The sequence below is a fragment of the Bacillus timonensis genome (assembly GCF_004799755.1).
Classification (GTDB): domain Bacteria; phylum Bacillota; class Bacilli; order Bacillales; family Bacillaceae_L; genus Ferdinandcohnia; species Ferdinandcohnia timonensis_A.
Genome location: NZ_SLUB01000005.1, coordinates 1 through 57,671, shown reverse-complemented (window position 1 = coordinate 57,671; position 57,671 = coordinate 1). Strand labels below are relative to the sequence as shown.

Genomic DNA, 57,671 nt, shown 5'->3' with positions numbered 1-57,671 from the left:
AAAAAACCACTACCAACTAAAAAAACGACAAGCACCCACGCTTGTCGTTTTCCTGTTTATTAGATTAGCCTCTTAGGTTATAGAAAGATGCTAAGCCGTTGTATTGAGCTGTTTCACCAAGATTGTCTTCAATACGTAGTAATTGGTTATATTTTGCAACACGGTCAGTACGTGATGGAGCACCAGTCTTGATTTGGCCAGCGTTTGTTGCTACAGCGATGTCAGCGATTGTGCTGTCTTCTGTTTCGCCAGAACGGTGAGAGATAACTGCAGTATAGCCAGCGCGTTTTGCCATTTCGATTGCATCAAATGTTTCAGTTAATGTACCGATTTGGTTAACTTTAATAAGGATTGAGTTTCCGATGTTTCTTTCAATACCTTCAGCAAGTTTCTTTGTATTTGTAACGAATAGGTCGTCTCCAACTAGTTGAACTTTTTTACCAAGACGCTCAGTTAGAAGTTTGTGGCCTTCCCAGTCGTTTTCGTCTAAACCATCTTCAATTGAGATGATTGGGTATTTTGATACAAGATCTTCATAGAATGCAACCATTTCTTCAGAAGTAAGAACTTTGCCTTCTCCTTTAAGATGGTATTTACCGTCTTCTTTGTTGTAGAACTCAGAAGATGCAGCATCCATTGCAAGGCGTACTTGCTCACCAGGCTTGTAACCTGCTTTTTCGATTGCTTCTACGATTGTTTGTAGAGCTTCTTCATTTGAACCAAGGTTTGGAGCAAATCCACCTTCGTCACCTACAGCTGTGTTTAGGCCTTTTGCATGTAACACTGCTTTAAGGTTGTGGAAAATTTCAGCACCCATACGAAGTGCTTCTTTGAAGTTTTCTGCTCCAACAGGCATGATCATGAATTCTTGGATGTCCACGTTGTTGTCAGCATGCTCTCCACCGTTGATGATGTTCATCATTGGTACTGGAAGAGTTTTTGAGTTGAATCCACCAAGGTATTGGTATAAAGGAATTTCTAAGAAATCAGCTGCTGCACGAGCTACTGCCATTGAAACACCAAGAATTGCGTTAGCACCTAATTTACCTTTGTTTTCAGTTCCATCAAGCTCGATTAATGCGTGGTCGATTGCAACTTGGTCAGTTACATCGAAACCGATGATTTCTGCTGCAATGATTTCATTTACGTTGTTTACTGCTGTTTGAACACCTTTACCAAGGTAACGGCTCTTGTCGCCATCACGAAGCTCAACGGCTTCGTATTCACCAGTTGAAGCACCACTTGGTACTAAAGCGCGGCCGAATGCACCTGACTCAGTATAAACTTCAACCTCAACTGTAGGATTTCCACGAGAATCTAATACTTCACGAGCGTATACATCTACGATAATTGACATTAAAAATCTCTCCTTTTTCAAATGAGTTTTTATTTTATTAAGCTATTTCCAGTCATTTCTGCTGATTTTTGGATTCCTAGTAGGTCTAGCATAGTTGGCGCTAAATCTCCTAGAATTCCATCTTCGCGTAAGGTTAAACCTTCTTTTGTGACAATGACTGGTACTGGATTTGTTGTGTGAGCAGTCATTGGATTTCCTTCAAGAGTTACAACCTCGTCGGAGTTACCATGGTCAGCAGTGATGATCGCAGCTCCACCTTTTTTAAGGATCGCATCTACGATTTCACCTAAACACTCATCAACTGTTTCAATTGCTTTAATGGTTGGCTCAAGCATTCCTGAGTGACCAACCATATCTGGGTTTGCAAAGTTTAATAAAATCGCATCATGATTATCTTCAGCAATTTCTTTTAAAAGTGCATCTTTCACCTCGTAAGCACTCATTTCAGGCTTAAGGTCATAGGTAGCAACTTTTGGCGAATTGATTAAAATACGAGTTTCACCAGGGAACTCCTGTTCACGTCCACCACTCATAAAGAAGGTAACATGAGGATATTTTTCAGTTTCGGCAATCCGAAGCTGTTTTAATCCGTTTTGTGAAAGAACTTCTCCCAATGTGTTATCTAAGTTTGTTGGTTTGAAAGCCACATATCCATCGACGCTTTCACTGAAGTGTGTTAAGCACACAAAGAATAGATCTTTCGGATGCTTAGGTCCACGGTCAAATGAACGGAAATCGTCATTTGTGAATGTGTTCGAAATTTGGATGGCACGGTCTGGTCTGAAGTTATAAAAAATCACAGCATCATTGTCTTGGATGGTTGCAACAGGTGAACCGTCTTCTTTTACAATGACTGATGGTAATACGAATTCATCGTAAATGCCGTTTGCATAGGAGTCATCAACAAGTTCAAATGCATTTTTATATGTAGGACCTTCTCCGTAAACCATTGAACGATATGAATTTTCAACACGCTCCCAACGCTTGTCACGGTCCATTGAATAATAACGGCCAGACAAGGTTGCAATTTCACCAACACCGTATTCCTTGATTTTTTCATCGAGCTGTTCGAGATAGATTTTCGCGGTTTGAGGACCAACGTCTCTTCCATCTAAAAAGCCGTGGATGTACACTTTTTCAATACCTTCTGATGCTGCTAGCTTTAACAATGCAAAAAGATGATCGATGTGACTGTGTACTCCACCGTCAGATAATAATCCGAATAGGTGTAGAGCTGTACCATTTTCCTTTACATGCTTCATCGCTGCAAGGAAGGTTTCATTTCTTTCAAATTCGTGGTCGCGGATGGCAACATTTACGCGGGTTAAGCTTTGGTAGACGACACGACCTGCGCCGATGTTTAAGTGTCCTACCTCTGAATTCCCCATTTGGCCTTCTGGTAAACCAACAGCCTCACCGCTTGCCTGTAATGTAGCGTGCGGGTATTTGTTCCAATAGCGATCAAAATTTGGTTTGTTTGCTTGGGCTACTGCATTTCCTTTTACTTCATCGCGAAATGCAAATCCATCTAAGATGATTAGTGCAACTGGTGATTTACTCATTGCTACCTGCCTCCAAAAGCTTAACAAAAGAGGAAGCATCGAGACTTGCTCCACCAACTAGAGCACCATCGATATCTGGTTGTGCCATGTATTCCTTAATGTTTTCTGGTTTAACACTACCCCCGTATTGAATGCGAACAGCGTCTGCAACATCTTGTGAGAATTGTTCAGCAACTACTTTACGGATGTGTGCACAAACCTCATTCGCATCTTCAGCAGAAGAAGATTTACCTGTTCCAATCGCCCAGATTGGTTCATAGGCAATGACAACTTCTTTCGCTTGTTCTTCAGTAAGACCTGCTAATCCTTTTTCTATTTGAGTTCCAACAAGGTCGTTTGTTTGACCTGCTTCACGTTGCTCTAATGTCTCACCACAGCATACGATCGGAACTAATCCATGAGCAAATGCTGCAAGGGTTTTTTGATTAACCGTTTCATCTGTTTCTGCGAACATTTCACGACGCTCAGAGTGACCAAGGATTACATAGTCAACACCTAAGTCCTTTAATGCTAAAGGACTGATTTCACCAGTAAATGCTCCACTCTCTTTAAAATGCATGTTTTGAGCACCGATTTTAAGGTCATAGTTTCCTTCCTTTACGTTTGCAACCAGACGCTCTAAAAATAGTGCTGGCGCACAAACGACAGAATCAACCTTTTCTGGTGATGGAATTAGACCATTGATTTCTTCTACAAATTGAACTGCTTCTGAAAGAACCTTATTCATTTTCCAGTTTCCTGCAATGATTGGCTTTCTCATGTTTCACCATCCCTTTCGATGTTGAGCTTTATGGAAAGGTGCTTTGATAACACCCCAATATTATTTATCGTTAAGTAGTTCGACTCCAGGAAGCTCTTTACCTTCCATGAATTCTAATGATGCTCCGCCACCAGTTGAGATGTGGCTCATTTTATCAGCAAGACCGAACTTTTCTGCCGCTGCAGCAGAGTCGCCTCCACCGATAATAGAATACGTATCAGTTGCATCAGCAAGTGCTTGTGCAACAGCTTTTGTACCATTTGCGAATGCATCTAATTCGAATACTCCCATTGGACCATTCCAAATCACAAGCTTAGACTTTTGGATGACATCTTTGTAAATTTCTGCTGTCTTTGGACCGATATCGAGTGCTTCCCAATCGCTTGGAATTTCCGTGATTGGAACAATTTTAATGTTCGCATCATTTGAGAAATCATCTGCAACTCTTACATCAACAGGCATATAGAAGTTTACGCCTTTTTCTTTTGCTTTTTTGATGAACTCGTTAGCAAGATCCATTTTATCTTCTTCTAAAAGAGATTTACCGATTTCATGGCCTTGTGCTTTTACGAATGTATAAGCAAGACCTCCACCAATGATCAAGTTATCTACTTTTTCTAAGAGGTTCTCGATGACACCAATTTTATCCTTAACCTTTGCTCCACCGATAATCGCAGTGAAAGGACGTTCTGGATTTGATAGTGCTTTGCCTAGTACTTCGATTTCTTTTTCCATTAAGAAACCTGCAACGGCTGGAAGGTGTTCGGCAATACCAGCTGTAGAAGCGTGGGCACGGTGTGCAGCTCCGAACGCATCATTAACGTATACATCAGCTAATGCAGCAAATTGTTTTGCAAGTTCCGGATCATTCTTCTCTTCACCAGGATAAAAACGAACGTTTTCTAATAAAAGAACATCGCCTTCGTTCATTTCTGAAATGGCTTGTTCAACCTCTGGACCATATGCCTCATTGGTTTTACGGACCTCGATACCTAAGTGCTCGCCTAATCGTTTCGCAACTGGGTCTAAGCGAAGTTCGTCTACCGCTTTTCCTTTTGGTCGACCAAGGTGACTTGCTAAAATAACCTTGGCTCCTTCTTTACGAAGGTACTCGATTGTTGGTAATGCTGCACGAATACGAGTCTCGTCTGTAACCTGACCATCTTGCATTGGAACGTTAAAATCAACTCGACAGAATACTCGCTTGCCTTTCACATCAATATCTCTTACTGATTTCTTATTCACTGGGAAGGCCTCCGTTCTATGTAATATACAAAACTTGTTCTGTGGCACATTTTTCTAAATGACATTAAAAAGGGAAGGGAACACTCCCTTCCCCACACAAGTTCTATTATAGTTGTTGTTGTTTAGGTTTCCAAGATTAATATGTTTTACTGTTTGATAAATGTGACATACTAATCAAATGGTAAATCAAATGCGCCTTGGCGTATTTGCGCCCGATTTTTTTCGAGCAAGCTCGAAAAGTTTCCTCTGAAAAATCGTGGCATCCGCCGGAGGCTTAATTTTATTCAGTAGGGTTTACTCCCTGCTGAATAAAATTATAGTCCTTTTGATGCAAGGTAATCTACAAGGTCAACTACACGGTGTGAGTAACCAGTTTCGTTATCATACCAAGAGATCACTTTAACCATGTTGCCTTCCATTACCATTGTAGAAAGTGCATCAATAGTTGAAGAATTTGCATTACCGTTATAGTCACCAGATACTAGTGGCTCTTCGCTGTAACCCATAATTCCGTTTAACTCATTTTCAGCAGCTTTGCGAAGTGCTGCGTTCACTTCTTCTACAGTTACTTCTTTATCTAATTCAGCAACTAAGTCAACAAGTGACACGTTTGGAGTTGGAACACGAACAGCTCCACCATTTAATTTACCCTTTAACTCAGGTAATACTAGAGAAACAGCTTTTGCTGCACCAGTAGTTGTTGGAATGATGTTTTCAGCTGCCGCACGAGCACGACGATAATCTTTATGTGGTAAATCAAGAATTTGTTGGTCATTTGTGTATGAGTGAATTGTTGTCATCATACCACGCTTAATTCCAAAGTTTTCATGTAAAACTTTTGCAAATGGTGCTAAGCAGTTTGTTGTACAAGAAGCATTAGAAATAACGTTGTGGTTTGCTGCATCATATTTGTCTTCGTTAACACCCATAACGATTGTGATATCTTCATCAGTTGCAGGAGCAGAAATGATAACTTTCTTTGCACCAGCTTCTAAGTGTTTCGCAGCGTCTGCGCGCTTTGTGAAACGACCAGTTGATTCAACAACAACTTCAACACCTAGGTCGCCCCAAGCAAGTTGAGCTGGGTCGCGCTCAGCCTTAACAAGAATTTCTTTTCCATCTACAACAAGGTTGTTTCCATTAACAGATACTTCTGCATCAAGAACACCATGAACAGAGTCATACTTTAATAGATGAGCTAACATGTTTGCATCTGTTAAATCGTTTACTGCTACTACTTCTACATTAGGATTTTTTAGAGCCGCACGTAATACGTTACGACCAATACGTCCAAAACCATTAATACCAACTTTTACTGCCATTTTGATTTCCTCCTTTTGTATGTGAAACCTAAAGAAATTTTTATATAAGGGTTACCCCTTTATTAACTCTTTTGCAGCACCTTCATCTGTAATTAACAGAGTTCCAGGGGCTTGCTTTAAGTAAGCTTGGATGGCGATTGCCTTCGAAGCTCCACCAGCTACGGCAATCACATCATGGATTGCAGGAAGATCCTTAAGCTGGATTCCAATCGTTTGAACCCGATGTACAACATTCCCATCTTCGTCAAAATAATAGCCAAAGGCCTCTGCGACCGCATGAGATTCAAAGATTTTTTTCATATCCTCTTCATCTGTCTTGCGACGCTTTGCCATTGTAATAGCGTCTCCTATTCCGTGAACAACCATACTTGATGACTTTATCAAGCTCAAGACATCTCGGATCGATGGTTCTGCCACAAAAGAATGGTACGCTTCATTGCTCACAACATCAGGTACATGAAGGAGTCGATAATCACCCGAGGCTTTTTCGGCCATTTTCGCGCAAATTGTATTTGCTTGATTTTCCACTCGTTCTCCTAACCCACCTCTTGCCGGTACAAATAAAATGCTTCGCCCTTTCGAATCTGGGGTCATCATTTCTGCCACCTCAGCAAGTGTTGTACCACCTGTAACTGCGACGATATTTTCTCCAAAAAGCCTTTGTTTTATTCTTGAAACGCAAGCTCTTCCCATTTCTTTTTTCACCCAAGGAGTCGTGTCACTGTCGCCTGGGACGACAATCACTTCTTTTATCTTTAACTTCTCCTTAAGTTTGGATTCTAAAACCCTTAAACCTAAAACTTCCTTCATTACATCCTCAAGGTCTTTTAAAAGCTCCGCGCCCTCTTTCGTCAAGCTCATACCTGCAGTGCTAAAATCCACGAGATTTTGTTTCTTTAAAAACTCAACTTCTCCGCGGAGGACACGTTCGCTATGACCAAGACTCGTTGAAAGATTCCTTCTTCCAATTGGCTGCATTAGTCGTATGTATTTGAGGATCTCATGGCGCTTTTGCATAACCTCGAGTAAATCGGGTAATAACTTCTGTTGTACCTCAATGATTGAACTCATCTTTTCATTTCCCCTTTTTTACCATAAGGGACTCTTTTTGTCCCGGTGTGACATATTATGTCCCACTTACAGTAAAAAAAAACACATCAGTGATAATTGAATATCGTCGGTTACATTTATTATAGTAACAATACTTTTAAAAGAAAGCAATAAATAAAGTGAAACTTCCTTCAAAGGGGGATTTCTAAATCCTTCTTTGATGGTTAGTTGAGGTCCACATGATGTGGGTCACAAAGACGTTGCCACAGGACGTGGCGTTCTTAGTCTTTGTTCTTATTTTCGGGCTTTTACGGGCAGTTGATTCACACCTATCCTAGATTGATTTATACATAGTCTCTTAAAGTGCGATTCTTACTGTCCGTTAATGCGGGGAAAACTGCCTATTTTTTAGGCAGTTGGGATAAACCTTATTTTTTCAATAAATGATTCAAATACTCTTGGATTGTTTCTTTATGAATGATCCCATACTCCACTTCAGTTCTACCGATTTCGATAACTGGAATCATGATCTGATATTTTTCCAAAAGTTGGTCATCTTTATAAATGTCAATTTCGTGAAGTTCTATCGGGTACTCTTCGCTTAATTCCTCAATTACTTTTTTTGCTTTTGTACAAAGAGAGCAATTCTCCTTTGAATACATCGTTACCTGAATGCGATTCAATTTTTTACACTTCCAATCTACCTGCTGTACCGTTTTCGTTTCGTCGAAGATGGTATGTTTAATTGGTCACGGTATTTTGCGATGGTTCGTCTCGATACAAGAATACCATGCTCCTCCTCAAGTATACTGACAATTTCTTGGTCTGACAAAGGCTTTTCCTTATTTTCCACTTCAATCATCTGTTTCATAACATTTTTCACTTGGGTAGATGACGTATCAGTCTCACCCGTTGTCTGGATATTCCGACTAAAGAAATACTTCATCTCATAAATCCCAAATGGGGTTTGCACAAATTTATCCTTTACCGCACGGCTAACTGTTGATTCATGAATGTCTAAAGCATCGGCAACATCACTCATAATGAGCGGCTTTAAATGTGCTGGTCCCTTTATAAAAAAATCCATTTGGCGATTAATAATTTCACTCATGACATTTTGCAAGGTCATTTTTCGTTGCTCCAAACTTCTCATGATCCACTGACACTGATCCACTTTTTCCTGAAGATAGGATTTTGTTTTGCTATCCTTTTCCTCTAAAAAATGCTGATAATATTGGATGTTCAACGATACCTTTGGCAGGTACGAGTCTTGCATTTTCATTGTGACGACACCGTCTTCTACCAGGATATCGAAATCCGGTACAATATAATGTGCTTCCCCGCCATGAAAGGCTGCTCCTGGTCTTGGCTTTAGCGTTTGGATAAAATCAAACACTTGCTGAATATCAAAAAGCTTTACATTTAGGTCCTTGGCGATTTCCTTCCATGACTTTTCGGCGAATCGTTCAAAATGATCTTGTATAATGATCTCCGCTAAACTGTTTCGGTTTGGGAGTGCCTTCAATTGTAAGAGAATACATTCCTGTAGAGATCTCGCTCCTACCCCAATCGGATCCAAGCTTTGAACAATACGAATCGCATTTTCAATGGTTTCTGTGTCGGTATTGAGATCCCTCGCTATTTCCTCTGTAGGAAAATACAAATACCCATTGCTGTCGAGTAGCTGGATGATATATTCACCCATCCGTTTTTTCTTGTTATTAATTTTCATATATGACAGTTGTGTTAGCAAATGCTCATATAAAGTTGTTTCTTTTTTACCAATATAGTCGATTGGATTAGTGTACGTATCTTTAGTGACCTTCATTTTTTTGGGGCGATCAAAGTCCGATCGTTTTACATCAATGAGGGGATTTTCTAGTGTCTGCTCTTCTAGAAATTTAGTCAAATCCAAAGAAGAGTATTGTAAAAGAGTAATTGCCTGCGTTAATTCCTTTGTCATGACTAGCTTTATAGATTGCTGTTGAAAAAGTCCAGTTTGCATATTCACTCATGGTTCCCCCTTCCTTTGAGTTATTCATTAATTGGAAGCGTTTACTTTTTTGTTCGCAATTTAAATTACCTTTTTGACTAAAAGGATACTACGTTAATTTTATCTTACTTCTATCGTATCGAAAAAGTTAAATTTTAGCACGCATTTTTATTCATTTTTTGAAAGAATCTACCTTAAAGAGGTGATTATTGTTGAAAAAGAATGAAATCATATACACAGGCCCAGTCACAGGAACACTGGACGAAGCGAAGAACAAAGAAGAGTTTGCATCAGAGTTCGATCCCATTCAAACGATGTGGGCTGTGAATCCAGTTGATGAGGACGTGTATGATGGAACATTGGGGTATAAGGATAATTAGGTTGATTTGAAAGTAGTAAAAGATTGTGATGGAGATGGCGTTATTCGTGCTATCGTTTTTGGAATTTAGAATAGTGAGGGGACGATTATGCGGTTTGCGATCCCTTTTTGTTCGATTTTGGACCGGTGAGGGGACGATTACACCATTTGCGTTCCCTTTTTGTTCAATTTTGATCCGATGAGGGGACGATTACGCCTTTTGCGTTCCCTTTTCGTACAATTTTGAACCGGTGAGGGGACGATTACTCCTTTTGCGTTCCCTTTTCGTACAATTTTGAACCGGTGAGGGGACGATTACACCATTTGCGTTCCCTTTTTGTTCAATTTTGGACCGGTGAGGGGACGATTACACCATTTGCGTTCCCTCTTTGTTCGATTTTGGACCGGTGAGGGGACGATTACCTCATTTAACAAAAAATGACCTGGAGATTTTCTCTGGTCATTTTTCTTATAGCGCCCTCGGCAGGATTCGAACCCACGATAAGAGAACCGGAATCTCTTGTGCTATCCACTACACTACGAGGGCATATTTTAGATAAACTGCACTCATCATTATAGGATAGAAAGCTTTTGATTGCAAGATGTATGTTTAAATCTCCTCAAATCGGTTATGATGGAATACGTATGAAATTTTGATTTTTTCCGTGCTTAAAGAGGTATGGGATAATCGTTTGTAGAATAGTATAAGGTAGTAAAGCGAATTGTTTGACCTTTACTGACCTTAATTGTATGATGGGAATACATAACAAACCTTTTAATTTGTTTGAAGGAGGAAGTAAAATGAATTTAATACCTACAGTTATTGAGCAAACAAACCGTGGAGAGCGCGCATATGACATCTACTCACGTTTATTAAAAGACCGTATTATCATGCTTGGAAGTGCGATTGATGATAATGTTGCAAACTCAATCGTGTCTCAGTTATTGTTCTTAGCCGCTGAGGATCCTGAAAAAGATATTTCTTTATACATCAACAGCCCTGGTGGTTCAATCACAGCTGGTATGGCGATCTATGATACCATGCAGTTTATCAAGCCAAAAGTTTCTACTATTTGTATCGGTATGGCTGCATCAATGGGTGCTTTCTTACTTGCTGCTGGTGAAAAAGGCAAGCGATTTGCGCTTCCTAATAGTGAAGTTATGATTCACCAACCACTTGGTGGCGCACAAGGGCAAGCAACTGAAATTGAAATTGCAGCGAAACGCATTCTTTTCTTACGCGAAAAGCTAAACCAAATTTTATCAGAGCGTACTGGTCAACCTTTAGAGGTTTTACAAAGAGATACAGACCGTGACAACTTCATGACAGCTGAAAGAGCAATGGAGTATGGTCTCATCGACAAGGTTATGTATCCACAAGATAACAACAAATAAGAAAAAAATCCTCTCACATCGCATCGTGAGAGGATTTTTTTATGCTTCTTTTTGAACAAATTCAGTTAAGGCTTCAACCGCAGCTTCTTCATCATTTCCCTCTGCGATTAGGGTAATTGTTGCACCTGAGCCAATGGCTAAACTCATTAGTCCCATTATGCTTTTAGCATTTACCTTTTTCCCATCCTTTTCTAAAAAGATGTCCGCAGAAAATTTATTTGCTTCTTGGACAAACATTGCTGCAGGACGTGCTTGTAATCCCGTTCTTAATACAACCTCTACATGTTTTTCAACCATTTTTCTTCCTCCTCAAATTTGTGTGCAATTCTTAAGTTGTTTGTTTTTTCTAATTCGTCGTTTTCTATTCTTACGTAGAACAAACCAAAAAGGTTTCAAAATGACAGCGCTTTATTTCTTTCCAAGTGAGCAAGGCCCTCACTTGATAGATTGGCCTGCACGGAGCTTGTCGGCAATTTCATCAATTTTTCGAAGGCGATGGTTAATCCCTGATTTGCTGATCTTTCCGGATGTTACCATTTCTCCTAGCTCTTTTAGAGTGACATCCTGGTAGGCGACTCTGAGCTCAGCAATTTCTCTTAGCTTATCTGGTAAAATGCCAAGACCGACTGTTTCATCAATGTATCGGATATTTTCTACTTGACGAATGGAAGCGCCGATTGTCTTATTTAAGTTTGCCGTTTCACAGTTCACAAGCCGGTTCACTGAATTTCGCATGTCGCGAACAATGCGTACATCCTCAAAGCGAAGTAATGCTTGGTGGGCGCCAATGACATTGAGGAACTCGGTGATTTTTTCCGCTTCTTTTAAGTACGTAATATAACCTTTTTTACGCTCTAATGTTTTGGCGTTTAGATCAAAAACGTTCATTAATTCACAAAGGGAATCATTATGATCTTTATATAATGAAAAAATCTCAAGATGGTACGAGGATGTTTCAGGATTATTAACTGATCCCCCTGCTAAAAAAGCTCCGCGTAAATAGGAGCGTTTGCAGCATTTTTTCGCCACAAGTGCCGGAGAGATTTCTTGTTGTAAGGAAAAACCTTCAAAAATCTTTAAATCTTCTAAAATATCCTTTGCGTCCTCAATAAGCCGAACAATATATACATTGTTTTTCTTGAGTCTCATTTTTTTACGAACGAGAAGCTCAACACCCACATTATAGCATTTTTTTAGCAATGTATAAATTCTTCTCGCAATAGCGGCGTTTTCCGTTTGGATATCCACCACTACTTTTTGATTGGAGAAGGAAAGTGCGCCATTCATTCGAATCAAAGCGGAAAGCTCGGCTTTTGCGCAGCAATCTTTGATGTCTAGGTTTGTCAGTTCTTTTTTCGTCTCTGATGCAAATGACACAGGTTCCACCCTCCTTTTATCATGAGGGTGATTGATTCAATCACCCATTTTTATTTTCTATAACCATATTATATAAAAGATCTGCTACTTTTGTTGTATCATGTCTTATTACATCGTTATCATATGAAATGATTTTATCATTAATGATGGATAGACCTAAAGTAGAAAGTCTTTCTACGTCATACACAACAGGCTTTGCTAGTTCTTTTGCATACTTTTCCTTGATGTGTTCTGGGATATCACCATCATTGACCAAAATGGTATCAATAAACCTTAAGCCCATATGATCCATTAAAGCCTGAACGTGGTCGCTCGCTGAATAGTTCAAGGTTTCCCCTGCTTGTGTCATCACGTTACAAATATAGACCTTTTTTGCTTTGGCTTTAACGACCTCATCACCAATTTTGGGTACAAGCAAATTCGGCAAAATACTTGTATATAGGCTGCCAGGGCCGATGACAATCATATCAGCTTCACGAATTTTTTCAATTGATTCGTTTAGTGGCTCCACATCATCTGGTGTTAAAAAGACACGTTTGATCTTTTTACCGGAGTAAGGAATTTTTGACTCCCCTGTAACAACAGTACCGTCCTCCATTTCAGCATTTAAAACGACACTTTTATTCGCTGCTGGTAGGACTTTTCCTCTTACTTTTAGGACTTTACTCATTTCAGTTACTGCGTGAACAAAATCACCAGTTATCGTTGTCATTGCCGCAAGGATCAAGTTTCCAAGTGAATGACCAGATAAGCCATTTCCACCTGCAAACCGATGCTGGAACAAATCCTCAATCAAGGGCTCCACATCTGAAAGGGCTGCTAATACATTTCGAATATCACCAGGTGGTGGAATATCCATCTCATCACGAAGGCGACCAGAGGATCCCCCATCATCCGCTACTGTTACAATGGCTGTAATATCAACTGGCTGATATTTTAACCCTCGTAAAAGTACGGAAAGACCCGTTCCCCCACCAATGATGACAATCTTAGGCTGTTTTGGATTGGTCATTACTTTCTTTCCTTTCTCCTCTCAATATCGCGGTGAGAAACATGAGTTTGATAGTCATCCTTGAAATGATTTGCGATATATTCGGCAAGAGTAACGGAACGGTGCTGTCCGCCCGTACATCCAATTGCAATCACAAGCTGGCTTTTTCCTTCCCGCTTGTATTGTGGGAGCATAAATGCAAGTAGATCCGTTACTTTTTCGATAAACTTCTGGGTTTCTGTCCATTTTAGAACATAGCTTGATACATCATTGTCAAGCCCAGTCTTTGGTCTCATCGCCTCGATGTAATGAGGATTCGGGAGAAAACGCACATCAAACACGAGGTCAGCATCAATCGGGATACCATATTTAAAGCCAAATGACATCACGTTGACCGAAAAGGTAGGTCTTGATTGCGATGCGAACTGCTTTAGAATTTTTTCCCGCAGTTCCCTTGGTTTTAATTCTGAAGTATCATAAATATACTGAGCCCTTCCCTTCATCTCCTCTAGGATTTCCCGTTCAGCCTGAATACCTTCGAGTGGCGAACCAGTTGGAGCTAGTGGATGGGAACGCCTTGTTTCCTTATAACGTGTAACAAGCGTTGCATCCTTTGCATCTAAAAATAAAATTTGCGGCGCAATCCATGAAACCTCTGAAAGATCGTCAAGGGATGCGAATAAGCTATCGAAAAATTCGCGCCCACGTAAGTCCATAACAAGCGCAACTTTATCCATTTTCCCTCCAGATTCCTTCATCAGCTCAAGAAATTTCGGAAGTAAAGTTGGAGGGAGGTTATCTACACAAAAATACCCTAAATCCTCAAAGCTTTGAATCGCGACTGTCTTACCTGCACCTGACATTCCCGTTATGATCACTAATTGTATTTCACTAGTTGAACCAACACTCATCGTTTTGCCTCCCCATATCTAACTAGGATCTAATCTGTATGAAAGTAATTCAAAATCTGGTGTATATGTAAATGTTCCATATATTACCCCAGAACCTTTAAGTACGTAATCCAAAATATGATAATCGCCAGGGGCCATCGGCAAATTAGGTATATCCTTAATATCCTGCCATTTCAGGATGCCCTCTTCGGATTCATCGACATTTTCGCCTTCAAAATCATTGGCTAAAAAAGAAAACATCATCCATTCGGAGGTTACCTTATCGCCTTCTTTAATGATAAATGTAAAAATCCCTTTAATATCTGGATTTTTAAGATATAACCCTGTTTCCTCACGGTATTCCCGGATACAGGAGTCACGGACTGATTCACCTGGCTCCATCTTTCCTCCAGGTGCTACCCACCATCCGCGTCGTGGCTTTTGCAATAGCAATACTTTATTATCTTTGCGTACTACGCAATTTGTTACTCTTTGCACTCTCTTTCACCCCAAGTCGGTCCCGTGTCAAGGCAGACCGTTTGTAAGCAATCTTATCGTTATTATTATACTATTTCTAACAGGTACTCACAACGAACAAGATTTACATATTGATTTTGAGACAAAAAAAGGGGGCACAGGGATAAACCTGTGCCCAAAATAAATCTATTTTATAAAAAGGGGGTCAATTACTACTATTATCATACTCAAAATATATTTCATCCGTGTTACAGGAGAGTTAAAACATAATTACGAATTTAAGGTTGTCCTTTACAAAAAGAAATATTCACCCGAATTCTATACGTTCTATTCCATATTCATAGTTCAAAAGCTTGAACCTTACGCATATATTTTAAGAAATGTGTGAACTTGCGCCAAATGAACGAAGGAGGAATGTGAATGAACGAAAAATTGATGATACGTCAAGAATTGATAGAACTTGACCAGAAACATTTTTTACATCCAACCTCACCGATTCAGCAACAACAGGATTTCGGTCCCGCGTTTATTTTTACAAAAGGAGAAGGTGTGTTCCTTGAGGACGTGAATGGAAAACGGGTGCTTGATGGCATGTCCTCTTTATGGAATGTCAATATCGGGCATGGCCGGAAGGAATTGGGACAAGCGGCTCAAGAACAAATGAACAAACTCGCGTTTAGTTCATGTTTTGCGACGTTTAGTAATGAACCCGCGATTCGGTTGGCCGCAAAGCTTGCAGACATCTCACCAGGAAACTTATCAACCACATTCTTTACCTCAGGAGGATCAGAAGCAAATGATACGGCCTATAAATTAGCTCGCCATTATTGGATGTTACGTGAAATGCCTGAGAAAAAGAAAATCCTCTCTCGAAAAAGATCTTACCATGGAGTTGCCATGGGCTCGACCAGTGCCACAGGTTTGAAGCCATTTAGAGATTTTACCAATTCATTAGCCCCAGATTTTTATTATACCGATAATATGTCAGCCGAGGATTTGCGACGAACAATTGAAACAGAGGGACCGGAAACAATTGCGGCATTTGTTTCAGAGCCAGTTCAAGGTGCTGGTGGTGTCCATATCGCATCTGATGGCTATTTTAAAGAAGTAAGAGACATTTGCAAGGAAAACAATATTTTATGGATAACCGATGAAGTGATAACCGGATTTGGCCGTACTGGTAAATATTTCGGTGTCGATCATTATGGGGTAGCGCCAGACATGATGTGCTTTGCCAAAGGGGTAACAAGCGGATATGCCCAATTAGGTGGGGTCGTCTTATCTGAACCGATTTTTGAAGATTTCAAAGAGCTTTCTACGGGAACACTTTTGCATGGATATACGTACAGTGGCCATCCAATGGCATGCGCGGTTGCACTGAAGAACATTGAAATCATTGAAAATGAGGGGTTGATTGAAAACTCTGCAAAAATGGGAGCTAAAATGCTTGATGGTTTTTCTTGGATTCAAAGTGAATCAAGTCTTGTCAGTCATGTTCGTGCTTTAGGTCTCATGGGCGCAGTTGAAATCAATACGCCCCAGCATGTAAAAGGGCCACTTGCCCCAAGAATTGTAAATGAGGCTGCTAAAATAGGGCTTATCTGTAGATCTGTCGTATTTGATGGGATGGATACCCTCGTCTTTGCACCTCCACTTTGCATAAATAAAGATGAAGTAAACCTATTAATTGAAATGCTGCATCACGCAATTTTTAGGGTTGAACGAAGTGTCTAATTCATCAATTTCAACCACTTCATCCACACAAAAAAAACTGCCCGATTCTTAATTGAATGAGGCAGTTTTTTTGATAAAGTTAGAATGCGATTGAAATGTATTTGACTTCAATATATTCATCAATTCCAAAGTGTCCGCCTTCTCTTCCAAGTCCACTTTCTTTAAAGCCACCAAATGGAGCTTGAGCTACTGAAGGAAGTCCATCATTTAAACCAACAATTCCATATTCGAGCTGCTCACTTATGCGTATAGCCTTCCCAATATTTTCAGTAAAGACATAAGCGGCTAATCCATATGGTGAGTTGTTCGCACGTTCAATGGCCTCTTCTTCCGTTTTGAAAGTGGTGACAGGCGCTAACGGACCAAATGTCTCTTCCTTCATACAAATCATCTCATCTGACACGTTTGCTAGAACTGTCGGCTCATGATAATAACCATCGTTATCGTAAATTCTTTTTCCTCCATGAAGGATAGTTGCTCCCTTTGAAACGGCATCCTCTATATGTTCTGTTACCTTTTCAAGTGCAGCCTCATCAATTAATGGTCCAATATCCACACCTTCCTCAAGACCGTTCCCCACCTTGAGATCAGCAACAGCTTTTTGGAATTTTTCCTGAAAAGCATCTGCAATAGACTCATGGACGTATATTCGATTTGTACAAATGCAGGTTTGACCCGCATTTCTAAATTTAGATCCAATTACACCTTCAACTGCTTTCGTAAGGTCAGCATCATCCATAATAATAAAAGGAGCGTGGCCCCCAAGCTCAAGGGAAATTTTCTTAACTGTATCAGCAGCCCCCTTCATTAACACCTTTCCGATCTCAGTTGAGCCTGTAAATGTCAATTTTCGAACACGTTCATCCTCTAGCCAAGCATCACCAATGGCGCGTGCATTTCCAGTAACGACATTAATAACACCATGAGGGATACCTGCCTCTCCGGCAAGTTCAGCAAGCCTTATGGCTGTAAGAGGGGTTTGTGAAGCCGGCTTTACGACAGCTGTACAACCCGCAGCAAGTGCTGGTGCTACTTTCCGAGTAATCATGGCGGCCGGAAAATTCCAAGGGGTGATGGCCGCAATAACTCCTACTGGTTGTTTGTGTACTAAAATTCGTTTATTTGGATGGGATGATGGAATTGTTTCCCCGTAGATTCTTTTTCCCTCTTCCGCATACCAGGAAATAAAGCTGTTTGCATAAGCAATTTCACCAACCGCTTCCTTTAATGGCTTTCCTTGCTCTTCTGTCATTAATCGACCTAGCTCTTCTTTATGTTCATCAATTAAATAAAACCATTTCATCAGTAACTGTCCACGTTCCCCTGCCGTTTTTTTAGACCATTCTTTAAAAGCAGCATGAGCAGCATCTACTGCTCTTCTTGCTTCAGGCTTTCCTCCCTTTGGAACGGAAGCGATTACCTTATTAGTAGCAGGATTGATAACTTCAATGATATCCTTCGTGTCACTTTCGACCTGTTCCCCATTAATGTACATAAAATGTGTTGGCATCTACACTACCTCCCTTTGAATCTCCCATGTTAATTCGTAAAAATATGTCTTCGTTGTTCAACTGTTTCAATGGATTGTTCTAAAATCTTCAGTCCTTCGTCTAGCTGTTCGTCGGTGATAATAATTGGCATCAGAAGGCGAATGACATTTCCATAGACACCTGCACTTAATAACAGGAGCCCACGTTTATTTGCTTCCTGAATAATTTCATTTGTTAGTTTCTTAGATGGAGTTTTTGTGAGGCGATCTTCGACGATCTCCATGGCGCACATCGCACCAAGTCCACGTATATCACCGATACACTCATATTTATCATACAACTGTTCAAACTTTTCGATAACCCTAAATCCGATTTTTTGTGCTTTTTCATTAAGTTGTTCTTCTTCAATAATATCAAGAACAGCTAAGGCTGCCCTACATCCAAGCGGACTTCCACTATAAGTACCCCCTAGTTCACCCGGATCTGATTGATCCATCATTTCCTTGCGACCAATTACCCCGCTAATTGGGACACCTGCCCCCATAGATTTCGAAACCGTGATAATGTCAGGAACGACATCAAAATGATCAATCGCAAAATAGCGTCCCGTCCTCGCAAATCCTGTTTGTATTTCATCGGCTATAAAAAGAATTCCATATTCTTTGCAAGCTTCATAGACTCCTTGAACGAAACGTTTACCAGGTATGATAAAACCACCCTCCCCCTGGACTGGCTCCATGACTACCGCGGCAATTGTTTCTGGGGCTACTTCGGTTATGAGGAAGTTTCGGAATTCCTCTACCATATATTCCTCATATTGATCAATCGTTAATCCTTGCGGTCGACGAAAATGATATGGATATGGTGCTTTATAAATCTCAGGCGCAAACGGACCAAATTCATATTTATAAGGCTTTACCTTGCTCGTCATTGTCATCGTTAATAAGGTTCTACCATGGAAGCCCTTTGAAAACGAAACAATACCCTGTCTTTTCGTATATTTTCTAGCAATTTTTACGGCATTTTCAACGGCTTCTGCACCACTATTTTGAAACAACACTTTTTTATCATGGTTTCCTGGAGCAATACGAGCAAGCCTCTCAGCAAGTTCAATATATGCCTCATACATCATAATATTAAATCCAGTATGAATAAATTGATCGATCTGCTCATGAAGAGCCTGCTTCACTTTTGGATGACAATGCCCTACATTAATGGTTCCAATCGCTCCAACGAAATCAATAAATGTGTTTCCATCGACGTCCTGAATTAAGGCTCCTTCTGCCGACTGGGCAAAAAGTGGTGCTCCAAAGCTAACTCCCTTTGGAACCGCTTGCTGTCTTCGTTCTAATAATTCTCTTGATCTATTTCCAGGTAGACTTGTTTTAATTGATGCATACCCCATCCTCCATCATCCTTTCTGAACTATGTTATTTTAATTAATGCAAAAACTATGCCAATAATTAAAGAAAAAAACGATTGATTCCATATAAGAACCAATCGTTTTTTCTTAGTACACATTTTCTATATTGCCATGCTGCTCAGCTACTATTTTTTGATATTTCCTACTAACAGAGGATTGACTTATTCCTAGTACTTTTGCTGCTTTCGTTGTCGTTTTGTATTGTTTTATCGCTAGTAATATTAGCTGTTCCTCAACCGATTCTATGGCTTCCTGAAGTGGTAGGATTTTTGTTACAATCGGCTTAGAACTTTTTACGTCCTTCCCAAGAACAAGGAATCGATTCACAAATTCAGCATCAATGGCTTCATCATCAGCTGATACCACAAGCCGCTCAATCATATTTTGAAGTTCTCGAATATTTCCTGGCCATGAATGGACCTCTAATAGATTTAGAGCATCAGGAGTTAAATGATAGTTCTTATCATATCGCTCATTCATTTGTTGGACGAAGTGAAAGGCAAGTAACGGTATATCCTCAGGTCTTTCTCTTAATGGCGGAATATGGATTGGTATCACATTTAATCGATAATATAAATCCTCCCGAAATTCGCGTTTTTCCACCATTTTTTCAAGGTCTTTATTAGTAGCTGCAACAATCTGAACATCCACTTTAATGGGTTTTGTGCTCCCAATTGGAATTACCTCTTGCTCTTGAAGAACCCTTAGTAGTTTCACTTGTAAATGCAATGGCATTTCACCAATTTCATCAAGAAAGAGGACACCCCCATCGGCTTGTTTAAAGTAGCCTTCCTTTCCATTTTTGTCTGCCCCTGTAAACGCGCCCTTGCTATACCCAAACAACTCACTTTCCAGTAGGTTCTCTGGAATTGCTCCACAATTCAGCTTAAGAAAAGGTTTTTTCGAACGTCTTCCTAGCTGGTGAATCGCTTGAGCAATCACCTCTTTCCCAACACCTGATTCTCCGTTTATTAAGACAGTTGAGGAAAAATCGGCAATCTTTTTTACCTGTGTCATGATTTCTTCCATTTTCGGACTACAATAAATGAGCTTTTTATAAAACAAATCCTTTGTTTTCATATCATCGAGTTCACGTTTATACTGGTCTGAAATTTCCTTCATATGGCGAAGTTCGTTCTTCAATTTTGTCGTTTCTGTAATATCCCGGGAGGCAATTATTATTCGAATAAGTTCCCCATTTTCATTAAATACTGGCTTCCCAACGGCAAGAATCCTTTTTCCAGCTTTCGTCTCTTGAACCACAGAAACTTTTTTCTTTTGTTCTAGGACTAATCTCGTAACCGAGGGGGTAAATAAACCTTTTTGTTCAAGTTCGATAATGTTTTTTCCTAGCAGGCTTTTTAATTCAACACCCCAAAACTGTGAGATTTCTGTATCACTAAAACGAATCAATTCTCCCTTCGCATTCACTACTAGAATTTCGTCGTAAACACTAGAAAGGATTGCTTGCATATCATGATTTAAATCCTTGATATATTCAATTTCATTCGCCATTTCTTCAACCATTGGAAGGTCTTGTACGATGATGACCATTCCATCAACCTGTTTCTCAGGAGTATAGATTGGGCTGTAATCAACTAAAACACTCATAGATGATGTAATGTGAAGCTGATTTAAAACTGTGGATCCTGTTTGAAATACGCTATTGATGTGTTCTTTTGCGAAGATTTTCTCTGCGGGTGTATGTAGTACATGTTCTGGAGACAATTTTATCATTTCTAAAGCTGATTCATTGTAGGACACGATATTTCTATCACGATCCACAACAAATATCCCCATTGGAATCGAGGTTAATATAACCTTCAATAAATCAATATTCTGGTTCCCTTGACGGAACATTTCAGCTAATAGTTCTTCTCTCGGTATGTATCCACTAATTTCTCCAGCATCGTCCCTTACCAAAGCAAAGGGCTCACCAATAATTTGGAAGACGATAGGTAGGGAAATCTTTTTACTTAACTGCGAGATTTTCTCGATAGGAATTAGTTGCTTCATAATCTTTTCTTCTGTGATTTCCTTCTCCTCTCCCCCATCCCTTGAAAATAATTTCATAGGGATATACCCAATGGTTCTTTGATTCTTTTTAATAAAAAGGTAGGGTTCTTGAGTTTTTCCAATACGAAACGCATCATGATCTCTTTCAAGTGATTCGATGTCCATTACAACTAAGGGTTTAATATTTTTTGGATCAACTGAAAACATGAACGACTATCCCCCTTTTTCCATATAGTCTATTATATCACTGATTATATAGAATTTTTGAATAAATCTAAAAATAAAAAAGAGAGAAGACATGATCTCCTCAAAATGTTCGCTACTCAATGATAAATGATTCATCTTTTACATAAGTGAGTACCATTCCTGGTATTACTTCATCCCCTATTTGTACCTCTATTGATTGAACACTCCCTCTAATTCCAACCTTGATAGCCTTATTTTCACCAGTCAGAGTTTGGATAATAAACAAGGGCTCCCCCTCATCTATTTTGGAATTTTCTTTTATGACAATCTCTTTAATAATTCCATGGTAGGGGCTAGTAATGATTTCGTCATGCTCCACTTATTCACCTCCTCATGTCTATGATGTAATTAGAAATGATGTTGCAAATAATGTGCCAAATCGAAGGTCGTTTAATATGCTTACTCGTAAGCATTCCACACTCAATAAATAGAATGATTATTCATTTATGCATAGGTTATTCATTCCTTCATAGCTTCTTCTTTTTTCTTTCATCTTCCTGATTGATACAAATTGGTATGATTTTTGCATCATTTTTAAATGACGACTTCGATTGGAGGAGATTCTTTGAAAAAAGCAAGCAACCAAACGATTACTGGAGGACATAGAATGGTGGAAAAATTAACAGGCACTCCTCGCCGAGATGGCTTTAGAATGCCTGGAGAATTCGAACCCCATCTGGGCACATGGATGCTTTGGCCCGAGAGAACGGACACCTGGAGATTAGGAGCCAAGCCCGCACAAAAAGCATTTGCCGAGGTTGCAATGGCAATTTCGAAATTTGAACCTGTCACAATAGGCGTTTCTGCAAATCAATATGAACATGTACGAGAAATACTTCCAGGCTCTATCCGTGTTGTTGAGATTTCCTCAAATGATGCTTGGATGAGGGATATCGGACCAACCTATGTAAAAAATGATGAAGGTGAAATCCGTGGAATTGATTGGGGATTTAATGCCTGGGGCGGGCTTGAACACGGTCTTTATTTTCCGTGGAACTTAGACAACTTAGTCAAACAAAAAGTGTTGGAAATTGACCGATTCAATCGTTATGATGCACAGGATTTTATCCTCGAGGGTGGCTCGATTACTGTTGACGGGGAAGGCACGCTTATAACAACTGAACAATGCCTATTAAATAAAAATCGAAATCCTCATTTATCCAAAGAGGAAATCGAACATCGCTTAAAAGAATATTTACATGTGGATACGATTATTTGGCTTAAAAACGGGATGCTTTTTGATGAAACAGATGGACATGTCGATGAAGTGGTCTTTTTCGTACGCCCGGGTGAAGTTGCCATGAGCTGGACTGATGATAAGTCCGATTCACAATACGACGTTTTATCTGAATGTTATAACCAACTAAAAGAGGCCAAAGATTCAAACGGAAGAAGGTTAAAGATCCATAAAATTCAAATCCCTACTCAAATTGAAATATCAGATAAGGAAAGTGAGGGTATTGACATCGCACGACACAGTTATGGTCGTATGCCAGGAACGAAACTTGCCTGTACGTATGTAAATAGCTATTTATGTAATGGCGGTGTTATAATCCCAGGGTTTGGAGATCCGTATGATTCAATCGCCCTACATCAATTTGAAAGACTTTTTCCCGAGAGAAAAGTTGTTCAAGTCAATACGAGGGAAATTGCGCTAGGCGGCGGAAATATTCATTGTATTACTCAGCAAATACCAATCTAGTACGAAATGATGAAAGGTTGTGTAAACATGAAGCGAGATAAAATGAAGATCGCATTGATACAGCATAGCTGTTCGGATGATCGACATGCTAATTTAGAAAAAACAATAGCCATGATCCGAAAAGCTGCAAATCAGGGGGCTCAGATCGTTTGTACACAAGAGCTTTTTACAGGTACGTATTTCCCGCAAACAATTGATGTCCATAAATATAAGTGGGCAGAACCCATTCCAGGTCCGGTAAGCACCCAAATGCAAGACCTGGCAAAAGAGCTTAAGGTTGTCCTGATTACCTCTTTGTACGAGTATGTAATGGATGGGCTTTATTTTAATACAGTGGTCGTTTTTGATGCAGATGGAACCAATCTTGGGAAATACCGTAAACATCATATCCCGGAAGGTCCTCAATATATTGAGAAATACTATTTCACAGAAGGGGATTCTGGTTATCCCGTTTTTGAAACAAAATACGGAACGATCGGTGTTCTCATCTGTTGGGATGAATGGTTTCCTGAGCCATCACGTATCCTTGCGTTAAAAGGAGCAGATATTATTTTCTATCCTTCAGCAATAGGTTCTGAGCCAGATAATCCTGAACTCGATACGTCTCAAACTTGGATGGATGCCATTCGAGCCCATGGTATTCACAATAATATTTTCATAGCTGCTGTGAATCGGGTGGGTCGAGAATATAGCAAGGAAGGGCAGATGGATTTCTACGGACGAAGTTTTATCAGTAATCCTTGGGGTACTGTTTTAAAAGAAGCGGAAACAAAGGGGGATGAAATTATCATGTCTGAAATTGATTTACATGAAATCACTAAGGCCCGAAATATTCTTCAATTCCATCGAGATCGAAGACCTGACAGCTATGGTGAATTATTAAAGAAGGTGTTGAAATGATGGAAGGGCCAAACCCGATAAGGCGCAAAGACCTTATCGGGTTTTTAGGTACCTCAATGAAAAAAGTGCCCAAGGATGCATCTCCAAGGGCAGCACAACCTATTTTTCACTTAACGTTTCTAATACCTGTTTAAAAGTGGCGATGACTTTGTCGACTTCTTCAATGCTGATGGTTAATGGCGGCTCAATACGGAAGGTTTTGGAATTAACCAAGGTTCCTGCTACTAATACTCCATGATCAAAGAGTCCTTTTGAAACCTCATAGCCAATTTCATCTGTATGGAACTCAACACCAATTAGTAAACCTTTACCACGAATTTCTAGTACTAATTCAGGGAATTCATTCCCAACTTCACGTAGCTTTCCGAGCATATATTCTCCGACCTCGGCTGCCCGCTGTGGAAGTTTTTCCTCAATCAAAACATCGATTGTAGCAATTGCTGCTGCACAGGCCAGTGGATTTCCACCAAATGTGGTTGTATGCATGAATGGATTAGGGAATAAGCATTTAAATACTTCTTCTTTTGCAACTACCGCACCCGCTGGCATTACACCCCCACCAAATGCCTTTGCTAAACAAAGAATATCAGGAACAACGCCATAGCCTTCTGCCGCGAACATTGTACCTGTACGTCCCATCCCTGTTTGTACCTCATCAAAAATAAGAAGCGCCCCAAATTCATCGCAAAGTTCACGAACCTGCTGCAGGTAGCCTTCCGGTGGAAGAATGACTCCGCCTTCCCCTTGAATAGGCTCAAGAATCACAGCATTTACATCTTCGCCCACTAGGGCACATGACTCAAATGTTCTCCTCATCGTTTCAATGTCACCAAATGGTACATGTCGGAAACCTTGTATCATGGGAAGGAATGGTTTCCTGAAGACTCCCTTTGCTGTCGCAGAAAGGGAACCAAGGCTTTTTCCATGGAATGCTCTTGTAGTGGCAATGAAGGTCGTTCTGTCACTATGCATTTTAGCTAGCTTAATAGCCGCTTCGACACTTTCCGTTCCACTGTTCACAAAGAAAGAGTATTTTAAGTCACCAGGTGTAATCTCAGCGAGTATTTTTGCAAGCATCGCCCGTAGTGGATCAAGTAAATCCTGGCTATGAAGTGCCTGACGATTTAGTTGGTCCGTAACGGCTTTGACTACCTTTGGATTTCTGTGACCCACATTATAGATCCCAAAACCACCCAAGCAATCAATATATTCCTTGCCATTTACATCCTGAAAGCAGGAACCCGAATCAGACCATTCAACAGCTGCAAATTGTTTATCCTTTGTGACCGTTTTTCGGTAGTCTAAAAATCCTGGGTTCACATTTTCTCTAAAACCATCAACTGTTTCTCGTGTCACCCATTCCGCTTCTTCCTTCGTAATTTGGTCCTTTTCAATGATGGACAATACCTTCTTGATATAATCGGTAACCCCAGAATAATCCTTTTTTTCAAGCTCTTTGTTCGTTGTATTGATAGTCATTTTTTCTCTCCCTCGTTTAGTTTTCGAACCAACCCGATGGTTCAACCTGTAAATTAATATTGATTTGCTTAACTTCTGTGAATTCCTCAAATCCAAAGGTTCCTAACCCTCGACCAATTCCACTTTGCTTATAACCACCCCAAGGTGCTTCATTGTAGGTTGGATGATATGTGTTGATCCATGTAATCCCCGCCCGAATTTTTTTAATTACACGGAGTGCTTTTGCACCATCCTGTGTAAATACCCCTGCTGCAAGTCCATAATCTGTGTTATTTGCTAGTTCGATTGCCTCTGCTTCATCTTTAAACTTTTGAACAACTAAAACCGGTCCAAAAATTTCCTCTTGAACTATTCTCATATCAGGTGTTGTATCTATAAATATAGTCGGCTCCACAAAATAGCCATTTTCTAAGCCGTTCTGAGTGATTCTGTTACCACCACAAACAAGCTTTGCCCCTTCCTGTTTGCCGATTTCGATATAGGATAATACCTTTTCCATATGCTGCTGGCTTACAAGTGAACCCATTTCAGTATTTGGATCATCTCCAGGACCCACCCGGATTTTTTTAGCTCTTTCTACTAATCTCTCAATAAACTTGTCATGAATGCTTTCCTCTAGCAGTAATCGCGATCCTGCAGAACATACCTGTCCCGCATTAGAGAAAATGCCAAATAAAGCATAGTCAACGGCTGTTTCAAAATCAGCATCTGCAAAAACAATATTCGGTGACTTTCCACCTAATTCTAGGGAAATCTTCTTAATATTGCCGGTAGCCGCCTTCATAATACTTCGACCTGTTGCTGTTCCTCCTGTAAAAGAAACCTTATCTACCTTATGGCTTTCGGCAATTTCATTTCCAACTGTTGCTCCAGGCCCCATTACCATATTCGCTACTCCTGCAGGGATACCGACCTCTTGAATGATTTCAAACAGCTTAATTGAGGTGACTGGGGTTACCTCAGAAGGTTTGAACACAATCGTATTTCCTGCAGCAAGGGCAGGTGCAATTTTCCATACCCCCATTAAAAGTGGGTAGTTCCATGGGACAATTAAGCCACATACACCAACCGGTTCACGGACCACCATTGCCTGCATTGGATCTGCTACATGATAGGTTTGACCGTCTGGCTTTGTTGCTAACCCGGCATAATAGCGAAAACAGGCCACGGCATCGCCCACATCAAATTCCGTTTCTCTAAGTGGTTTTCCATTATCTTCTGTTTCGAGTTTACTTATCTCATCAGCACGTTCCTCAAGTTTATCTGCAATTTTTAACAGGTAGGATGCCCGTTCCGCAGCAGATAAATCGGACCAAACTCCTGAATCAAATGCATGACGGGCTACGTCAATTGCAATTCCTGCGTCTTCAACATCTCCTTCTGCTGCTTCCGCAATGATTTTTCCATTCGCTGGATTTACGATAGAACGGGTCTTTTTACTTTGGGCATCGACCCATTCCCCATTTATAAACATCTTTAGCTTCTGCATTTCCATCCTCCCCTTTGGTTTTTCTCAATCAAGTATTAATGCAAAATGTGTGCCAAGTTTATTGTTCACCTTTTCATCTGCCTCCACGACTTTTTATATCCTGGAATGCAAAAATGAATAAGTTATTCATTTTTGCATAAGTTTGGAGTTGTAAAGTGGCTGAGTATAAAAAAATCCCCCATCCGAAAATGGATAGGGAATATGAAAATTAGTTTTTAATTTCGGACCAAATTCGGTCGTAAAGCTGAGTAGCCTCACCAACATCAATGTTGTATTCTCCTTTTGCCAGATCTTCTTCAGGAACCTCAAGCGATTCTCTAATGTCATCTGGTAAAAGCTTAAGAGCTTCTTCGTTTGGATTTCCGTATGGGTATTCCATAGAGATTTCCTTACTGACTTCTGGTCGTAAAATGAAATCAATGAACTTCTCAGCATTTTCTTTATGCGGAGCATCCTTAGGAATAACAAAGTTATCCTGCCATAGATTCATCCCTTCTTCAGGGAATACAGTCTTAATTGCAGGATTTTCTCTAGCCGCTAGGGTAGCCTCTGCTCCCCATACAATCCCCGCTTTTACTTCACCACTGACAAGTAGTGTCTTTGGACTATCACTATCAAATGCCTTAATATTTGGCTTAAACTCAAGTAGTTTCTCCTTTGCTTCCTCGAGTTCTTTTTCGTCTGTACTATTTTGCGAGTATCCTAGTAATGCAAGCATATTTCCAATAATAACCCGTACATCATCTAGAACAACAAGATTATCCTTAAATTCTGGGTCAAACAAATCAGCGTAACCTTTTATCTCTTTATCAACTAAATCCTCATTATAGGCAATAACCGCCTTTCCCCACATATATGGAACGGAATATTCATCATTCGGATCTGCCTGTGTACCAAGAAAACTATCACCAATATTCTTGATGTTTGGGATGTTTTCCTTATTTAGTTTTGCTAGCATATCTTGGTTTCTCATAATCTCAATAAAGTAAGTAGAGGCAACCGCAATATCATAGCCAGTATTCCCCGCTTGAAGCTTAGCTAGCATTTCCTCATTTGAAGAATAGGTGTCATAGTTTACCTTTATACCCGTTTCATCTTCAAATTGCTTAATTACACTGGTCGGCAAATATTCTGACCAGTTAAAAACATTTAGAACCTTTTCATCAGAGGATCCACCCGTTTTATCTCCACCACACGCTGTCAGCAACATGGAAGCGAGAAACAGAATCACAAAAACAGACAAACCAAATTTCCTTTTAAATGGCATATAACACTCTCCCCTTTTTAATAAAATAGAAGAACTTCTATTAATAAGGCTTGCAAGTTATATGCCAATCCTCTTTTTCAATCGACAGGTATTACCTTTTTCTGGGGCTTAGGATGTTTTGTAATGATTTGATAGTAGTCAGTACGGCGATCCTTAAGTGGTGTTTCGGTACCATTGTTGCGGTTTCGGCGTAGGCTTTCAAGGTCTACCTCACCAACAACGATTGTCTCGATATTTGGATTACATTCGCCTACAATTCCATTACTAGAGAATGTAAAATCTGACGGCGAAAAAATACCAGACTGTGCATATTGAACATCCATATGCGGAACATGAGATAGGTTCCCAACCGTTCCAGCTATCACAGTATACACCTGGTTTTCAACAGCACGCGCTTGGGAACAATACCGCACTCTTAAATAACCTTGCTGGTCCTCTGTGCTAAACGGGGTAAAAATAATTTGAGCTCCCTTATCGACAGCAATCCGCGCAAGTTCGGGAAATTGAATGTCATAGCTGATTAGAATTGAGATTTTCCCACAATCTGTATCAAATACGTGAATACCATTTCCAGGCTGAACCCCCCACCATCTTCGTTCATCAGGGGTAATATGAAGTTTATATTGTTTATCAATCGTTCCATCGCGTCTAAATAAATAGGCAACATTATAAATACAATTACCTTCTTCTACAAAATGAGAACCACCCACAATATTGATATTGTATTTTACTGCAAGCATCGAGAATAGGTTGATATACTTCTCCGTATACTCTGCAACCTTTTTAATCTGTTTACTTGGAACCTGTTCTTTTATAAAGGATAAAAGCTGCATTGTAAATGTTTCCGGGAATACCGCAAAATCCGAATGGAAATTAGAGCTTGCATCGATAAAGTATTCACATTGCGTTTCAAATTCTTCGAAGGATTTAATTTTCTTCATCATGTATTGAATAACTGAGATACGTACAGGAAGGGCCCTTGTATAGATCCGTCTCGTTTTTCTTGGTAGATAATCTGGATTGTTCCATTCCATTAATGTTGCATAGCCTAGAGAATCTTTGTCTGTTAAATAATTGGAATTGACACGTTTTAAGACAAACCCGTTCATCATTTGAAATGTAAGTGCAGGATCATATAGGTTTTGCTGCATAACCTGTTCTACATATTCTCTAGCAGACATTTTATCTGCATACTTGTGATAGTTTGAGATTCTCCCACCAATAATGATACTCTCTAAATTAAGTGCTTGAGTAAGCTTCCTACGCGCCTCATAAAGACGACGTCCTATTTTCATCCTCCGGTAGTCTGGATGAACCATCACATCAATACCATATAGATTTTTCCCATCAGGATCATGGTTACGAATATAGGAATTACCGCTAATTTCATTAAAGGTATGCTTATCGTCATATTCATCAAAATCAACAATTAAGCTTGAGCAGGAACCAATGATCTTCCCATCAAACTCTACGCAAAACTGACCTTCAGGAAAAATTGTGAGATGACTTTCTAATTCATCACGTTCCCAATGCTCCATATTGGGGAAACAAATTTTTGACAGTCTAATAATTTCATCAATATCTTCATGCTTAATATTTCGTAAAATGATCTTCTTCTCAAATTTCGAAAGATCGATGGTTGACACAAATATCTACCCTTTCTTAATGATACAGATTTTATTTTTAGCCAAAGTTCACGATTACTGTCCTGTTGTCGTTAGTGGTTCCTCATATTTGTATGGAAACAAATTTTTCCTCTAAATACTCTTCTAATCCGTATTTACCACCTTCCCTACCAATTCCACTTTCCTTCATTCCGCCAAAAGGAGCCTGTGCCACAACAGGGGTTGGGTCATTGATACCAACAATTCCATAGTCTAGTTCTCGCATAACCCTCATTGCGCGACTTAAATCTTTTGTATAGCAGTACGAAGCCAAGCCATATTGCTTATGGTTTACCTTCCCAATTACTTCTTCCTCCGTTACAAAAGGAATAATCGGGGCTACTGGTCCAAATGTTTCTTCCGTTAAGATTTTCATATTTTCATTGGCGCCAGCAATGACTGTGGGTTCATAAAAACTACCTTTTAATCCCTCCTTAGCAACTTGTTTGCCTCCACAAAGAAGTTTTCCATTATGTGAAAGTGCATCTTGCACATGCTCCTCCACCTTTTCTAATGCTTTCCTATCAATAAGTGGACCGACGTCTATGCCTTCCTCCAGACCATTTCCAATTGAAAGTGTACTTACTCGTTCTGCAAGTTTTTGACCAAACTGTTCTGCAATCTTTTCTGCAACATAAATACGATTTGTACTGATACATGTTTGCCCACAGTTTTTAAATTTGGTTAGCATAATCCCTTCCACAGCTAAATCCAAATCTGCATCTTCAAATACGATAAATGGCGCATGACCCCCTAACTCCATTGATACCTTTTTCAGTTGTGCTGCAGAGTCTTGAATCAATTTTTTTCCAACTTCTGTTGAACCTGTAAAGGTGATTTTTTTCACGTCGGGATTGCTTGTCATTTCACCCGCAATTTCGGAAGCAGACCCAATGACTAAATTTACAACTCCTTTGGGCAACTCTGCTTCATGGAAACATTCAAAGACCTTAATTGCCGTAAGTGGTGTGGCTGAAGCCGGTTTTAAGATCACTGTACAGCCTGCTGCTAATGCAGGTGCTAACTTACGAGTAATCATCGCAATTGGAAAATTCCAAGGTGTAATTGCTGCTGTTACACCCACAGGTTCACGTAGTACCATTAAATGTTTATCTGAGTGGGATGGAGTAAGGGTTTCGCCATAAATTCGTTTTGCCTCTTCGGCATACCAATCCACATAGTCAATCGCAATGCCAATTTCACGGATTGCTTCTGGAATTGGCTTACCCATTTCTGATGTCATTACGCCTGCAATTTCTTCTGTTTTTTCTCGTAGTAAAGCTGCAACTTTTTCAAGGTACTGTCCTCGTTCTTTCCCAGTTTTCTTTTTCCAAGTAGGAAAGGCTTCAGTAGCAGCGTCGATTGCTTCTTTTGTTTCTTCAGATCCTCCGAAAGCAACATCCTGTATTCGCTCAGAAGTGGCAGGATTGATTACCTCAAGCGTTTTTCCTGAATTTGATTCCTTCCATTCTCCGTTTATATATAGCATTGTTTCACTCCTTTTTATTTTTGTATTACACCTCGATATACCCATCCAACGATGGTTTCCCAATACATACTTCCATCGTTCGTTTTGATAGATTCATAATGACAGAGAAGACTGTCTCCATTTGACGATGCTCTGGGGCACTTGTATTCACATAATGGTTAATGGAGTTTGGGTAGTTGAAAGTATCAGAAAACCATTCCTTAAAGCGATTTTCATTCATTTCAGTTCCCGTTCTCATGCACGATAATATCAGTTGTTCTGCTCTATTTTTTCGAATCATTGAATCCTCAAATTTGTATTCATTCATATCTGTAAGATGTTCTTGAACCTCGGGTGAACAAATATGATTCGTGTGAACAACCATTCCTTCGGTGTTAGGTATCATATCCATTCCAAATGGGGAGACCTCAAAATTGGCTGCCATTGCCCGCCCGCTATCATCAACACGTGCAATTAGGAAATTAGCTGCAGAAGCCATTTGAGAGTGTTTAATTTTAGAGATTGCTTCATGAAGGGTATGGGAATTAAGGACACTGCGCAGTCCTAAATGAATCGGAACTTGCTCAGACTTTTTGTTTGTATGTAGTGCATTTAAGCAGACAGCAATTCCGCTACTATTGAAGCCAATTTTCCCAATTAACCCCCCCTCGGTAATCATTTTTATGGTGGGCATATTCCTTTGCTCAATTTCAAGCAAGAGTAAGCTCTTTTCTTGCTCGGATTTCCAGTCCCAGTTTTGACCAATGATTGTTTCCTTAGTTAGGGGTGGAGTTAGGGCAATAGCGGTACAACCATCTGAAAATGTTTTTCTTCCTGCTAAGGCGATTTCACTACGAGTGTTTAATACTAAAATATCCTCAAATCTAACTCCAGCCCCTTTCGCCACACCTTCCATTTCCTCAATAAAGTCACTATTATAAGCATGTATCGCTGGTAAATGTACCAAAGCTACTTGAATGGCCTGCTTCCAACTCATTTTGCTATACCCATAAAAGAGAGATTCATAGGTTTCAAGACTTTGATGGACCTCATTTTTCCCTTCGCTACCATGTTTTTCACCAATTTGCCTAGGTGTTCCTGACAACTGGAGTTTTTTTATCATGTCAACATTCCTTTCTTTTAGAGGATGTTCAAAAAGTCCGGTGAAAATGACACATCGAATTTCTGCGTTGGCTTGCTTCTCCATTCCTCACGTATTAACTACATACGCTCCGGTACTCAAAGCTGCGCCGCCTTGAACTTCTCGGTCCTTTTCATCCTCCTTTTTGAACACATATTTAAAGGCTTTCCCCTTTTTACTTCAAATTTTCTTTTTTTAGTATTGTATGCTGACATCTGTTTATCTTATGAGATGGCGTCTTTAACCTTAAAATAGTACTTCATTAGCCCGACAACTTTTCCATGTTGACTATAAAAGGGAATGGGGCGTAAATCATTTTTTTCGAATGGATTTTTGCCATTGTTTTCAGAAAGGATATTTCCAGCAAGTAGCTTCCCCATTAAGGTTGACATCGCAGCACCATGCCCAGCATATCCGAAAGCAAAATGGGTACCATCCTCTAACTGACCAATGTATGGGAGCATTTCCTTTGTAAACCCTACCTTCCCGCTCCAGCAAAACTCAGCCATATATTTTTTTAACTCTGGAAAAACGTTGTTCATTCCCTCTTTTAACTTTAAATAGAGTGGAGCTGTATCACTACTTAACGACCTACCTGATCCTCCAAAAGCAATTCGATTGTCAGGTGTTCTTCTGAAGTAATAAAGCATATGCTTTGTATCAAAAACCGCTCTATCATTTGGGATTAACTCAGAAACTAATTCTTCCGGTAATTGTTCCGTAGCAATCATAATGCTTTCAACTGGTATGACACTTCGAGAAATCGTTTTATGTAAATTTCCTGAATATGCGTTTGTAACAATGACTAAATGATCCGCTGTCACCCTTCCATCTTCAGTCATAACGGTGACTTTCCCATTTGAGGATTTTATGATTTCATGTGCCTCTGAATTTTCATAGATTGTACCTCCGAGTTTTTCTACCGTCTCTGCCAACCCCAGCACATAATTAAAAGGATGATAGGTTGCACTATTTTCATCAATACACCCACCATGATAAAAATCTGTTTTTAACTCTGCTTGTAAATCCTGTTTATCAAGTACCCGAACCCTGTAGTTAAAGTCCTTTTCCAGGATCTCTTGCTCCTCCTTTAACCAGTCGATATGTGCGGGCTTATAAGCCGCGTAGAGATGACCAGAGCGTTTGAAAGAACAGGAAATTTGATTTTCCTTACTAATCCTTTCAATTAAATCAATGGAATCCAGAGACATTTGAAGCATTTGCCTTGCCGTTTGCAAGCCTTTTTTCTTCGCAAGTGAGCTCATCGAGTCAATAAATCCTGTTAAAATTTGACCGCCATTTCGACCACTTGCGCCGCTACCGAGATAGCTTTTTTCAAGTACAATTGTTTTGACGTTTTTCTTTTGCAAATGATAAGCCGTTGATAGCCCGGTAAAGCCTCCTCCAATAATGACTACATCACACTCTTCGTTACCGGACAAAGATGAACGCTGTTCTTTCTTATTTGATGTTGCTTCCCACATTGAAAGTTGTTTCAATAAGTCCACTCTCCTACAATTTCCGTTTGTATCTAAAATAGATTGATGCAAGTAACGTACCAAATTTACGTTTTCGCAAATATTTACAGGAGTATTTAGATTGTCATACATATTGTTGTGGATAGCTATTATGCAAAAATGAATAAGTTATTCACATGTGCATAACAATTCTCTTAGGTTTTCCTACTCTATTTTTATTTCAAAACTTTTAGAATTGGAATGAATCTTGCATATATAAAAGGTAATCGCTTTAATGCAGGAGGGGTCAGAGATGAATAAAGAGGAACTATCTACAAATCAACCGGTCACATTGCTCGATAAACGACCGAAAAAGAGGAGGATAAAGAGTGCCGGTCCCATTTGGATGTTATCCCCAGTCACATTCTGGATGATTGCATTTTTATTTATCCCGATTGTTCTAATTCTTGTTGTAAGTTTTATGACTAGGGGTACGTATGGTGGAATTGAATATATTTTCACATGGCAGAATTACGCCCGATTCTTTGATTCTTTATATTTGAATATATTACTCATGTCTATTTTGATGGCAACAGTCACTACCGTCATCTGCATTATATTTGGATATCCCTTTGCATATATAATTGCTCGTTCTTCCCCTAAGTATCGAACATTCTTATTGTTTTTGGTTATCATTCCCTTTTGGACGAACTCACTTATCCGTACATATGCTTGGATTATTTTGCTTCGCACCGAAGGAGTAATCAACCATCTGTTAATGAGTATTGGAATGATATCAGAACCACTTGCGTTGCTTTATAACAATGGCGCCATATTAGTCGGACTTGTGTATACTCTATTTCCTTTTATGGTCCTTCCGTTGTATGCTTCAATCGAAAAGCTTGATAAATCCTATCTGGAGGCTGCTAGTGATCTAGGAGCAAAAGGCTGGCAAACCTTTATGAAAATTACACTTCCTTTAACGATGCCCGGTATCGTCGCTGGCTCTTTACTTGTATTTATTCCAACCCTTGGACTGTTTTTCATTCCTGATTTAATGGGCGGAGCAAAAACAATGATGATTGGTAATCTGATTAAAAATCAGTTCCTTACAGCAAGGGATTGGCCATTTGGAGCGGCATCATCGGTTATTTTAGTTATTTTAACCATGATCTTAATCTTCGTTTATCTACGAATTTCTAAAGGTAATAAAGATGACTTGGGGGTGATGTAGGGTGAGTTCGAGGTTTACAAAATGGTCGTCTATCATATATGGCGCTCTTATTTATTCTTTTTTGTATTTACCAATACTCATTTTAATTCTGTTTTCATTTAATAAATCAAAACTTAACGCTGTGTGGACGGGATTTACGTTTGAATGGTATGCAAAGCTTTGGTCGAATACAGAAGTATTAGAGGCAGCTAAAATTACGATTATAGTGGCAATTGTCTCTACGATTGCATCAACGATTTTAGGAACACTCGTATCTGTTGGGATGTACAAATATCATTTCAAGGGAAAATCGCTGCTTGATGGAATGCTTTATATTCCCCTTGTCATGTCAGAGATTGTCATGGGGATTTCATTACTAGCCTTCTTCTCAATGGTAAAAATGCCTTTAGGTATTTGGACACTTATTATTTCTCACATTACATTTTGTATTCCATATGTTGTCGTCGTTGTAAGGGCTCGTTTGAAAGGTTTTGATCGTTCTGTAGAAGAGGCAGCCATGGATTTAGGAGCTAGTGAGTGGCAAACGTTCCGACTGATTACCTTACCCATTATAGGACCTGCGATTGTAGCAAGTGCATTGCTTTCATTTACCATTTCTTTGGATGACGTAATCGTAAGCTTCTTCGTAGCAGGACCTGGAAGTACAACACTTCCATTACAAATATTCTCAATGGTTCGGTATGGGGTGACCCCGGAAATTAACGCATTATCAACATTAATGCTCCTTGTTACGCTTGGTGCTGTCATTGTTGGCGAACGGTTGTTGATGAGGAAAAATGGATAGACATTGAAGGGGCAAGAAGGGCTTTTGCCTTCATCTGAAAAACAAAACCCAAGAACGCTGTTTTTCCGCATTCTTGGGTTTTATTTGTACAATACTCATCCAAAATAGACTTTGGCGATCGTCCCTTTTCTATTCCTTCATCACAACCCCATGGTCGACTCCCCATGTTAAATAAATATCCTTATTGATGAAGTCGATTGGTTGGGAGCCTGCTGCTTGTTCATTCACAACAACTTCTTTCCCATTATCGAGTAGAACGACCATTTTTGAAACGGACCCCACATAAATAAGTTCCTTAAATCTTCCCTTTAATGTTACAGAATTCGTTTTAGGGGATTGTTCCTCAACGATTTTAATACGTTCCGGGCGAATGGTAACAAATACTTTTTCTCCAACCCTTAGTCCTTCGTTCTTTACTTCAATTTCTTTACCACCGAAATCTAAATACGCATAGCGGTTATCCAACCTTGAGATATTCCCTTCAAATAGATTCGTTTCACCGATAAAGTCGGCAACAAACTTGGTTTGTGGTTTTTCATAGATTTCAATTGGAGTACCTAGCTGTTCGATGAATCCATTATTCATAACGGCAATCCGGTCAGACATTGTAAGTGCCTCTTCCTGATCATGTGTAACATAAATAAAAGTGATTTTAAGCTGTTGTTGAAGATGTTTCAATTCGACTTGCATTTGTTTTCGAAGCTTTAAATCTAGGGCTCCGAGGGGTTCATCTAATAAAATCACCTTTGGATTGTTAATCAAAGCTCGTGCGATTGCAATCCGTTGCTTTTGACCACCACTTAGCTGCCCAGGAGTTCTTTTTTCGTAGCCTTTTAATCGAACAAGTTCTAACATTTTCATGACTTTTTCTTTAATGACGCTTCTATCAACGCCTTTCATTTTCAATCCGAATGCCACATTATCAAAAATATTCATATGAGGAAAAAGGGCATAGCTTTGAAAGACTGTATTCACATTTCGTCTATTTGCTGGTATTCCTTCAACATGCTTACCATCTAAAAGAATGCTGCCTGAGGTAGGCTGTTCGAAACCAGCAATCATACGGAGAGTCGTTGTTTTCCCACATCCACTTGGTCCTAGTAGTGTTAAAAACTCTCCCTCTTTTACATTCAATGATACATTCTGGACAACCTTCGTTTCCCCAAATTGTTTGTTAATATTTTGTAATTCGACCATGTTTACTGACATGCCATTATCTTCCCCCTTGTTAGAAACCTTTGCAAAACTTAAATGCAAAAAACATGCCAATTCGCTAGCATTTGAAGGATTTATAAAAAAATGGTAGACCCAGAGATGGAATCTACCATTTATCCATTAATTTCCTGCTTTTAGTTCACTGTAAATCCGATCATATAGTTGTGTTGCCTCTCCAATATCAAGCGCTTGTTGTACATTTGTAACTTGGTCAAGATCTGGATACACAACTTTATTATTCTTCAAGTCCTCGGGAAGCAATTTATAGGCCTCCACATTTGGATTTCCGTAGGGATATGTTGTCGAAATTAATTTACTGATTTCAGGTCGTAACAGGAAGTCTATAAATTTTTCTGCATTTGCTAGATGCGGTGCGTCCTTTGGAATAACAAAATTGTCATGGAAAACCATTAAGCCTTCTTCAGGAATAATTGGAACAATGGCCGGATTTTCTTTTTGCGCATTAAATACTTCAGCTGTCCATGCCATTCCTGCCGCAACATCCCCAGCAATCATCATCGTTTTGGGTTCAGTGTTAAATGCCCTAATATTTGGACGAAGCTCTAAAAGTTTTTCTTTAGCTTCCTCTAATTCTTTTTCGTCAGTTGTATTCATCGAATATCCTAGCATTTGAAGAGCTAGCCCAATTACACCTCGTTGGTCATCTGGTAAAACGACCTTATCCTTAAGTTCTGGCCGAAATAGATCTTCATACCCTTTAATTTCAAAGTCAACAAGTTCTGTATTCTGAAATAAAACCCCCGAACCCCAAAGATAAGGAATGAAATAGTCACCCTCTTTATCAAATTCAGCTGTCGTAAACGTTGAATCTAAGTTTTTGACATTTGGGATATTTTCTTTATTGATTTTTTGGATTAAATCTTGTTTCAATAGAATATCAACGAAAAATGTTGTGGCTACAGCGATGTCATACTGTGTATTTCCAGCTTGTAATTTTGCCATCATTTCCTCGTTGCTTGAGTACGCATCATAATTTACCTTTATTCCTGTTTCCTTTTCAAATTGCTGGATCACTTCTTGTGGCAAATATTCCGCCCAGTTGAATAAATTTAATACCTTTTCATCCGATTGCTTAGCTCCACCAGCTTCACTTCCTCCGCAAGCAGATAAAAATGTCAATGCTATTAAAATAAAAGAAATTACGACTATTTTCGTTTTCTTATACATCCACATGGCCCCTTCCAGCTTTTTTTGTTTGTCCTCGTATATACACAATTTTCCCATCCATTATTGTCATTTCAACCTTTGCTTCTAAAATCTCTTTCACATCTACTGAAAAAAGATTTCTATCTAAGATGATTACATCTGCCTTTTTTCCAGCCTCGAGCGTTCCTAAATCATCCTCTCGGAAATTTCCATAGGCAGGAGCTTTCGTGTAAAACTTTAGTGCTTCTGCAAGAGATATTTTTTCTTGTGGATTCCACCCATCTTCTGGTGTTCCATCAGCGTTCCTTCTTGTTACAGCACGGTAGATTTCAATCATTGGATTCAGATCAACAACCGGATAGTCACTACTAAAAGCAATGGGTGCGCCACTTCTTTTTAGTGATCCAATTGGCCATGTATACCGAGATCGTTCCGGGCCTAATCGATCAAGGTATGTATGCCCCTCCATTGATTCTGCACTCATATGCTCAGGTTGTATCGACGCAATGACCTGAAGCTCTTCAAAACGCTCTATATCATCCGGGTGAATAACCTCAATATGCTCAATCGTATGTCGTGAGTCTCGCATTCCATTTTGCTTCTGTGCTGCTTCATAGCAATCAAGTCCAAACCTAACTGCTCCATCGCCACAGGCATGTAGCCGAATACGGAAGCCTTCCTTGTCAGCTTCCTTAATCCATCTTATATAGGTATCTTCTTCAAATAAAATGCCGCCTTTTGTTTCAGGTCGGTCTGAATACGGCTCAATTAAATACCCTGTGTACGTATTTGGAACGCCGTCAATAAATTGTTTTAATCCGGAAAACTGTAATTTATCAGATTGGTATAGTTCACGGTAGGATTTCGCCTTTGATAAGTCCCCATTGAGAGATGATAAGAAGTGTATTCTTGTTGTTAATTTCCCTTCTTTTTCATAGGTCGCATAAAAGGATGGAGATCCCAATTCAAAGCCTGGCAATGGAAGCATATCACTTACCGATGTAATTCCATGGGAAGCAGCTTTTTTCAAAAAGACATCCATTAATTTTCGCTGTTTTTCATCTGAGAATTGATAGGCTTTTTCTGCAACAAGCTTTACGGCGGTTTCATACAAAAAACCAGTAGGTTCTCCATTTTGATCTTTTTCAATCAAACCAAATGGAGGATCTTTTGTATCTTTTGTTATATTTAAAACGTTAAGAGCTTCTGAGTTTACCCATGCACTATGTGCTTCTTCATTCAACAGGAACACTGGACGATTCGGGATAAGTTGATCAAGGGAATGGCGGGTTGGTGTTTTTTTCCCTGGCCAACGCACATGATGCCAGCCAAATCCTAATACCCAAGGTTCATTAGGATTCTCCTTTGCATAATGATAGATTTTTTGAACAGCTTCTGATTCTGATGAGCAATCTGTTAGTGTGGTGAACTCGCTAAACATACTCCCTAATACAAGGTGAAGATGAAAATCATGAAATCCAGGTAAAACAAGCTTATCTTCTGCATGAATAACCTTTGTCTGTGGTCCTATATAATCGTTTGCGTTTTCACTCTCATCCACACACTGGATTTGATCGTTTTTGATAACGACTGCTCCCATTATTGGATTAGACTCATTCCCGGTAAAAATGGCATTACCTTTAATAATGATATCTGCGTACAAGCCGCAATCCCCCCTCAAAAAAATAACAAGTGGCGTGTAATCTTCTATCTGCGGTTTTAGCACTCTCCTCCTTTAAAAGACTAAACTCATCGTCAATTAAATATGCAAATACCGTGCCAATTGGCTAAAAAACACAAAAAAACCGCCATCCATAGGGATGACGATTTCTTTATATTATGCTTTTATTTTTTCCATTAATTCTTCGATATAGTGCTGTGCTGCTTGGGCAGCGATGCTTCCGTCACCCGTTGCGGTTACGATTTGGCGAAGTTGTTTCTCACGGATGTCGCCTGCTGCGAAAATGCCAGGCACTTTTGTTTCCATGTTTTCGTTTGTTTCAATATAGCCATTTTCGTTTGTGATTCCAAGGCTTTCAAATGGTTTTGAAAGTGGTAGCATTCCAACGTAGATAAATACGCCATCTGCACCAAATTCGGATTCCTCACCGGTTTGTGTATTGACAAGTGTTAAGCTACCAACCTTGCCATCTTTTTCGTGAATTTCTTTAACAGTATGATTCCAGATAAACTCCACTTTTGGATTATCAAATGCACGTTGTTGAAGGATCTTTTGAGCACGTAGCTCATCACGGCGGTGAATGATTGTTACTTTAGAAGCGAAACGTGTTAAGTACACGCCTTCTTCTACTGCTGAATCCCCGCCTCCTACTACAACAAGCTCTCTGTTTTTAAAAAATGCCCCATCACATACTGCACAATAAGAAACGCCACGGCCACCAAGTTCTTGCTCACCCGGTACACCAATTTTCTTATATTCCGCACCAGTTGAGATGATCACAGCGCGAGTTTTATATTCTTTACTACCTGCAATTACTGTTTTATATTCTTCACCATCGATGACCTCTTTAATATCCCCATATGCATACTCTGCACCGAATTTTTTCGCGTGCTCAAACATTTTTGTGGATAACTCAGGTCCTAATATATGGTCAAAGCCTGGATAGTTTTCAACTTCCTCTGTGTTTGCCATTTGACCACCAGGAATCCCGCGCTCTAGCATTAATGTTGATAGGTTTGCACGAGAAGTATAAACGGCAGCCGTCATGCCTGCAGGTCCAGCACCGATAATAATGACATCATAAATTTTTTCTTCCGTCATTTTTTCGTCTCTCCTAACTTCATGAGTAAAATTTGATATATCGTTTAGTATCTCCTACCCCTATCCTATAAAATCCTGACAAAATCCGCTATTAATATGCTCAATGTAGGAGTTCTTTAACAAATTTTACATACTTCATGACAGTTGCCTTCGAAATTTTATACTTTTCCGCAACCTGTTGTTGAGTAATGGTTCGGGACACGTGATTACGCCAAATGTATTCTGTTGCAGCAGCCCATGCCTGCCAATTTGACACATTAAACTGACGCTTAACTGCCTCATCGTAAATCATTAACCATGTTAAGTACAGTTCTTCATTTGCAGAATCATCATGTTTATTTTGTGTAAATAAGGTGTCTGCAATATTATATCCATCAATAATGTAAGACGGTATTTTTTCCGATTTTTTCTTCTTAGCCAAAACGTAATTTGCAAATTCCTGTTCAAGCGTCGCATGAAATTGAATATGCTTTAGATCTTTACGTGCCAAGGCTGAGTTTGTTTTGCTTGCTAAAAATAAGCCATATAAGCGTTCCTCAATAAAATCACCGGTCAACCAACGATCGAGCACGTCACTTATTGGCTTTGTGGAGTCAGATTCCCAAGGTGCTGAACCCTTTTTACTTGGATTTTCCTCGAGTACTCGCTTCCACGCATTTTTAGCAACATCAAAATGCTTTGTAAAATAAGCAGAATAGGAAAGCCAATAATAAAAGGTTTCATCGCCTTCAAAACCGCTCCGCTGTAAATTACGTAACCATTTATAGGCAAGATCATGTCTGCCGATAAGCCCAAAGGTCGCCCCTAGTTTATAACGGTGTTCAAACAACATAGGTTGAATGAATGATAATCGTCTCGTTAACTCTTTTACCTGTTGATTTTTACGTTGGTAATATAAAAACACAAGAGAATTACAAAGCGCATGTAGATTTCCAGGGTTCTTACTTAAAACCTCATCTAAGATCTCAGAGGCATTTTCCACATCACCTGAATAAAAATAAGCAAGTGCCAAATTATTATAAGCAGACCAAAATTCAGGATACTCACGAATGATTTCTTTTAAAAGGGTCACCGCCTCGTCCAATCTCCCTGTTTCAAGGAATTCACGTGCATGTTCCTGTTTCACAATAAGTTCATCCTGATGGTTTGCGGAAACCTCATCGTCATCTTCTTCAAGACGTAATAGGTCAAGCAAATCTTCGGCATCTTCAACAAAATCACCGTCAGGTTCCCGCTCTAAATACCATTCTGCATGTTTTGCTGCCTCTTGGAACAAGCCTAAATGCGCATAATTGTTAGCCTTGAAATAATAGCACTCAGGCATATCGAATTTGGGCTCATCTATGATTTTAGTAAGATATTGATTTGATAGGACATAGTCACCGATTTCAGTCAGTGCAACCGATAGTTGGCATAAAAACATCGGCTCGTTCGGTTCAAGCTCAATCGCACGTTTAAAATGCTTTATCGACTTATATATATCATGCTGTCGATACGTCTTTAATCCTTTTTTAAAATAATATTCTCCCGTCTGGATAAACGGAATAATCTTTGTTGCATGTTGTCTATCTTTTACGTTTTGTTTTTCCATCGGGGTCCTCCATAAATAAATCCGAATAAAATTATTTCCCAACGTAGTATAACATATATAAGTGCTTTAAATATAGGGGGTGCTTGGTTAAAAACAAAACCTCTGCAATGGTATTTTGTGGACAATGTGAATAATGTGGACAACCTTTCATTTTATGTGAATAATCTGAAGTGTTTACTGTATTCAGATAAGATATGCACTGAAATTCGGTTCGGATGGTAGGTATTGTGGATGTAGGGGATAAGTTATTCACATTACAGTAAAATAGAGTCTTAGAAAAGGATACTTATTGTGGATAAGTACCCTATGAAATCATCATCTTCTTTTTTGTAAAACAGACAATACTTCATCAAGTGGAAGCTTTTGTTCACGAAGTAAGACAAGTAAGTGATAAATGAGGTCTGAAGCTTCCCATTTTAATTCTTCATGACTGCGATTCTTGGCTGCAATGATCACCTCGGAAGCTTCCTCACCTACTTTTTTCAGGATCTTGTCGACTCCTTTATCAAACAGGTATGTCGTATATGCTCCCTCTGGCATTTCTGCTTCGCGCTCTGCAATTACTTTTTCAAGTTCATTCAAGATAGCGAAACGGTCAGAAGCTACTCCTTTTGCTTCTCCTAATAAAGATTCACTAAAACATGTGTAGCTGCCTGTGTGACAAGCAGGTCCTGCTGGCTCAACTAATACAAGAATGGCATCCTTGTCACAATCATATTTTAAATCGATAATCTTTTGGGTATTTCCGGAGGTTTCTCCTTTGTGCCAAAGCTCTTGACGTGAACGGCTATAAAACCATGTTTCGCGTGTTTCAATGGATTTACGTAGTGATTCCTCATTCATATAGGCAAGCGTTAAAACCTCTTTGCTAACAGCATCCTGGACAATCGCTGGAGCAAGTCCCTTTTCATCGAATTTAATGTCTGGTGTGTTCATCGGACATTGACCCCTTTCTCTTTTAAAACGTTTTTAACCTCTTTTACAGATGTTTCTTTATAGTGAAAAATACTTGCCGCTAATGCCGCATCCGCTTTACCTTCATTAAAGGCACGGACAAAATGCTCGGCATTTCCAGCACCACCTGAAGCAATGACTGGTACGGAAACAGCTTCACTGACTCGTCGTGTTACTTTTAGATTGAAGCCATCCTTGCTGCCATCATCGTCCATGCTCGTTAATAAGATCTCACCAGCACCACGTTTTACTGCTTCCTGTGCCCAAGCGACGACCTCCCATTCGGTTGCGTTACGGCCACCATGTGTGTATACTCGCCAGCTGCCAAGTCCCTCATCATATTTTGCATCGATTGCAACAACGATACATTGAGAGCCGAAAAATTCTGCTCCTTCTTTAATTAGGTCTGGGTTTGTGACAGCTGCGGTATTCAGTGAAACCTTGTCAGCGCCTGCACGAAGGATTTTTTTCATATCCTCTAAGGAATTAATTCCTCCTCCTACTGTAAAAGGAATCGCAAGCTCTGCAGCGACTTTTTCAACAACCTCAACCATCGTTTTTCGCCCCTCATGAGAAGCTGAAATATCTAAGAAAACCAATTCATCTGCACCTTCGGAATCATAGAACTTTGCCAGTTCAACAGGATCACCTGCATCTCGAAGCCCAACAAATTGGATGCCTTTTACTACTCGACCATCCTTTACATCTAAGCATGGAATAATACGTTTTGTGATCATTAGCCATTCACCTCTTCGAGTGCCTCTTGGACGGTAAATTGGTTGGTGTAAATCGCTTTTCCAACAATTGCGCCAGCAACACCTTGCTCCACAAGCTTACTAAGTGCTTTAAGGTCTTCGATAGAACTAACCCCACCTGAAGCTATGACTTTTTTACCTGTTGCAGCTGCAAGTGTTGCAACCGCATCGATGTTAGGCCCACTGAGCATGCCGTCGGTTGCAATATCTGTAAAAATAAACACTTCGGCCCCCGCATTCGCGAGCTCGATACCTAAATCAGTCGCTTTTACGGAAGAAGTGTTTAGCCATCCTTCCGTTGCAACATAACCGTCTTTTGCATCAATGCCGATTGCAATTTTTTCTTTGTATTTCTTAAGCATATCCTTTACAAATTCAGGATTAGAAATGGCAGCACTTCCTAAAATCACACGGTCAACGCCATTTTCAATATAATAGGCAACATCCTCTTCCGTTCGAATGCCACCCCCGATTTGAACCTTTGCGTCCAGCTTGTTTGCAACCTCAAGCACATATTGGTCATTCACGCGCTTTCCGGCTTTTGCTCCGTCTAAGTCCACCATATGAATCCACTCTGCACCTGCATCAGCAAAAGCTTTTGCCATATCGAATGGAGAATCACCATACACGGTCTCCTTATTATAATCCCCTTGAAGCAAGCGAACGCATTTGCCGCCGCGCATGTCGATTGCAGGATAAACAGTAAAAGTACTCATATTGACACCTTCTTTTCCACGATTGCAGCGTAGTTTTGGAGAATTTCCAAACCTAGTTCGCTGCTTTTTTCCGGATGAAACTGGGTTCCAAACACATTCCCTTTTCCAACAACAGCTGGAACCTCTACATCATAGGTACTACTTGCGAGCACATTTTCATTGTCTGTTTTCGCATAATAGGAGTGAACGAAATAGACATGTCCGCCCTCAATATTTTGTAAAAGCGATGAAGGATTGATCAGATTAAGATCATTCCAGCCCATATGTGGCACCTTGTAGGTTTCTCCACTTGCTGTTACTCCAGGAAATTTTGTAATTCTCCCTTTTAATAAGCCAAGTCCCTGTGTGAGTCCATTTTCTTCGCTTTCTTCAAACAATAGCTGCATACCAAGACAAATTCCCAGAAGAGGTATCCCTTTTGCTACGGATTCTTTTATAAAGTTCACTAACCCTTTTTCATGTAAAATTCCCATCGCATCCTTGAAGGAACCCACACCTGGTAAAATCAAGCCGTCAGCTTTTCTGAGCTCTTCTGGTGAACTAGAAATAAAGTATTCATGGTTCATCCGTTCAAGCGCCTTAGAAACGCTGTATAAATTTCCCATTCCGTAATCAATTATGCCGATCATCTACAACATCCCTTTCGTTGACGGGACCCCCTTAACGCGTGGGTCAACTATAGTTGCTTCATCTAACGCACGACCTAATGCTTTAAAAATCGCCTCGATCATGTGATGTGTGTTGTGACCATAGTGAACAATGACATGAAGGTTGATTCTTGCCTCTAATGCAAACTTCCATAAAAATTCATGTACGAGTTCGGTATCAAATGTACCAACACGAGAGCTTGGAAATTCCGCTTTTAATTCGAAATGTGGGCGATTTCCAAGATCAATGACAACCTGTGCAAGTGCTTCATCCATTGGAACAAATGCATTTCCGTAGCGCTTGATTCCTTTTTTATCACCTAGCGCTTCGCGTAAGGCCTGTCCTAAACATATTCCAATATCCTCCGTAGTATGGTGGTCATCAATTTCTGTATCACCGTTTGCATCAACTGTCAGATTAAAATGTCCGTGCTTTGTAAAAAGGTCAAGCATATGGGACATGAACGGAACTCCTGTATCTAGCTTCGAAATTCCTTCCCCATCTACTGTAAAATCTAGTCTTATATCTGTTTCATTCGTTTTACGTTCAACTTTTGCTTGTCTTGTCATGATTACACCTACCGTTATCCACAATTTTATAATCCTTAATAAATGCTTATTATTACTTGTTTTGGTGGAATATTACCCACACAATCCACAGGTAAATCTTCAATTTTGTGAATTATTTTAATCGTTCCTCAACTGCTCTCGCGTGTGCTTCCAACCCTTCTAGTCTTGCGAAAGCCGCAATCTTTGGAGCGTTATCTTTAATTGCTTGTTTGCTATATGAAATGATGGTGGATTTTTTCGTAAAATCATCCACACTTAAAGGGCTTGAAAAACGTGCTGTTCCGTTAGTCGGAAGGACATGGTTTGGACCAGCGAAATAATCACCAACAGGCTCTGAGCTATAACGACCGATAAAAATAGCACCAGCGTGCTTGATTTTTCCGACTTTCTCCATAGGATCCTTCGTCATGATTTCTAGATGCTCTGGTGCAAGCTCATTTACAACCCTAATGGCTTCCTCTACATCATTAGTGACATATATCGCACCAAAGTCATTGATAGAAGCTCTTGCAATCGCCTCACGAGGTAGGAGCAATAATTGTCTTTCAACTTCTACTGCAACAGATTCAGCTAGCTCCATTGAAGGCGTTACAAGAATACTTGATGCCCGCTCATCATGTTCAGCTTGGGATAAAAGGTCAGCTGCAACTTCGTTTGGAAGAGCTGTTTCATCTGCTAACACGACGATCTCGCTTGGTCCTGCAATCATGTCGATATCCACATTCCCATAAACCTCACGCTTTGCTAACGCGACAAATATATTTCCAGGGCCGACAATTTTATCAACAGGCTGGATCGTTTCAGTTCCAAATGCCAAGGCGCCAACAGCCTGAGCACCGCCAACCTTATAGATTTCTTTAACACCTAAGATATCCGCTGCAACAAGTACTCCTGCAGGAATAGTACCGTCCTTACCTGGTGGTGATACCATCACGATTCGCTCCACACCTGCAACCTGTGCTGGGATGACATTCATTAGCACGGATGATGGATAGGCCGCTTTCCCACCTGGTACATACACACCAACCGCATCAAGTGGAGTTATTTTTTGACCAAGAATCGTGCCATTATCCTTCATCGTCATCCATGATTGCCTGGTCTGGCGACTGTGATAATCTCGAATATTTTCCGCTGCTTCTTTAATAATTTGCACCATATTCTCGTCTAATTTGGCATAGGCGTCTTTGAAGTCTGAATCTGTGACTTTAAACTCATTAAGAAAAACACCATCAAATTTTTCCGTATAAGATCGAAGGGCGTTGTCCCCTTCCTTTTGTACTTGAGCAAGTATCTCTAAAACTGCTTTTCTCTGTTCCTCAGTCCCACTATCAATGGTCCGCTTCAGTGAAACAGTGTTGGTTACACGTTCTATTCGCATGCTGTGTCGGTCCTTTCTACTTATTGTGATACGACTTTGGATAGACGCTCCACAATTTCGTCGATTTGCTGATCCTTTAAGCGATAGCTCACTGGATTCACGATAAGGCGTGAAGTGATGTCCGCAATATGTTCAAGCTCAACCAATCCATTTTCCTTCAAGGTGCGTCCAGTTGATACAATATCCACAATTCGGTCCGCCAATCCGATTAAAGGAGCAAGTTCAATGGAACCGTTCAATTTAATGATTTCCACCTGTTCCCCATTTTCACGAAAGTAACTAGAGGCGACGTTTGGATATTTAGTCGCAATTTTAGGTGCAACACCTTTCACTTTCACATCAGTTAACCCTGCAACCGCGAGATAACATTGACTAATTTGTAAATCAAGCACTTCATATACATCGCGCTCTTCTTCAAGCATAACGTCTTTACCGGCAATTCCAAGGTCTGCCACACCATGCTCCACATATGTGGTGACATCCATTGGCTTGGCAAGCATGAATCGAAATGGCTCGTCAGGCACGTCGATAATTAATTTTCTTGAATCCTCAAACTCAGGAGGAAGCTTGTAGCCTGCTTTTAGTAAAAGCTGTGCCGCTTCTTCAAAAATTCGTCCCTTCGGCATCGCTATCGTTAGTTTGTCGGTCATTTATTCTTCCTCCTTCCTTGTCTTCCCTAAGAAAAAGGTGTTTTTCGCAAATGCGCTTGTGCATGCATCCACATCCTTGATTCCTGCGATATCTTGAAGGATGACGCGCTCACCTTGTTCTCTTTTATTCATCGCAAAGCGAATGGCTTCGTCACGTTGTTCTGCACTAAATATGACACAATGAATTTCTGGCTCATCCTGTGGCAGATCAAGTGCTTCCAGAAGTCGATCAATCCGAATGCCAAAGCCTGTTGCCGGTGCAGGACGATCAAATTTTTCAAATAAATGATCATAGCGACCACCGTTTCCAACTAAAAAGCCAACATTCTCTGCATACACTTCAAAAAGGATTCCTGTATAGTAGCTCATATGACTGACAAGATTAAAATCAATTTTAATATGCTCTGTCACACCGAATGCATCTAGCTTTTTCCAAAGCATTTCAAGTTCTTCGGCTGCCTTTTTCCCTTCTTCACATTCAACTAATTCTTTCGCTTTAGCAATTTTTGCGTCATTTCCTCTTAATTGTAAAAGGGAGAGCAAACGTTGTTTATCAATAGAAGAGAGCGGCAAGTTTTTTACATGCTCTCTATAACCAACATAATTTTTTTCATATAAATAACGTTGAAGAACATCAGCTCTTGCTTCGTTTCCGACAATCTCCATGAACAATGATTTTACATAGCCAATATGTCCAATTGGTACGGTAAAATTGGTAAGTCCCGCTTGCTTAAGTGCCGCAATCATTAGGGAAATAACCTCAGCATCTGCACTGGTTGTCGTATCTCCAATATACTCAACCCCGATTTGTTCGAATTCGGCAGGTCTCCCACCTTCATGCTGTTGGGCGCGGAACACATTTGCTGAGTATGCGATACGTAATGGGTACTCACCTTTATATAAACGCGATGCTGCCACTCTGGCAATTGGCGCTGTCATGTCAGGTCGAAGGACGAGCGTATGTCCCTGTGAATCCAATAATTTAAATAGTTGACGGTCGAGGATTGCTGATGCCTCACCGATTGTTTCATAATATTCAAGTGTTGGAGTTTCAATAAATTGATAGCCCCAGCTTTCAATTTGAGACGACATGGCATTGCGTATTTTCTTTTTTGCTTCATATAAAGCTGGCAATGTATCTCTCATACCTAAGGGTTTTTCAAACATAAACACGATTTTCGTCACCACCAAAGTTTGTATTTATTTAGGTTTCCATATTTTTTCTATATTATTTTACTTTAGTTCGCTAATATACTACCAAGATAAAGTATATAATACACCTATCCCTACCAAACGTCAACGAAAAAGTCAGAATTTAGTTGGTTTGGATTTGGACGAACGGAATGTTGTGGATTGTGGATAAAGTGTAACTGTGGATATTGTGGGTATTGTTGATAACTATCAAAGTTGATTGTGGATTTTGTGAATATTGTTGATAAGTAGGATGAGGTTTGTAAGCAAGAGAGGAAGAAAGGAGACAGATGTTGGAAAAAGAGATCAGAAAGGAATTGGGAGTGAGGAATGGGAGATAGGATGGGTACAACAAAAAAAGGAACCAAACCATTATCAATGGTCAGATTCCTTTTTCTCGCGCTGTTCGAGCTGTTCTTTTGTATAAATCACCTGCATCGGATTTCCCCCGACAAAGCTTCCAGCAGGAACGTCCCTGTGGACTAAAGTTCCAGCCGAGACGATTGCCCCGTCTCCAATTTCGACCCCTGGTAAGATTGTCGAGTTGGCTCCGATCATCACTTCGCTTCCAATTTTAACGTCACCAAGCCTGTATTCTTTAATCAAGTATTCGTGGGCTAAGATCGTTGTATTAAATCCAATGACCGTATTGCTTCCGACACTGATTTTTTCCGGGAACATAGTATCCGGCACTACCATGAGGGCAAATGCTGTTTTCTCGCCAACCTTCATTTTTAAAAAGGTGCGATATAGCCAATTTTTCACGCCTAAAAATGGTGTGTATCGTGCTATCTGTATGATAATAAAGTTTTTGACTACCTTCCAAAACGAAACGGTTTTATAGATTTGCCAAAGCGAATTGGGACCTGAAACATAATAACGCGTGGTTCGTCGTTTCACTATCTTTTCATCCTTTTACTATCAAATGCGCCTTGGCGTATTTGCGCCCGATTTTTTTCGAGCAAGCTCGAAAAATTACCTTTGGAAAATCGTGGCATCCGCCGGAGGCTATATTGTTATTTAGTAGAAGAAGGCTTTTACTGAATAACAATATCCAGTAAGTCACTCATCTTCTCAAGCATAAAATCAGGTTTGTATTCTAATAAGAAGTCTTTTCCTTTATGAGACCAAGCGACTCCGGCAGTCTTTGTTCCTGCTTTTTGACCAGCTACGATGTCCTGATAATTGTCACCAACCATGATTGCTTCTTCAGGTGTCGAATCTAACAGTTTTAGTGCCAGCAATACGGGTTCTGGGTCTGGTTTTGGATTTTTAACATCATCCAATGTCACCACAACATCAAAGAATTGATCAAGCTTTGTTAGTTTTAATCCCATCTTAACCGTATTTTTTATCTTTGTCGTGACAACACCAATTTTATAACCTTGTTCCTTTAGGGTTTTGATAGTGTCGAAAACACCAGGAAATTCGGTTACTAGTTCGTCATGCTTTTCATGGTTGAATTTACGATATTCTGCAATCATTTCTTCTGCGCGGTCCGGATCTACTGATGAAAAAGATTCATGCAAGGTTGGACCATTGAATGGCAGGATCTCCTCCCGAGTAAATTGACGGTCGGGAAAGTAAGTTTCAAAAGTGTGTAAAAAAGATTGTAAAATCAGTTCGTTTGTATCAATTAACGTTCCATCTAAATCAAATAAAAATGTTTTAATTGCCATAAATAATTTCCTTTCTATTATTTTGCTCAACACGCTTCCAGATAAAAGCGACGACCATTGTTAAAATCGTTGCTGTAATAAGACGGATGAACAATAGCGGTAAAACCGGAATTCCAAGTGGGACAAAAATAAGCGTATCCTCTACAACTGCGTGGCAGGACACAAGGAAAATAAACGCTAATGTTAAATCCTTCTTATCTACATTATCCTCTTTTACCGCCTGAATCATTACACCTGCTCCGAAAGCCAAGCCGAACAAAATACCTGATGCCAAGGTTGTTGATGTATTTTCCTTCATCCCCAATGCTTTTGTGACTGGTTTCATCCATCTGGAGAACACATCTAACCATTTTAATTCTTTTAAGAATTGAACCACAACCATAAGTGGGATCACTATGATAGCTAATTGCAGAATCCCAAATGATGCTTTTTCAATTCCATTTAAAAGGATACTGCCCCAGCCTGAAATTTGTTCTTCTGTACCTGACACAAGTCCATATTTTGCTAGTTCACTACCGCCATTCCAAACTAGATTGATAACAAAGGCAGAGATAAACGCAAGTCCAAGTCTCACGAGTACAATGATCCAAATCTTCATTCCTACCTTTGCTGCCACGGTAGACTCAATAATCATATTATGTGAGAATGATAGCATAACCGCTAAAATAAACACTTCTTTTACAGTCAAATCAAGTGTTAAAATCGCGCCAATTCCAGCATAGAGGTTCAAAAAGTTTCCTAATACAAGCGGAATTGCCGCATCACCTGATAGACCAAACCAACCCATAATAGGTGCAATCCACGTAATCACCCAATCTAGCACAGGTGTGTGCTGAAGCAAGGTAACGAGAAGGGTAACAGGAAAAATTACTTTCCCTAATGTCCAAGTAGTTTTTAATCCTACTAAGAAGCCTCTCTTTATCATGTCTAGCAAGTTTTCCCTCTCCCTTTTAATGAATTAGTTCTGTAAATAACGTTCGTTTGAATAGCCTTTTTTTCTACGATAAACAAGTACGAGTAGGGCTCCGATAATCGATACAACTGAAACCAACTGCGCTACTCGAATATCCCCAAGCATTAAGCTATCTGTGCGTAGCCCTTCGACAAAGTAACGACCAATTGAATACCAAATCACGTAGGTGAGGAACATTTCTCCGCGTCTTAAATTGACCTTTCGAAGCATAAGCAATATAACAAAACCAACGATACTCCAAATGGACTCATATAAGAAGGTTGGGTGATAGTACACACCTTTTATAAACATTTGATCCATAATAAAGTCTGGCAAAACATTATAGAAGGTTTGGATGTTTTCTTCCGCAATTGGACCACCATGTGCTTCTTGGTTCATAAAGTTTCCCCAACGACCAATCGCTTGACCCAAAATAATACTTGGTGCCGCAATGTCGGCAAGTTTCCAGAAAGATATGCCTTTTACTCTAGCGAACACAACCGCTGTTACAACGGCTCCGATTAGGGCACCATGAATCGCAATTCCACCTTCCCAAATCGCAATAATTTTAGAAGGATTTTGTGAATAATAGTCCCATTTAAAAATGACATAGTAGATTCTTGCACAAATAATGGCAATTGGTACTGCAAACAGCATAAGATCCATAAATGTATCCTTATGCATACCTCTACGTTCTGATTCCTTGATGGCAAGATACAGGGCAAGCATGGTTCCTAGCCCGATAATCAGTCCGTACCATTGAATCCGTAGTGCTCCCAGTTCTAAAAATGTTGGGTCTAACGGTTGTATATTTCGATCCACTTTCTCCACTCCCTTATTTCCTTTAATCAAATGCGCCTTGGCGTATTTGCGCCCAGATTTTTTAGACCCACACGATGTGGGTCACAAAGACGTTGCCACAGGAAGTGGCGTTCTTAGTCTTTGATCTTCTGGTCGAAAAGTTTCCGCTGAAAATCTGAGGCATCCGCCGGAGGCAATAACTTTCTTCAGCCAAGGTTTGACCTCATAATTAATTTGGTAAACAAATTGTATTACTCACCACTCATAAAAGTAGGACCTTCTTCTGAATAAAGTTATTGTTAGATGTCATCATGTTCCCCATATTCAATCGCGCTTGAGAGACGATTTGTAAAATCTTCTGCAGCGTTTAAGCCCATTCGTTTTAGACGATAATTCATTGCTGCCACCTCGATAATAACAGCTAGGTTTCGCCCTGGTCGAACCGGGATGGTGTATTTTGTTAATTCAGTATCAATGATTTTCATTTTTTCTTCTTCAAGCCCAAGTCGATCATATTGTTTCGTTTGATCCCAGAGCTCAAGGTTAACGACCAACGTAATTCGTTTGAAGTTACGGATGGCTCCTGCACCAAATAGGGTCATTACGTTGATAATTCCTAGACCACGGATTTCAAGGAGGTGCTCAATTAGTTCCGGTGCACTCCCAATAAGTGTATCATCATCTTCCTGACGAATTTCGACACAGTCATCCGCAACAAGACGGTGCCCACGTTTCACGAGCTCCAACGCCGTTTCACTTTTACCAACACCGCTTTTACCGATGATTAGAACCCCAACCCCGTAAATGTCCACAAGAACACCATGTACTGCAGTTGTTGGTGCAAGCTTGCTTTCTAAGAAGTTCGTAATTCTACTCGATAGTCTTGTCGTTTTTATAGGAGACTTAATGACCGGAACAGATTCACGCTCGGAAGCCTCAATTAACTCTGGAGGCACTTCCATATCACGCGAGATAATGATCGCAGGAGTTATATCTGTACAAAGCTTCTCCATTCGATACATTTTTTCGTCATGTGATAATTTTTCAAAAAAAGTGAGCTCTGTTTTTCCTAAAAGCTGAATCCTCTCTGCTGGATAATAATCAAAAAATCCAGCAAGCTCGATACCTGGTCTTGATATATCACTTGTGGTGATTGGACGATTGATCCCCTCTTCCCCACTTACCAACTCTAACTTAAATTTCTCAATTAAATCCTTTGTACTAACTTTTGGCACATTCGTACCTCCTCGATTGTAATTCGTGTAGATTTATGTTTGATTAGATTTCTGCATCTTTTATAAGGCCCGGTAATTGTTATGATTCGGCCAAGTTAAACTCATTCTCCATTTTAGCATTTTTCTGTGTAACGCCAAAACTTTTCTGATTAAAATTGGTGAAGAATGTGAGGAAATGGTTTTAGGTGAGGTGGTTAGGAGCATATCACCGATAAACGTTATAAAGACATTCCACCATGGAATGCCTCTGAGCTACTTTATTTTAATAGCGAGTAGACATTCGTATCATGTGGAATGCCGTTTTGGTACATATAATTTCTTAAGACACCCTCTTTTTCAAAGCCGAGTTTTGCTAATAAATCGTTAGATGCTTCATTCTCAAGAAACACAACCGCCCCAATACGTGTTAATCCAAGTTCGTTAAACCCATATCTTATCACTTCTGAAGCAGCCTCAGATACATAGCCTTTTCGCCAGTATTGAGGATGAAGTTCATAGCCTATTTCTGCGCGCTTATGCTTAGGTGACCAGGCATTAAACCCAATAGTGCCTATGAGCCCCTCTCTTTCCTTTAATTCAATGCCCCATCTAATTCCACGCTTTTCTTTATAACTATTTGCAAAGAATTCAACGAACTGCTCTGCTTGTTTTAATTCGGTTATTGGGTCCTGTCCGTAATAGCGTGTTACCTCATGGTTTGAAAAGCAGTCAAAAATCCCTTGAGCATCAATATGTACAATTTCTCTTAATCTAAGTCTTTCGGTTTCTAGTGTTGGGAACATGGCTAGGCTCCTTATGTATTTTAGTATAAATTCAATAAAAAACAGCGTTATCCTTCTGGACAACGCTGTTTTGTGAAATTATTTCTTTTTCTCCTGAAGTGGTTCGACGATTACTTTTTGAATCAGCAGGTTCAGGATCGAAATGACAACTGCTGCTAGTAACGCCGTTCCAAACCCTTCGATAACGAAGGAATCTCCCATTAGGGACTGTGTCAACATTAAGGTAATAGCATTGATAACGAATAGAAATAGACCTAATGATAGAACCGTGACAGGCAAGGTTAAGAGTATGAGAATAGGTTTAACGATTACATTTAAAATCGACAGGATAATGCTTGCCGTGATTGCTGCGCCGACACCCTCTAAGTGAAAGGTATCGACGTAGCCTGCGACAACCATGAGTACGATGCTGTTGACAATTATGCTAGCAATCCATTTCATTATCTATAGACATCTCCTTCATTTGGTACAATAAATATCCAAATGAGATAAATGAGACCTAGTGATCCCACACCTAAAATAAATCCAACTACCGCAAGAATACGTAATAGTGACGCGTCGATTCCCGTGTAATCCGCTAGGCCTCCGAGCACCCCTCCGAGCATTCTATTTTGGGTAGAGCGATATAATTTCTTTTTCATATTTAACACCTCAAAGTGGTTTGATAGTTATCGAGCCTGTTTTCGTTTCGGCAAACAGATGAAGTTTTTGCGCTTTTTCTTCATTTGCCTTAAAGCGAAGTGACTTCTGAACAACTTCGTTTTTCTCTTCAATGATCGACATCATTGGAAGCTCAGATTTAAAATTCCCAAGGTTTGATTTTAATTCTCCATCAACCTGGTATTCATTTGCAATAAACATATCAATGCCGCCCGTTGTCGTTTTTACAAATGCAGTATGGCAGACATCTCCTTGAAGATCGCACGTAATATTTCCATTAAAGCTTTGAAGGTCTACTTTTTCAAAAAGACCTGTTGCTGTTACTGTACCATTAATTGTTTCAGCTTCAAAGTCCTTACTTGTGATTTGATTCGCTTTTATATGACCATTTGCTGTTTCTACTTCAACTGAGTCGGTATCAAAGTTTGAAATCGTAATGGCGCCATTTGCTGTTTTTGCACGGAATTCCTTTACTCGTAAATTTTCCCCTGTAATCGGTCCATTAAACATGCGAGCCTTAATACTTTCATAGTTTTCCTGTGGTACATAGATTTTCGCGTGAACCTTCATTTGCTTTTTCTGAATCGATAAACGAAGTGCACCATTTTCAATGGAGAAAAGGACATCTTCTAAAAATGCCTTTCGAGCTCGTTCCTGGTTTTCAATGTTGTATACTTTTGCTTCACATTCAACGCGAACATCCCGCTCTTCCCATGGAATAATCGTGATACTCCCGTTTGATACATCTAGGTCAAGCTTTGTAATGTATACATCCTTATGTTGAAAAATATGTTTCACGTCTACTGAGCTACCAAAATTAAAGTCAAGGTCAAGATCCTTAATTTTTTTCAGTGCGGTATCGATAAAATCCATAAATTTGTGCTTCGCCGACCCCTTATTTTCATAGGTGTTCTGGTTTTGCTGTTGCTGCTGGGATTGCTCGTACTGAACCTGAGTTGAAAGCTCCGTCTTGATTTCCTGTGCCGGGTCACTAGTTTCCTCAGCCGAATGAAGTTTTTCAATAAGAATGATCGCTTCTTCTGCTGTAAGTTTTCCTTCTTCCACAAGCTTTAAAATACGTTTTTGTTCCTCTTTCATGAGAAAATTCCTCCTTTAAAATTCATCGTGAGCTAATACTTGAATTCCTTTTACAATGTTCCAAATGACGATACCAATATTAATGATGGCTAACAGAACGAAAACTAGCACCATCGCTGCTGCAAATGCCTCCACCGACCACATAAAGAAAAACGGAATGATGACAAAAATAACAGTAGCTGCTGGAATAATATGTGAAATTAACGCATGGAGGGCATGCTTTTTAACCTCTGGATTTTGTACAAGCAGATAAACAACAATAGGTAAAATAAACCCTGCAAAGAAAATACTAAAGTAACACAACGCTGCAATTAATTTATCCGTATTCACTCAACATCTCCCCTTCACACCTCTATATACGAAACCTGCACAACAATGGTTTCAACATTTTACAAAAAATACGCCTCGAGGATTAGGGACCATAGGGACGGTTCGAGGTCACTGAAAAATGTTTCCAAATAACTGGAAAACCGTAGGTTTTCATAAAAAAATACAAAAAACCCCCGATTTTGGTAAAATAGAGTTGTCGAAAAACTATCACCAAAAAGGGGGATTTTTTATGCTTAAAAGCAGAAAA

At 39.8% G+C, this 57,671-nt stretch carries 54 protein-coding genes and 1 tRNA gene; 7 read left to right on the top strand and 48 right to left on the bottom strand.

The features are described 5' to 3' along the window. Positions 1 to 64: 64 nt before the first annotated feature. The 8 genes from eno to rpoN form a co-directional block, all read right to left on the bottom strand. On the bottom strand, positions 65 to 1,357 hold the full coding sequence (gene eno / locus E1I69_RS04760) for a phosphopyruvate hydratase (RefSeq protein ID WP_116353413.1): 1,293 nt from the start codon (positions 1,355 to 1,357) through the stop codon (positions 65 to 67). 29 nt (positions 1,358 to 1,386) lie between these two features. Continuing rightward, a complete protein-coding gene (gene gpmI, locus E1I69_RS04755; RefSeq protein WP_136378457.1) occupies positions 1,387 to 2,919 on the bottom strand; it encodes a 2,3-bisphosphoglycerate-independent phosphoglycerate mutase in 1,533 nt (510 codons plus the stop codon). After that, positions 2,912 to 3,679 carry a triose-phosphate isomerase gene (gene tpiA, locus E1I69_RS04750; RefSeq protein WP_136378456.1) on the bottom strand — a complete coding sequence of 256 codons (768 nt, stop codon included), beginning with the start codon at positions 3,677 to 3,679 and terminating at the stop codon, positions 2,912 to 2,914. The genes gpmI and tpiA overlap by 8 nt, the downstream gene beginning before the upstream one ends. Positions 3,680 to 3,739: 60 nt before the next feature. Then, positions 3,740 to 4,924, bottom strand: a complete 1,185-nt coding sequence (locus E1I69_RS04745; RefSeq protein WP_136378455.1) for a phosphoglycerate kinase — start codon at positions 4,922 to 4,924, stop codon at positions 3,740 to 3,742. 314 nt (positions 4,925 to 5,238) lie between these two features. Beyond that, on the bottom strand, positions 5,239 to 6,246 hold the full coding sequence (gene gap, locus E1I69_RS04740; protein ID WP_116353409.1) for a type I glyceraldehyde-3-phosphate dehydrogenase: 1,008 nt from the start codon (positions 6,244 to 6,246) through the stop codon (positions 5,239 to 5,241). 51 nt (positions 6,247 to 6,297) lie between these two features. Continuing rightward, a complete protein-coding gene (locus tag E1I69_RS04735) occupies positions 6,298 to 7,317 on the bottom strand; it encodes a sugar-binding transcriptional regulator (protein WP_136378454.1) in 1,020 nt (339 codons plus the stop codon). A gap of 407 nt (positions 7,318 to 7,724) precedes the next feature. Beyond that, on the bottom strand, positions 7,725 to 7,970 hold the full coding sequence (locus E1I69_RS04730) for a glutaredoxin family protein (protein ID WP_136378555.1): 246 nt from the start codon (positions 7,968 to 7,970) through the stop codon (positions 7,725 to 7,727). A gap of 26 nt (positions 7,971 to 7,996) precedes the next feature. After that, positions 7,997 to 9,301, bottom strand: coding sequence for an RNA polymerase factor sigma-54 (gene rpoN / locus E1I69_RS04725; RefSeq protein WP_207308510.1), 1,305 nt, complete (start codon positions 9,299 to 9,301; stop codon positions 7,997 to 7,999). Positions 9,302 to 9,501: 200 nt separating this feature from the next. Here rpoN and E1I69_RS24340 point away from each other — a divergent pair, with 200 nt between their 5' ends. After that, positions 9,502 to 9,669 carry a hypothetical protein gene (locus E1I69_RS24340; protein ID WP_154670394.1) on the top strand — a complete coding sequence of 56 codons (168 nt, stop codon included), beginning with the start codon at positions 9,502 to 9,504 and terminating at the stop codon, positions 9,667 to 9,669. A 453-nt stretch (positions 9,670 to 10,122) separates the two neighbouring features. Here E1I69_RS24340 and E1I69_RS04720 read toward each other — a convergent pair. After that, positions 10,123 to 10,194, bottom strand: a tRNA-Arg gene (locus E1I69_RS04720). A gap of 254 nt (positions 10,195 to 10,448) precedes the next feature. On the opposite strand from E1I69_RS04720, the gene clpP reads away from it, so the two are divergent. Then, positions 10,449 to 11,042 carry an ATP-dependent Clp endopeptidase proteolytic subunit ClpP gene (gene clpP, locus E1I69_RS04715; RefSeq protein WP_116353406.1) on the top strand — a complete coding sequence of 198 codons (594 nt, stop codon included), beginning with the start codon at positions 10,449 to 10,451 and terminating at the stop codon, positions 11,040 to 11,042. 39 nt (positions 11,043 to 11,081) lie between these two features. On the opposite strand, the gene E1I69_RS04710 is transcribed toward clpP, so the two are convergent. The 5 genes from E1I69_RS04710 to E1I69_RS04690 all read right to left on the bottom strand — a co-directional run bounded on the left by E1I69_RS04710 (position 11,082) and on the right by E1I69_RS04690 (position 14,798). Next, positions 11,082 to 11,339 carry an HPr family phosphocarrier protein gene (locus E1I69_RS04710; RefSeq protein ID WP_136378452.1) on the bottom strand — a complete coding sequence of 86 codons (258 nt, stop codon included), beginning with the start codon at positions 11,337 to 11,339 and terminating at the stop codon, positions 11,082 to 11,084. A 138-nt stretch (positions 11,340 to 11,477) separates the two neighbouring features. Beyond that, complete coding sequence (gene whiA, locus E1I69_RS04705; protein ID WP_136378451.1) at positions 11,478 to 12,419, bottom strand: DNA-binding protein WhiA; 942 nt, start codon at positions 12,417 to 12,419, stop codon at positions 11,478 to 11,480. A 40-nt stretch (positions 12,420 to 12,459) separates the two neighbouring features. Beyond that, positions 12,460 to 13,431 (bottom strand): gluconeogenesis factor YvcK family protein, encoded by a 972-nt coding sequence (locus E1I69_RS04700; RefSeq protein WP_136378450.1) that lies wholly within the window; start codon positions 13,429 to 13,431, stop codon positions 12,460 to 12,462. After that, complete coding sequence (rapZ, locus tag E1I69_RS04695) at positions 13,431 to 14,321, bottom strand: RNase adapter RapZ (RefSeq protein WP_136378449.1); 891 nt, start codon at positions 14,319 to 14,321, stop codon at positions 13,431 to 13,433. Before rapZ ends, E1I69_RS04700 begins: the two co-directional genes overlap by 1 nt. Before the next feature lie 18 nt (positions 14,322 to 14,339). Next, the gene (locus E1I69_RS04690) at positions 14,340 to 14,798 is read right to left on the bottom strand and encodes an NUDIX hydrolase (RefSeq protein WP_136378448.1); all 459 of its coding nucleotides are present in this window, start codon (positions 14,796 to 14,798) and stop codon (positions 14,340 to 14,342) included. Between the two features lie 399 nt (positions 14,799 to 15,197). Here E1I69_RS04690 and E1I69_RS04685 point away from each other — a divergent pair, with 399 nt between their 5' ends. Beyond that, complete coding sequence (locus tag E1I69_RS04685) at positions 15,198 to 16,511, top strand: aspartate aminotransferase family protein (protein ID WP_136378447.1); 1,314 nt, start codon at positions 15,198 to 15,200, stop codon at positions 16,509 to 16,511. 79 nt (positions 16,512 to 16,590) lie between these two features. On the opposite strand, the gene E1I69_RS04680 is transcribed toward E1I69_RS04685, so the two are convergent. The 4 genes from E1I69_RS04680 to E1I69_RS04665 all read right to left on the bottom strand — a co-directional run bounded on the left by E1I69_RS04680 (position 16,591) and on the right by E1I69_RS04665 (position 22,005). After that, the gene (locus E1I69_RS04680; RefSeq protein WP_136378554.1) at positions 16,591 to 18,006 is read right to left on the bottom strand and encodes an NAD-dependent succinate-semialdehyde dehydrogenase; all 1,416 of its coding nucleotides are present in this window, start codon (positions 18,004 to 18,006) and stop codon (positions 16,591 to 16,593) included. Positions 18,007 to 18,050: 44 nt separating this feature from the next. Continuing rightward, entirely contained in the window at positions 18,051 to 19,406 is a 1,356-nt protein-coding gene (gene gabT, locus E1I69_RS04675; protein WP_136378446.1) for a 4-aminobutyrate--2-oxoglutarate transaminase, read from the bottom strand. Positions 19,407 to 19,511: 105 nt separating this feature from the next. Next, the gene (locus E1I69_RS04670) at positions 19,512 to 21,647 is read right to left on the bottom strand and encodes a sigma 54-interacting transcriptional regulator (protein ID WP_136378445.1); all 2,136 of its coding nucleotides are present in this window, start codon (positions 21,645 to 21,647) and stop codon (positions 19,512 to 19,514) included. Positions 21,648 to 21,759: 112 nt separating this feature from the next. After that, entirely contained in the window at positions 21,760 to 22,005 is a 246-nt protein-coding gene (locus E1I69_RS04665) for a biotin/lipoyl-containing protein (protein WP_242634532.1), read from the bottom strand. 291 nt (positions 22,006 to 22,296) lie between these two features. Here E1I69_RS04665 and aguA point away from each other — a divergent pair, with 291 nt between their 5' ends. Together aguA and E1I69_RS04655 are read left to right on the top strand one after the other, a co-directional pair. Continuing rightward, positions 22,297 to 23,388, top strand: a complete 1,092-nt coding sequence (gene aguA / locus E1I69_RS04660) for an agmatine deiminase (protein WP_431731860.1) — start codon at positions 22,297 to 22,299, stop codon at positions 23,386 to 23,388. A gap of 27 nt (positions 23,389 to 23,415) precedes the next feature. Next, entirely contained in the window at positions 23,416 to 24,288 is an 873-nt protein-coding gene (locus tag E1I69_RS04655) for a carbon-nitrogen hydrolase (RefSeq protein WP_136378444.1), read from the top strand. Positions 24,289 to 24,387: 99 nt separating this feature from the next. Here E1I69_RS04655 and E1I69_RS04650 read toward each other — a convergent pair whose 3' ends face one another. From E1I69_RS04650 to E1I69_RS04620, 7 genes are all read right to left on the bottom strand, one after another. Beyond that, the gene (locus E1I69_RS04650) at positions 24,388 to 25,767 is read right to left on the bottom strand and encodes a putrescine aminotransferase (protein WP_136378443.1); all 1,380 of its coding nucleotides are present in this window, start codon (positions 25,765 to 25,767) and stop codon (positions 24,388 to 24,390) included. Positions 25,768 to 25,783: 16 nt separating this feature from the next. Continuing rightward, the gene (locus E1I69_RS04645) at positions 25,784 to 27,256 is read right to left on the bottom strand and encodes an aldehyde dehydrogenase family protein (protein ID WP_136378442.1); all 1,473 of its coding nucleotides are present in this window, start codon (positions 27,254 to 27,256) and stop codon (positions 25,784 to 25,786) included. Positions 27,257 to 27,464: 208 nt separating this feature from the next. Beyond that, on the bottom strand, positions 27,465 to 28,523 hold the full coding sequence (locus E1I69_RS04640) for an ABC transporter substrate-binding protein (RefSeq protein WP_136378441.1): 1,059 nt from the start codon (positions 28,521 to 28,523) through the stop codon (positions 27,465 to 27,467). 77 nt (positions 28,524 to 28,600) lie between these two features. Next, on the bottom strand, positions 28,601 to 30,169 hold the full coding sequence (locus tag E1I69_RS04635) for a bifunctional GNAT family N-acetyltransferase/carbon-nitrogen hydrolase family protein (protein WP_136378440.1): 1,569 nt from the start codon (positions 30,167 to 30,169) through the stop codon (positions 28,601 to 28,603). 82 nt (positions 30,170 to 30,251) lie between these two features. Next, positions 30,252 to 31,676, bottom strand: coding sequence for an NAD-dependent succinate-semialdehyde dehydrogenase (locus E1I69_RS04630; protein WP_136378439.1), 1,425 nt, complete (start codon positions 31,674 to 31,676; stop codon positions 30,252 to 30,254). Positions 31,677 to 31,701: 25 nt separating this feature from the next. After that, positions 31,702 to 32,778 carry a C45 family autoproteolytic acyltransferase/hydolase gene (locus tag E1I69_RS04625; protein ID WP_136378551.1) on the bottom strand — a complete coding sequence of 359 codons (1,077 nt, stop codon included), beginning with the start codon at positions 32,776 to 32,778 and terminating at the stop codon, positions 31,702 to 31,704. 242 nt (positions 32,779 to 33,020) lie between these two features. Beyond that, entirely contained in the window at positions 33,021 to 34,304 is a 1,284-nt protein-coding gene (locus E1I69_RS04620; protein WP_242634531.1) for an NAD(P)/FAD-dependent oxidoreductase, read from the bottom strand. 355 nt (positions 34,305 to 34,659) lie between these two features. Between E1I69_RS04620 and potB the strand changes: the two genes are divergently transcribed. Together potB and E1I69_RS04610 are read left to right on the top strand one after the other, a co-directional pair. Beyond that, complete coding sequence (gene potB, locus E1I69_RS04615; protein ID WP_207308509.1) at positions 34,660 to 35,487, top strand: spermidine/putrescine ABC transporter permease PotB; 828 nt, start codon at positions 34,660 to 34,662, stop codon at positions 35,485 to 35,487. 1 nt (position 35,488) lies between these two features. Continuing rightward, on the top strand, positions 35,489 to 36,271 hold the full coding sequence (locus E1I69_RS04610) for an ABC transporter permease (protein ID WP_136378436.1): 783 nt from the start codon (positions 35,489 to 35,491) through the stop codon (positions 36,269 to 36,271). A gap of 129 nt (positions 36,272 to 36,400) precedes the next feature. On the opposite strand, the gene E1I69_RS04605 is transcribed toward E1I69_RS04610, so the two are convergent. The 23 genes from E1I69_RS04605 to E1I69_RS04495 form a co-directional block, all read right to left on the bottom strand. Beyond that, positions 36,401 to 37,480 carry an ABC transporter ATP-binding protein gene (locus E1I69_RS04605; RefSeq protein WP_136378435.1) on the bottom strand — a complete coding sequence of 360 codons (1,080 nt, stop codon included), beginning with the start codon at positions 37,478 to 37,480 and terminating at the stop codon, positions 36,401 to 36,403. Between the two features lie 126 nt (positions 37,481 to 37,606). Beyond that, a complete protein-coding gene (locus E1I69_RS04600) occupies positions 37,607 to 38,674 on the bottom strand; it encodes an ABC transporter substrate-binding protein (RefSeq protein WP_136378434.1) in 1,068 nt (355 codons plus the stop codon). Beyond that, on the bottom strand, positions 38,667 to 40,316 hold the full coding sequence (locus tag E1I69_RS04595; RefSeq protein ID WP_242634530.1) for an amidohydrolase: 1,650 nt from the start codon (positions 40,314 to 40,316) through the stop codon (positions 38,667 to 38,669). The genes E1I69_RS04600 and E1I69_RS04595 overlap by 8 nt, the downstream gene beginning before the upstream one ends. A 174-nt stretch (positions 40,317 to 40,490) precedes the next feature. Continuing rightward, positions 40,491 to 41,435, bottom strand: coding sequence for a thioredoxin-disulfide reductase (trxB, locus tag E1I69_RS04590; protein WP_136378433.1), 945 nt, complete (start codon positions 41,433 to 41,435; stop codon positions 40,491 to 40,493). 100 nt (positions 41,436 to 41,535) lie between these two features. Continuing rightward, positions 41,536 to 43,026 (bottom strand): tetratricopeptide repeat protein, encoded by a 1,491-nt coding sequence (locus E1I69_RS04585; RefSeq protein ID WP_136378432.1) that lies wholly within the window; start codon positions 43,024 to 43,026, stop codon positions 41,536 to 41,538. Between the two features lie 315 nt (positions 43,027 to 43,341). Then, positions 43,342 to 43,962 carry a bifunctional phosphoribosyl-AMP cyclohydrolase/phosphoribosyl-ATP diphosphatase HisIE gene (hisIE, locus tag E1I69_RS04580; protein WP_136378431.1) on the bottom strand — a complete coding sequence of 207 codons (621 nt, stop codon included), beginning with the start codon at positions 43,960 to 43,962 and terminating at the stop codon, positions 43,342 to 43,344. Next, on the bottom strand, positions 43,959 to 44,717 hold the full coding sequence (hisF, locus tag E1I69_RS04575; RefSeq protein WP_136378430.1) for an imidazole glycerol phosphate synthase subunit HisF: 759 nt from the start codon (positions 44,715 to 44,717) through the stop codon (positions 43,959 to 43,961). The genes hisIE and hisF overlap by 4 nt, the downstream gene beginning before the upstream one ends. Then, a complete protein-coding gene (gene hisA, locus E1I69_RS04570; RefSeq protein WP_136378429.1) occupies positions 44,717 to 45,451 on the bottom strand; it encodes a 1-(5-phosphoribosyl)-5-[(5-phosphoribosylamino)methylideneamino]imidazole-4-carboxamide isomerase in 735 nt (244 codons plus the stop codon). Before hisA ends, hisF begins: the two co-directional genes overlap by 1 nt. Continuing rightward, entirely contained in the window at positions 45,448 to 46,080 is a 633-nt protein-coding gene (gene hisH / locus E1I69_RS04565; RefSeq protein WP_136378428.1) for an imidazole glycerol phosphate synthase subunit HisH, read from the bottom strand. Before hisH ends, hisA begins: the two co-directional genes overlap by 4 nt. After that, positions 46,081 to 46,668 carry an imidazoleglycerol-phosphate dehydratase HisB gene (gene hisB, locus E1I69_RS04560; protein WP_136378427.1) on the bottom strand — a complete coding sequence of 196 codons (588 nt, stop codon included), beginning with the start codon at positions 46,666 to 46,668 and terminating at the stop codon, positions 46,081 to 46,083. 112 nt (positions 46,669 to 46,780) lie between these two features. Then, entirely contained in the window at positions 46,781 to 48,046 is a 1,266-nt protein-coding gene (hisD, locus tag E1I69_RS04555; protein ID WP_136378426.1) for a histidinol dehydrogenase, read from the bottom strand. 20 nt (positions 48,047 to 48,066) lie between these two features. After that, positions 48,067 to 48,696 (bottom strand): ATP phosphoribosyltransferase, encoded by a 630-nt coding sequence (gene hisG / locus E1I69_RS04550; RefSeq protein WP_136378425.1) that lies wholly within the window; start codon positions 48,694 to 48,696, stop codon positions 48,067 to 48,069. Further along, complete coding sequence (locus E1I69_RS04545) at positions 48,697 to 49,863, bottom strand: ATP phosphoribosyltransferase regulatory subunit (protein ID WP_431731859.1); 1,167 nt, start codon at positions 49,861 to 49,863, stop codon at positions 48,697 to 48,699. A gap of 399 nt (positions 49,864 to 50,262) precedes the next feature. Continuing rightward, entirely contained in the window at positions 50,263 to 50,787 is a 525-nt protein-coding gene (locus E1I69_RS04540; RefSeq protein WP_136378423.1) for an acyltransferase, read from the bottom strand. A gap of 137 nt (positions 50,788 to 50,924) precedes the next feature. Continuing rightward, positions 50,925 to 51,566: a pyrophosphatase PpaX gene (gene ppaX, locus E1I69_RS04535; protein WP_136378422.1), complete on the bottom strand. Its 642-nt coding sequence runs from the start codon at positions 51,564 to 51,566 to the stop codon at positions 50,925 to 50,927. Further along, positions 51,556 to 52,488, bottom strand: a complete 933-nt coding sequence (locus E1I69_RS04530) for a nucleoside recognition domain-containing protein (protein ID WP_431731858.1) — start codon at positions 52,486 to 52,488, stop codon at positions 51,556 to 51,558. The genes ppaX and E1I69_RS04530 overlap by 11 nt, the downstream gene beginning before the upstream one ends. A 36-nt stretch (positions 52,489 to 52,524) precedes the next feature. Beyond that, the gene (lgt, locus tag E1I69_RS04525; RefSeq protein WP_136378421.1) at positions 52,525 to 53,340 is read right to left on the bottom strand and encodes a prolipoprotein diacylglyceryl transferase; all 816 of its coding nucleotides are present in this window, start codon (positions 53,338 to 53,340) and stop codon (positions 52,525 to 52,527) included. Positions 53,341 to 53,618: 278 nt separating this feature from the next. After that, complete coding sequence (hprK, locus tag E1I69_RS04520; protein ID WP_136378420.1) at positions 53,619 to 54,554, bottom strand: HPr(Ser) kinase/phosphatase; 936 nt, start codon at positions 54,552 to 54,554, stop codon at positions 53,619 to 53,621. Between the two features lie 257 nt (positions 54,555 to 54,811). Then, positions 54,812 to 55,336, bottom strand: coding sequence for a GNAT family N-acetyltransferase (locus E1I69_RS04515; protein ID WP_136378419.1), 525 nt, complete (start codon positions 55,334 to 55,336; stop codon positions 54,812 to 54,814). 78 nt (positions 55,337 to 55,414) lie between these two features. After that, entirely contained in the window at positions 55,415 to 55,777 is a 363-nt protein-coding gene (locus E1I69_RS04510; protein ID WP_136378418.1) for a phage holin family protein, read from the bottom strand. Next, positions 55,777 to 55,977 (bottom strand): PspC domain-containing protein, encoded by a 201-nt coding sequence (locus E1I69_RS04505; protein ID WP_136378417.1) that lies wholly within the window; start codon positions 55,975 to 55,977, stop codon positions 55,777 to 55,779. Before E1I69_RS04505 ends, E1I69_RS04510 begins: the two co-directional genes overlap by 1 nt. Positions 55,978 to 55,987: 10 nt before the next feature. Further along, entirely contained in the window at positions 55,988 to 57,094 is a 1,107-nt protein-coding gene (locus E1I69_RS04500; protein ID WP_136378416.1) for a DUF4097 family beta strand repeat-containing protein, read from the bottom strand. Positions 57,095 to 57,109: 15 nt separating this feature from the next. Continuing rightward, a complete protein-coding gene (locus E1I69_RS04495) occupies positions 57,110 to 57,424 on the bottom strand; it encodes a DUF4870 domain-containing protein (protein ID WP_136378415.1) in 315 nt (104 codons plus the stop codon). Positions 57,425 to 57,671: the final 247 nt, after the last annotated feature.

Bases quoted from the DNA above. Each gene is read 5' to 3' on its own strand.
- hisH (WP_136378428.1), bottom strand. From the start codon at position 46,080: ATGATCGGCATAATTGATTACGGAATGGGAAATTTATACAGCGTTTCT.
- trxB (WP_136378433.1), bottom strand. From the start codon at position 41,435: ATGACGGAAGAAAAAATTTATGATGTCATTATTATCGGTGCTGGACCT.
- E1I69_RS04700 (WP_136378450.1), bottom strand. From the start codon at position 13,431: ATGACCAATCCAAAACAGCCTAAGATTGTCATCATTGGTGGGGGAACG.
- gabT (WP_136378446.1), bottom strand. From the start codon at position 19,406: ATGGGGTATGCATCAATTAAAACAAGTCTACCTGGAAATAGATCAAGA.
- hisD (WP_136378426.1), bottom strand. From the start codon at position 48,046: ATGCGAATAGAACGTGTAACCAACACTGTTTCACTGAAGCGGACCATT.
- E1I69_RS04545 (WP_431731859.1), bottom strand. From the start codon at position 49,863: ATGTTTGAAAAACCCTTAGGTATGAGAGATACATTGCCAGCTTTATAT.
- gap (WP_116353409.1), bottom strand. From the start codon at position 6,246: ATGGCAGTAAAAGTTGGTATTAATGGTTTTGGACGTATTGGTCGTAAC.
- E1I69_RS04735 (WP_136378454.1), bottom strand. From the start codon at position 7,317: ATGAGTTCAATCATTGAGGTACAACAGAAGTTATTACCCGATTTACTC.
- E1I69_RS04680 (WP_136378554.1), bottom strand. From the start codon at position 18,006: ATGTACATTAATGGGGAACAGGTCGAAAGTGACACGAAGGATATCATT.
- hisF (WP_136378430.1), bottom strand. From the start codon at position 44,717: ATGATCACAAAACGTATTATTCCATGCTTAGATGTAAAGGATGGTCGA.
- E1I69_RS04630 (WP_136378439.1), bottom strand. From the start codon at position 31,676: ATGCTATATATAAACGGAGAATGGAAGGAATCAAATTCAGGAAAAACG.
- E1I69_RS04600 (WP_136378434.1), bottom strand. From the start codon at position 38,674: ATGTATAAGAAAACGAAAATAGTCGTAATTTCTTTTATTTTAATAGCA.
- E1I69_RS04500 (WP_136378416.1), bottom strand. From the start codon at position 57,094: ATGAAAGAGGAACAAAAACGTATTTTAAAGCTTGTGGAAGAAGGAAAA.
- E1I69_RS04605 (WP_136378435.1), bottom strand. From the start codon at position 37,480: ATGTCAGTAAACATGGTCGAATTACAAAATATTAACAAACAATTTGGG.
- E1I69_RS04655 (WP_136378444.1), top strand. From the start codon at position 23,416: ATGAAGCGAGATAAAATGAAGATCGCATTGATACAGCATAGCTGTTCG.
- E1I69_RS04515 (WP_136378419.1), bottom strand. From the start codon at position 55,336: ATGTTCCCAACACTAGAAACCGAAAGACTTAGATTAAGAGAAATTGTA.
- hisB (WP_136378427.1), bottom strand. From the start codon at position 46,668: ATGACAAGACAAGCAAAAGTTGAACGTAAAACGAATGAAACAGATATA.
- hisG (WP_136378425.1), bottom strand. From the start codon at position 48,696: ATGACCGACAAACTAACGATAGCGATGCCGAAGGGACGAATTTTTGAA.
- hisIE (WP_136378431.1), bottom strand. From the start codon at position 43,962: ATGAACACACCAGACATTAAATTCGATGAAAAGGGACTTGCTCCAGCG.
- E1I69_RS04710 (WP_136378452.1), bottom strand. From the start codon at position 11,339: ATGGTTGAAAAACATGTAGAGGTTGTATTAAGAACGGGATTACAAGCA.
- E1I69_RS04625 (WP_136378551.1), bottom strand. From the start codon at position 32,778: ATGATAAAAAAACTCCAGTTGTCAGGAACACCTAGGCAAATTGGTGAA.
- E1I69_RS04670 (WP_136378445.1), bottom strand. From the start codon at position 21,647: ATGTTTTCAGTTGATCCAAAAAATATTAAACCCTTAGTTGTAATGGAC.
- clpP (WP_116353406.1), top strand. From the start codon at position 10,449: ATGAATTTAATACCTACAGTTATTGAGCAAACAAACCGTGGAGAGCGC.
- rpoN (WP_207308510.1), bottom strand. From the start codon at position 9,301: ATGCAAACTGGACTTTTTCAACAGCAATCTATAAAGCTAGTCATGACA.
- eno (WP_116353413.1), bottom strand. From the start codon at position 1,357: ATGTCAATTATCGTAGATGTATACGCTCGTGAAGTATTAGATTCTCGT.
- rapZ (WP_136378449.1), bottom strand. From the start codon at position 14,321: ATGAGTGTTGGTTCAACTAGTGAAATACAATTAGTGATCATAACGGGA.
- gpmI (WP_136378457.1), bottom strand. From the start codon at position 2,919: ATGAGTAAATCACCAGTTGCACTAATCATCTTAGATGGATTTGCATTT.
- E1I69_RS04685 (WP_136378447.1), top strand. From the start codon at position 15,198: ATGAACGAAAAATTGATGATACGTCAAGAATTGATAGAACTTGACCAG.
- E1I69_RS04640 (WP_136378441.1), bottom strand. From the start codon at position 28,523: ATGCCATTTAAAAGGAAATTTGGTTTGTCTGTTTTTGTGATTCTGTTT.
- E1I69_RS04585 (WP_136378432.1), bottom strand. From the start codon at position 43,026: ATGGAAAAACAAAACGTAAAAGATAGACAACATGCAACAAAGATTATT.
- E1I69_RS04505 (WP_136378417.1), bottom strand. From the start codon at position 55,977: ATGAAAAAGAAATTATATCGCTCTACCCAAAATAGAATGCTCGGAGGG.
- ppaX (WP_136378422.1), bottom strand. From the start codon at position 51,566: ATGGCAATTAAAACATTTTTATTTGATTTAGATGGAACGTTAATTGAT.
- E1I69_RS04645 (WP_136378442.1), bottom strand. From the start codon at position 27,256: ATGCAGAAGCTAAAGATGTTTATAAATGGGGAATGGGTCGATGCCCAA.
- E1I69_RS04510 (WP_136378418.1), bottom strand. From the start codon at position 55,777: ATGAAATGGATTGCTAGCATAATTGTCAACAGCATCGTACTCATGGTT.
- tpiA (WP_136378456.1), bottom strand. From the start codon at position 3,679: ATGAGAAAGCCAATCATTGCAGGAAACTGGAAAATGAATAAGGTTCTT.
- E1I69_RS04650 (WP_136378443.1), bottom strand. From the start codon at position 25,767: ATGACTATCAATACAACGAACAAAGAGCTTGAAAAAAAGGATTATTCT.
- hisA (WP_136378429.1), bottom strand. From the start codon at position 45,451: ATGAGTACTTTTACTGTTTATCCTGCAATCGACATGCGCGGCGGCAAA.
- potB (WP_207308509.1), top strand. From the start codon at position 34,660: ATGTTATCCCCAGTCACATTCTGGATGATTGCATTTTTATTTATCCCG.